The 55,948-nt window shown below is 60.9% G+C and carries 53 protein-coding genes, 1 pseudogene and 1 riboswitch (1 of these 55 cut by a window edge); of the genes and pseudogenes, 27 read left to right on the top strand and 27 right to left on the bottom strand.

The window, feature by feature from the left end:
* The 5 genes from V8P77_RS15410 to V8P77_RS15390 form a co-directional block, all read right to left on the bottom strand.
* Positions 1-2,063, bottom strand: the 5' portion of a protein-coding gene (locus tag V8P77_RS15410; RefSeq protein WP_335913224.1) for an aldehyde dehydrogenase family protein. It extends 325 nt beyond the left edge of the window; the window shows 2,063 of its 2,388 coding nt (coding positions 1-2,063); its start codon is at positions 2,061-2,063; its stop codon lies beyond the left edge, outside the window.
* Between the two features lie 5 nt (positions 2,064-2,068).
* Positions 2,069-3,097 carry a deoxyribose-phosphate aldolase gene (deoC, locus tag V8P77_RS15405; RefSeq protein WP_335913223.1) on the bottom strand — a complete coding sequence of 343 codons (1,029 nt, stop codon included), beginning with the start codon at positions 3,095-3,097 and terminating at the stop codon, positions 2,069-2,071.
* 175 nt (positions 3,098-3,272) lie between these two features.
* Positions 3,273-3,995 carry a DeoR family transcriptional regulator gene (locus tag V8P77_RS15400; protein WP_335913222.1) on the bottom strand — a complete coding sequence of 241 codons (723 nt, stop codon included), beginning with the start codon at positions 3,993-3,995 and terminating at the stop codon, positions 3,273-3,275.
* A gap of 377 nt (positions 3,996-4,372) precedes the next feature.
* Entirely contained in the window at positions 4,373-5,131 is a 759-nt protein-coding gene (locus V8P77_RS15395; protein WP_335913221.1) for an alpha/beta fold hydrolase, read from the bottom strand.
* Positions 5,132-5,185: 54 nt separating this feature from the next.
* Complete coding sequence (locus V8P77_RS15390) at positions 5,186-6,961, bottom strand: cytochrome c biogenesis protein DipZ (RefSeq protein WP_335913220.1); 1,776 nt, start codon at positions 6,959-6,961, stop codon at positions 5,186-5,188.
* Between the two features lie 358 nt (positions 6,962-7,319).
* On the opposite strand from V8P77_RS15390, the gene V8P77_RS15385 reads away from it, so the two are divergent.
* The 6 genes from V8P77_RS15385 (at position 7,320) to maiA (ending at position 12,047) form a co-directional block, all read left to right on the top strand.
* Entirely contained in the window at positions 7,320-8,369 is a 1,050-nt protein-coding gene (locus tag V8P77_RS15385; protein WP_335913219.1) for an alpha/beta fold hydrolase, read from the top strand.
* A gap of 126 nt (positions 8,370-8,495) precedes the next feature.
* The gene (locus V8P77_RS15380) at positions 8,496-9,236 is read left to right on the top strand and encodes a response regulator (RefSeq protein WP_018068635.1); all 741 of its coding nucleotides are present in this window, start codon (positions 8,496-8,498) and stop codon (positions 9,234-9,236) included.
* Positions 9,233-10,555 (top strand): ATP-binding protein, encoded by a 1,323-nt coding sequence (locus tag V8P77_RS15375; protein ID WP_335913218.1) that lies wholly within the window; start codon positions 9,233-9,235, stop codon positions 10,553-10,555. The genes V8P77_RS15380 and V8P77_RS15375 overlap by 4 nt, the downstream gene beginning before the upstream one ends.
* A 192-nt stretch (positions 10,556-10,747) precedes the next feature.
* Complete coding sequence (locus tag V8P77_RS15370; protein WP_335913217.1) at positions 10,748-11,164, top strand: organic hydroperoxide resistance protein; 417 nt, start codon at positions 10,748-10,750, stop codon at positions 11,162-11,164.
* A gap of 66 nt (positions 11,165-11,230) precedes the next feature.
* On the top strand, positions 11,231-11,392 hold the full coding sequence (locus V8P77_RS15365; RefSeq protein WP_335913216.1) for a hypothetical protein: 162 nt from the start codon (positions 11,231-11,233) through the stop codon (positions 11,390-11,392).
* A 19-nt stretch (positions 11,393-11,411) separates the two neighbouring features.
* Positions 11,412-12,047 carry a maleylacetoacetate isomerase gene (maiA, locus tag V8P77_RS15360; RefSeq protein WP_335913215.1) on the top strand — a complete coding sequence of 212 codons (636 nt, stop codon included), beginning with the start codon at positions 11,412-11,414 and terminating at the stop codon, positions 12,045-12,047.
* Between the two features lie 87 nt (positions 12,048-12,134).
* On the opposite strand, the gene V8P77_RS15355 is transcribed toward maiA, so the two are convergent.
* Both V8P77_RS15355 and V8P77_RS15350 read right to left on the bottom strand, forming a co-directional pair.
* Positions 12,135-13,124 (bottom strand): aldo/keto reductase, encoded by a 990-nt coding sequence (locus V8P77_RS15355; protein WP_335913214.1) that lies wholly within the window; start codon positions 13,122-13,124, stop codon positions 12,135-12,137.
* A gap of 14 nt (positions 13,125-13,138) precedes the next feature.
* On the bottom strand, positions 13,139-13,534 hold the full coding sequence (locus tag V8P77_RS15350; protein WP_335913213.1) for a (R)-mandelonitrile lyase: 396 nt from the start codon (positions 13,532-13,534) through the stop codon (positions 13,139-13,141).
* A 180-nt stretch (positions 13,535-13,714) separates the two neighbouring features.
* Between V8P77_RS15350 and V8P77_RS15345 the strand changes: the two genes are divergently transcribed.
* The 3 genes from V8P77_RS15345 (at position 13,715) to V8P77_RS15335 (ending at position 18,367) form a co-directional block, all read left to right on the top strand.
* On the top strand, positions 13,715-14,608 hold the full coding sequence (locus V8P77_RS15345; RefSeq protein ID WP_335913212.1) for a LysR family transcriptional regulator: 894 nt from the start codon (positions 13,715-13,717) through the stop codon (positions 14,606-14,608).
* Positions 14,609-14,715: 107 nt separating this feature from the next.
* A complete protein-coding gene (locus tag V8P77_RS15340; protein WP_335913211.1) occupies positions 14,716-16,227 on the top strand; it encodes an ATPase domain-containing protein in 1,512 nt (503 codons plus the stop codon).
* On the top strand, positions 16,202-18,367 hold the full coding sequence (locus tag V8P77_RS15335; protein ID WP_335913435.1) for an ATP-binding protein: 2,166 nt from the start codon (positions 16,202-16,204) through the stop codon (positions 18,365-18,367). Before V8P77_RS15340 ends, V8P77_RS15335 begins: the two co-directional genes overlap by 26 nt.
* Here V8P77_RS15335 and mobB read toward each other — a convergent pair.
* The 4 genes from mobB to V8P77_RS15315 form a co-directional block, all read right to left on the bottom strand.
* Positions 18,299-18,820, bottom strand: coding sequence for a molybdopterin-guanine dinucleotide biosynthesis protein B (gene mobB, locus V8P77_RS15330; RefSeq protein WP_335913210.1), 522 nt, complete (start codon positions 18,818-18,820; stop codon positions 18,299-18,301). The genes V8P77_RS15335 and mobB overlap by 69 nt on opposite strands.
* A complete protein-coding gene (gene mobA, locus V8P77_RS15325; RefSeq protein WP_335913209.1) occupies positions 18,817-19,446 on the bottom strand; it encodes a molybdenum cofactor guanylyltransferase MobA in 630 nt (209 codons plus the stop codon). The genes mobB and mobA overlap by 4 nt, the downstream gene beginning before the upstream one ends.
* A 9-nt stretch (positions 19,447-19,455) precedes the next feature.
* Positions 19,456-20,364 (bottom strand): DMT family transporter, encoded by a 909-nt coding sequence (locus V8P77_RS15320; RefSeq protein ID WP_335913208.1) that lies wholly within the window; start codon positions 20,362-20,364, stop codon positions 19,456-19,458.
* 67 nt (positions 20,365-20,431) lie between these two features.
* On the bottom strand, positions 20,432-20,599 hold the full coding sequence (locus tag V8P77_RS15315) for a hypothetical protein (protein ID WP_335913207.1): 168 nt from the start codon (positions 20,597-20,599) through the stop codon (positions 20,432-20,434).
* A 93-nt stretch (positions 20,600-20,692) separates the two neighbouring features.
* On the opposite strand from V8P77_RS15315, the gene V8P77_RS15310 reads away from it, so the two are divergent.
* The gene (locus tag V8P77_RS15310; protein WP_335913206.1) at positions 20,693-21,460 is read left to right on the top strand and encodes an SDR family oxidoreductase; all 768 of its coding nucleotides are present in this window, start codon (positions 20,693-20,695) and stop codon (positions 21,458-21,460) included.
* Between the two features lie 210 nt (positions 21,461-21,670).
* On the opposite strand, the gene ribB is transcribed toward V8P77_RS15310, so the two are convergent.
* From ribB to V8P77_RS15280, 6 genes are all read right to left on the bottom strand, one after another.
* On the bottom strand, positions 21,671-22,306 hold the full coding sequence (ribB, locus tag V8P77_RS15305) for a 3,4-dihydroxy-2-butanone-4-phosphate synthase (protein ID WP_335913205.1): 636 nt from the start codon (positions 22,304-22,306) through the stop codon (positions 21,671-21,673).
* 126 nt (positions 22,307-22,432) lie between these two features.
* Positions 22,433-22,631: riboswitch (FMN riboswitch) on the bottom strand.
* A gap of 192 nt (positions 22,632-22,823) precedes the next feature.
* Positions 22,824-23,606, bottom strand: a complete 783-nt coding sequence (locus V8P77_RS15300; RefSeq protein ID WP_335913204.1) for a glucose 1-dehydrogenase — start codon at positions 23,604-23,606, stop codon at positions 22,824-22,826.
* Positions 23,607-23,853: 247 nt separating this feature from the next.
* Positions 23,854-24,642 (bottom strand): SDR family oxidoreductase, encoded by a 789-nt coding sequence (locus V8P77_RS15295; protein ID WP_335913203.1) that lies wholly within the window; start codon positions 24,640-24,642, stop codon positions 23,854-23,856.
* Positions 24,643-24,664: 22 nt separating this feature from the next.
* Positions 24,665-26,143, bottom strand: a complete 1,479-nt coding sequence (locus tag V8P77_RS15290) for a sugar ABC transporter ATP-binding protein (protein WP_335913202.1) — start codon at positions 26,141-26,143, stop codon at positions 24,665-24,667.
* Between the two features lie 131 nt (positions 26,144-26,274).
* On the bottom strand, positions 26,275-27,204 hold the full coding sequence (locus V8P77_RS15285; RefSeq protein ID WP_335913201.1) for a sugar ABC transporter substrate-binding protein: 930 nt from the start codon (positions 27,202-27,204) through the stop codon (positions 26,275-26,277).
* 118 nt (positions 27,205-27,322) lie between these two features.
* On the bottom strand, positions 27,323-28,303 hold the full coding sequence (locus V8P77_RS15280; protein WP_168323753.1) for an ABC transporter permease: 981 nt from the start codon (positions 28,301-28,303) through the stop codon (positions 27,323-27,325).
* 209 nt (positions 28,304-28,512) lie between these two features.
* Between V8P77_RS15280 and V8P77_RS15275 the strand changes: the two genes are divergently transcribed.
* The 4 genes from V8P77_RS15275 to V8P77_RS15260 all read left to right on the top strand — a co-directional run bounded on the left by V8P77_RS15275 (position 28,513) and on the right by V8P77_RS15260 (position 32,842).
* Positions 28,513-29,322 (top strand): transketolase, encoded by an 810-nt coding sequence (locus tag V8P77_RS15275; protein ID WP_130700409.1) that lies wholly within the window; start codon positions 28,513-28,515, stop codon positions 29,320-29,322.
* Positions 29,322-30,278 (top strand): transketolase family protein, encoded by a 957-nt coding sequence (locus V8P77_RS15270; RefSeq protein WP_335913200.1) that lies wholly within the window; start codon positions 29,322-29,324, stop codon positions 30,276-30,278. Before V8P77_RS15275 ends, V8P77_RS15270 begins: the two co-directional genes overlap by 1 nt.
* Before the next feature lie 125 nt (positions 30,279-30,403).
* Positions 30,404-31,870, top strand: a complete 1,467-nt coding sequence (locus tag V8P77_RS15265; protein ID WP_335913199.1) for an FGGY family carbohydrate kinase — start codon at positions 30,404-30,406, stop codon at positions 31,868-31,870.
* Between the two features lie 21 nt (positions 31,871-31,891).
* Positions 31,892-32,842, top strand: coding sequence for a sugar-binding transcriptional regulator (locus V8P77_RS15260; protein WP_335913198.1), 951 nt, complete (start codon positions 31,892-31,894; stop codon positions 32,840-32,842).
* A 21-nt stretch (positions 32,843-32,863) separates the two neighbouring features.
* On the opposite strand, the pseudogene V8P77_RS15255 reads toward V8P77_RS15260, so the two are convergent.
* Positions 32,864-32,971, bottom strand: a pseudogene (locus V8P77_RS15255) (ABC transporter ATP-binding protein); the annotation flags it as partial.
* A gap of 145 nt (positions 32,972-33,116) precedes the next feature.
* A complete protein-coding gene (gene moaA, locus V8P77_RS15250) occupies positions 33,117-34,163 on the bottom strand; it encodes a GTP 3',8-cyclase MoaA (protein ID WP_335913197.1) in 1,047 nt (348 codons plus the stop codon).
* 136 nt (positions 34,164-34,299) lie between these two features.
* Here moaA and V8P77_RS15245 point away from each other — a divergent pair, with 136 nt between their 5' ends.
* Both V8P77_RS15245 and V8P77_RS15240 read left to right on the top strand, forming a co-directional pair.
* Positions 34,300-34,674: a gamma-butyrobetaine hydroxylase family protein gene (locus V8P77_RS15245; RefSeq protein WP_032992510.1), complete on the top strand. Its 375-nt coding sequence runs from the start codon at positions 34,300-34,302 to the stop codon at positions 34,672-34,674.
* Between the two features lie 62 nt (positions 34,675-34,736).
* On the top strand, positions 34,737-35,927 hold the full coding sequence (locus tag V8P77_RS15240) for a low temperature requirement protein A (protein WP_335913196.1): 1,191 nt from the start codon (positions 34,737-34,739) through the stop codon (positions 35,925-35,927).
* 3 nt (positions 35,928-35,930) lie between these two features.
* Here the strand turns inward: V8P77_RS15240 and V8P77_RS15235 are convergent, their stop codons facing one another.
* Positions 35,931-36,398 (bottom strand): MarR family winged helix-turn-helix transcriptional regulator, encoded by a 468-nt coding sequence (locus tag V8P77_RS15235; RefSeq protein WP_335913195.1) that lies wholly within the window; start codon positions 36,396-36,398, stop codon positions 35,931-35,933.
* A 47-nt stretch (positions 36,399-36,445) separates the two neighbouring features.
* Between V8P77_RS15235 and V8P77_RS15230 the strand changes: the two genes are divergently transcribed.
* Positions 36,446-37,426: an alpha/beta hydrolase gene (locus V8P77_RS15230; protein WP_335913194.1), complete on the top strand. Its 981-nt coding sequence runs from the start codon at positions 36,446-36,448 to the stop codon at positions 37,424-37,426.
* A 37-nt stretch (positions 37,427-37,463) separates the two neighbouring features.
* Positions 37,464-38,075, top strand: coding sequence for a pyridoxamine 5'-phosphate oxidase family protein (locus V8P77_RS15225; RefSeq protein WP_335913193.1), 612 nt, complete (start codon positions 37,464-37,466; stop codon positions 38,073-38,075).
* A gap of 246 nt (positions 38,076-38,321) precedes the next feature.
* Here V8P77_RS15225 and V8P77_RS15220 read toward each other — a convergent pair whose 3' ends face one another.
* Positions 38,322-39,389: a GGDEF domain-containing protein gene (locus tag V8P77_RS15220; protein WP_335913192.1), complete on the bottom strand. Its 1,068-nt coding sequence runs from the start codon at positions 39,387-39,389 to the stop codon at positions 38,322-38,324.
* A 338-nt stretch (positions 39,390-39,727) separates the two neighbouring features.
* On the opposite strand from V8P77_RS15220, the gene V8P77_RS15215 reads away from it, so the two are divergent.
* Positions 39,728-39,934, top strand: coding sequence for a hypothetical protein (locus V8P77_RS15215; RefSeq protein WP_335913434.1), 207 nt, complete (start codon positions 39,728-39,730; stop codon positions 39,932-39,934).
* A 20-nt stretch (positions 39,935-39,954) separates the two neighbouring features.
* Here V8P77_RS15215 and V8P77_RS15210 read toward each other — a convergent pair whose 3' ends face one another.
* Positions 39,955-41,562, bottom strand: a complete 1,608-nt coding sequence (locus tag V8P77_RS15210; protein ID WP_335913191.1) for a fumarate hydratase — start codon at positions 41,560-41,562, stop codon at positions 39,955-39,957.
* Between the two features lie 234 nt (positions 41,563-41,796).
* Here V8P77_RS15210 and V8P77_RS15205 point away from each other — a divergent pair, with 234 nt between their 5' ends.
* Positions 41,797-42,624, top strand: a complete 828-nt coding sequence (locus tag V8P77_RS15205) for an Ig-like domain-containing protein (RefSeq protein ID WP_335913190.1) — start codon at positions 41,797-41,799, stop codon at positions 42,622-42,624.
* A gap of 344 nt (positions 42,625-42,968) precedes the next feature.
* On the opposite strand, the gene fumC is transcribed toward V8P77_RS15205, so the two are convergent.
* Positions 42,969-44,360 carry a class II fumarate hydratase gene (gene fumC / locus V8P77_RS15200; RefSeq protein WP_335913189.1) on the bottom strand — a complete coding sequence of 464 codons (1,392 nt, stop codon included), beginning with the start codon at positions 44,358-44,360 and terminating at the stop codon, positions 42,969-42,971.
* Between the two features lie 61 nt (positions 44,361-44,421).
* Here fumC and V8P77_RS15195 point away from each other — a divergent pair, with 61 nt between their 5' ends.
* Both V8P77_RS15195 and V8P77_RS15190 read left to right on the top strand, forming a co-directional pair.
* Positions 44,422-44,688: a hypothetical protein gene (locus V8P77_RS15195; RefSeq protein ID WP_335913188.1), complete on the top strand. Its 267-nt coding sequence runs from the start codon at positions 44,422-44,424 to the stop codon at positions 44,686-44,688.
* A 92-nt stretch (positions 44,689-44,780) separates the two neighbouring features.
* Positions 44,781-46,685 carry a L,D-transpeptidase family protein gene (locus V8P77_RS15190; RefSeq protein WP_335913187.1) on the top strand — a complete coding sequence of 635 codons (1,905 nt, stop codon included), beginning with the start codon at positions 44,781-44,783 and terminating at the stop codon, positions 46,683-46,685.
* Positions 46,686-46,928: 243 nt separating this feature from the next.
* Here the strand turns inward: V8P77_RS15190 and V8P77_RS15185 are convergent, their stop codons facing one another.
* Positions 46,929-48,203 (bottom strand): IS4 family transposase, encoded by a 1,275-nt coding sequence (locus tag V8P77_RS15185; protein ID WP_335913186.1) that lies wholly within the window; start codon positions 48,201-48,203, stop codon positions 46,929-46,931.
* A gap of 215 nt (positions 48,204-48,418) precedes the next feature.
* Positions 48,419-49,135: an HAD family hydrolase gene (locus tag V8P77_RS15180; protein WP_335913185.1), complete on the bottom strand. Its 717-nt coding sequence runs from the start codon at positions 49,133-49,135 to the stop codon at positions 48,419-48,421.
* Positions 49,136-49,352: 217 nt separating this feature from the next.
* Here V8P77_RS15180 and rpiA point away from each other — a divergent pair, with 217 nt between their 5' ends.
* The 3 genes from rpiA (at position 49,353) to V8P77_RS15165 (ending at position 51,012) form a co-directional block, all read left to right on the top strand.
* A complete protein-coding gene (gene rpiA / locus V8P77_RS15175; protein WP_335913184.1) occupies positions 49,353-50,051 on the top strand; it encodes a ribose-5-phosphate isomerase RpiA in 699 nt (232 codons plus the stop codon).
* 15 nt (positions 50,052-50,066) lie between these two features.
* On the top strand, positions 50,067-50,630 hold the full coding sequence (locus V8P77_RS15170; RefSeq protein WP_335913183.1) for a DUF2059 domain-containing protein: 564 nt from the start codon (positions 50,067-50,069) through the stop codon (positions 50,628-50,630).
* 97 nt (positions 50,631-50,727) lie between these two features.
* On the top strand, positions 50,728-51,012 hold the full coding sequence (locus tag V8P77_RS15165; RefSeq protein WP_335913182.1) for an acylphosphatase: 285 nt from the start codon (positions 50,728-50,730) through the stop codon (positions 51,010-51,012).
* A gap of 57 nt (positions 51,013-51,069) precedes the next feature.
* Here V8P77_RS15165 and V8P77_RS15160 read toward each other — a convergent pair whose 3' ends face one another.
* Positions 51,070-51,282 (bottom strand): hypothetical protein, encoded by a 213-nt coding sequence (locus V8P77_RS15160; RefSeq protein WP_026159907.1) that lies wholly within the window; start codon positions 51,280-51,282, stop codon positions 51,070-51,072.
* 247 nt (positions 51,283-51,529) lie between these two features.
* On the opposite strand from V8P77_RS15160, the gene gor reads away from it, so the two are divergent.
* Positions 51,530-52,915, top strand: coding sequence for a glutathione-disulfide reductase (gor, locus tag V8P77_RS15155; RefSeq protein ID WP_335913181.1), 1,386 nt, complete (start codon positions 51,530-51,532; stop codon positions 52,913-52,915).
* Positions 52,916-52,933: 18 nt separating this feature from the next.
* Here gor and V8P77_RS15150 read toward each other — a convergent pair whose 3' ends face one another.
* Positions 52,934-54,223 (bottom strand): pilus assembly protein TadG-related protein, encoded by a 1,290-nt coding sequence (locus tag V8P77_RS15150; protein WP_335913180.1) that lies wholly within the window; start codon positions 54,221-54,223, stop codon positions 52,934-52,936.
* Between the two features lie 277 nt (positions 54,224-54,500).
* Between V8P77_RS15150 and V8P77_RS15145 the strand changes: the two genes are divergently transcribed.
* Positions 54,501-55,874, top strand: coding sequence for a class II 3-deoxy-7-phosphoheptulonate synthase (locus tag V8P77_RS15145; protein WP_335913179.1), 1,374 nt, complete (start codon positions 54,501-54,503; stop codon positions 55,872-55,874).
* Positions 55,875-55,948 lie beyond the last annotated feature (74 nt).

Genomic DNA, 55,948 nt, shown 5'->3' with positions numbered 1-55,948 from the left:
CTCGGCACCACGACGACACGATTGCCGGTGGCAATCAACGGCGCAATCAGACTGATAAAGCCGAGCAGCGGTGCTTCCGGAGGGCAAATGACGCCAACCACGCCGATGGCTTCTGGCATGGCCAAGGCAACGCCGCGAAGCGGCGGCTGGTGAATGCCGCCCTCATATTTGTCCGCCCAGGCTGCGTAGGTGAAGAGACGGGAAATCGCGGCGTCGACCTCGGCGTTTGCATTGGCTGCGGAAGCTCCGGTCATCGCTGTTATCCGCGAGGCGAACTCGTCGGCGCGGCCACTGAGGTTTTCGGCGATATAATAGAGAATCTGGGCGCGGTTATGAGTGGTCGCATTCGACCAGGCGGAGGCGGCCTGTGCGGCAACCACTGCATTGCGGATGTCCTTGCGATTGCCTTCGCCGACCTCCCCGATCGCCTTGCCCTTGGGCGAGGCGATGACACGGGAATAATTGCCGTCCGGGCGCGCCTGCTTGCCGCCGATGAAGAGCTTTGCCGTCCGGTCGATGCTTGGCAGGGCAAAATCACCGGCAACCGGCTTTACTTGCGGAAGTGCGGGCATCGCTGCGCGCGCCTTGCGACCGACCCAAGCCTTCGGCTTCAGATATTCGTAGCAACCTTCGCGTCCGCCTTCGCGGCCGAATCCGGATTCGCGCTTGCCGCCAAAACCGACGGCGGCATCGAAAAGATTGGTGGCATTCACCCAGACCACGCCGGCTGCGAGCTTTGCCGCCACGTTCAGCGCCAAGCCGATCGTCTCGCTCCAGACGCTGGCGGCGAGGCCGTAGCGGGTGTGATTGGCAAGCTGGATAGCCTCTTCCGGTGTGCGGAAAGTCATGGAGACCGCAACCGGCCCGAAGATTTCCTCGGTCGCGACGATGGATGTCGGCTGCACGCCGCTCAGAAGCGTCGGCGGGTAGAAGCTGCCGCCCTTCGGCAGGTCTATCTTGGCCTGATGCAGTGTCGCGCCTTCTGAAACTCCCTTTTTCACCAGCGCTTCGATACGCGTCAATTGCACGGGCGCTATGATCGCACCCATATCGATGCACTTGTCCAAAGGCTGTCCGACGCGCAATGTCTGCATGCGGCGCTTCAGTCGCTCGTGGAAAAGATCGGCAACGCCTTCCTGGACCAGAAGCCGCGAACCGGCGCAGCAGACCTGTCCCTGGTTGAACCAGATCGCGTCGACCACGCCTTCCACGGCGCCGTCGATATCGGCGTCGTCAAAAACGACGAAAGGGGACTTGCCGCCGAGTTCCAGCGTCAACGATTTACCGCTACCCGCGGTACGCTCGCGAATAACGCGGCCGACTTCGGTCGATCCGGTAAAGGCAATTTTACCGATATCCTCATGCCCGACAAGCAGCGCGCCTGTTTCGCCTTCTCCCGTCACGATATTGAGTACGCCCGGCGGGAGGCCCGCCGCGGATGCCAGTTCGGCAAAGAGAAGCGCCGTCAGCGACGTGAATTCGGCAGGCTTCAGGATGACGGTGTTGCCGAGCGCCAGAGCCGGCGCCACTTTCCAGGCCAGCATCAGGAACGGGAAATTCCACGGGATGATCTGGCCGACGACACCCACCGGCACATGATCGGCAAATTCCGTGTCCTGGATTTGCGCCCATCCGGCGTGATGATAGAAATGACGAGCCGCCAGGGGCACGTCGAGATCGCGGGTTTCGCGGATCGGCTTGCCGTTGTCGATCGCCTCGACCACAGCAATCAGACGCGCGTGGCGCTGGATCATCCGGGCAAGCGCATAGAGATGGCGCGCCCGCGCGTGGCCCGGCAATCGCGCCCATGAGGCCTGTGCCTTGCGGGCCGCAGCAACCGCGCTGTCCACATCCGCCGCGCCGCCGTTCGCGAGCTTCGCCAGGACCTTGCCGGTGGCAGGCTCGAATGTGTCGAAGTCCTTGCCCGACGCGGAGGGCACGAATGCGCCATTGATGAAGTGACCGAAACCGGAAGCGTGGCGCGCCAGCCAGTCGCGAGCTTCGATATCGGATTCAGGGGCGGGGCCGTAGGACATTTCGTCGAAATACTTTGCAACAGTCATCTGGATCATCCAATCGGGTGTCTGTTGAGGGCCGAATAGGCACCGGTGACGTGATGCTCCAACTGCCGCTCGATATCTGCAAGCAAGCTTGATGCACCGATGCGGAAGAGATCGGACTCCAGCCACTCGCGCCCCAGTTCGTCCTTCATCAGGAACTGGTAGTTCAACACGTCCTTCGCCGCGGAAATGCCACCGGCCGGCTTGTAGCCGATCTTGATACCGGTGCGCTCCTGGTAGGCGCGGATCGCCCGCAGCATGGTCAATGTTACGGCCAGCGTCGCATTGACGCCTTCCTTGCCGGTCGAGGTCTTGATGAAATCGGCCCCCGCCATCATGCAGACCAGCGAGGCCCTGGCGACATTGCGGAGCGTCTTCAGGTCGCCGGTCGCCAGAATGGCTTTGACATGCGCATCACCGCAGGCGGCGCGATATTCTTTCATTTCCTCGTAGAGTGCTGTCCAGTTGCCGGTCAGCACATGCTCGCGGGTGATGACGATGTCGATTTCCTTCGCGCCATCGGCAACTGACGCCTCGATTTCCTTGACCTTGAGATGGTGCGGGCTGAGGCCGGCAGGGAAACCGGTCGAAACCGCGGCGACCGGAATGCCGGAATCTCCGAGCGCCTCGACGGCCGTTGCAACAAAACGATGGTAGACGCAGATGGCGCCGGTGGTGATCGAACGGCCGCTCATGCCAAGGGAATCCAGAATGTCGGCGCGTATCGGATTCATCGCCTTCGCGCACAACCGCTTGACGCGTTCGGGGGTATCGTCGCCGTTCAACGTCGTCAGGTCGATGCAGGTCACCGCCTTCAGGAGCCAAGCCGCCTGCGCGTCCTTTTTGACGGTCCGGCGTCCGGGAAGCGAGGCTACGCGGCGCTCGGTGGCAGACAGGTTGACCCGGGTGTCAAGCACCCAAGACAAATCGAGTTCCATCCCGGCATTGCGCGGCCGGTTATGGGTGCCGCCCGGCAATCGCGAAGGGGCTGCGTGATGCGCCGCGTTTGCCGCATTGTGAACAGCAACGGTTTCCAAATCGAATCCTCCCGACCAGAGCGTGAAAGTCCTGTTGCCATCAGTGCAGACGCACGAAGCGGAAGCTTCACAACTGGGTCAAATGTGATTTTTTTTTCACTGTTTGTGACGTTTGCATCACCGCGCCGCTGCGTCAAGTTTAGATTTCAATAGGCGCAGAAAAAATGCGGATCTCTCAGTCGAAGTCGTTCATACCGTTTTCGGTGATGACCACATCGAACGACTTCATGTCGCTGAAAAAGGCCGGCTTGAGCTTGCCGATTTTGCTGCTGTCGGCGAGAAGAATATTCTTTTGCGCCCGGGACATCGCCTTTTTTTTGATCTCCGCTTCGTGAAAATGCGCGCAGGTGGCGCCACGCCGGGCATCGACACCGGCTGCAGAAAGAAATGCCACGTTGATCACAAGCTGATCGAGCATTTCCAGCCCCGAGGCACCGGAAAAGCTCGCCGATGCTGGGTGATAAAGACCACCGAGCATAACAAGGCGAACGTTCGGTTTTCGCGTCAGACGATCGGCGACATTCATGGCATAGCAGATCGCCGTTATGTGAATCTGGTCTGGGAGCAGATCGACAAGATAGGGTAACGTAGTGCCGCAATCGAAAAACACCGTATCATCGTGGTGAATGTAATCAATGGCTTGTGTGCAGACTTGCCGTTTTGCAGCGGCATGACTGTCGGCTGCTTTGGAAATTTCATAGGGATCGTTTTCCGCTTCGACGGCCGCAACGATATGGCCGCCGAGAAACGCGAACTGGCCTGCATTGGCGCTGACATCACGCCGAACCGTCATCTCTGAGACGCCCAGGATCTCGGCAGCATTCTTGATGTGCAAAATGCGATGTTGTGAAAGGGCCTCGGATAAGACTGCTATACGCCGGCCCCTGCGACTATCCATATTGGATGTCTCCCTTATCGTTTACACTGGATAGTGTTCTGATCAAAATTTAACAAGGGACTGCCATTCCCATCCCGTTTGCCACTCGATTCCCGATTCGGCATCTGCGCTATGATACAGCTTCAGCACCAGCCGGTTGCGCGAACAAGCCACATCATCTCAATTTTATAGCGAAGCCCCGGAATTTGAAATGAGAATCTGTGACTGATATTCCATTTTGTGTAGGAATAGTCACAAAATCGCATGGGCGGGGCAGGACGGTAACAAGGAGATCGACAATCTAGGTCGGCGGAGGCGACTTCGTCAGCCCCTGGTCGGGCGACCTTCCGACCAGAGGCTATCCTTGCGATGGCTTAGAATATTTCTGACTGCGTCTGCTAGTCGCCGGCTTTCCTTGCTGCCGTTTCGATCGCATCGGCAACCTTTTCCGGTTGGGATGCGAAGACGGCGTGGCTTGCCTTTATTTCAGTCACGTTGCTTCCGGCACGTTTTGCCATGTCGCGTTCAAGCTCGGGGTTGATGGAGCGATCCTCGGTGGCGACGATCGACCAGCTTTTCTTTGTCCGCCATGCCGGCTGAGTGATCTTGGCGGAGAATGCCTGCTTTGCGGCGAAGACCTGTGACTTTGCCATGAAATCGGCTTCGGCTTGCGGAAGGTCGGCTGCGAAATCCGCGGCGAAGGCGCCCGGATCGAGATAGAGATATTTGCCGTCTTTCGTTTCCTTTATATCCATGCTGCCGGCGGGCTTCGAGCTGGCGAGGCTGAGCAGGCTTTCGCCCTTGTCGGGCTGGAATGCCGCGACATAGACCAGGCCCGCGACCGCGGGATCGTTGCCGGCTTCGGTGATGACCATGCCGCCGTAGCTGTGGCCGACGAGCAGGACCGGTCCGTCCTGAAGGTCGAGGACCCGCTTGGTTGCCGCCACATCGTCGTCGAGCGAGGTAATGGGCTGCTGGACGATGGTGACGTTGAAGTCGCGCTTCTCGAGAATGTCCGTCGCCTTGCGCCATCCCGAGCCATCGGCCAGCGCGCCGTGGACGATCACGATGTTCTTGACCGCGGCAGCCTCTGCGGCGAACGCGATAGCGGTGGTGGCAAATGCAAGCGCTGCAGTGAAAAGAAGACGTTTGTTCATGACTATCACTCCTTTGGTCATTGTTGATGATCGGGATATGGATGCGTTTCAGGTTCAGCCGAATGTGAAGGCGTAAGCCTGCACGCCGGGATCGAGGAAGCGGATCTCGAAGTTGCGGGCGGCGACCGTGCCGGACTGGCGGACGAGTTGATAAAGCCTCGTCGCGGTCACGGTGCCATTGCCGTCGGCATCGATGTCGGAGCCGTGGTCGGGTCCTGGCGCCTTGCCGTCGATCTTCACCTGGAAGCGGATCGGCTTGTCGCCGGCGCCGGGACCAAGAACGAGATGCAGATCGCGGGCGCTGAAGCGATAAGTGATGCCGCCGCCCGGCTGATGAAGCGTCGCCTGATCCCGGCCAACGGTCCAGGTTCCAGACAGGCCCCAGCCATTGAGGCCGGGTTCGGCGATCGAATAGTTTTTCGCCGTGTCGGCCTGCAGCCCTTCCGGAGAGGCGAAGTTCGCCGCCTGTTGGTAGCCGAGATAGGTTTCGCCGGAGCGGATATTGCCGAGATCAGGACCTGCTTCCACGCCCTTGGCATCCGGCACGACCGGCGCACTTGCCGTCGTTTGGCTGCCGGCTTCGCGCAGCAGGTCCTGAATGGCCTTTTCGGTCCTGTTGTAATTGCCTTCGCCGAAATGGTGGTAGCGGATCTGGCCCTTGGCATCGATCAGATAGGCGGCAGGCCAGTAGCTGTTTTCGAAGGCGCGCCAGATGCTGTAATCATTGTCGATCGCGACGGGATAGCCGATCTGGAAGTCGCCGATCGCCTTCTTGACGTTGTCGATCTTCTTCTCGAAGGCAAATTCCGGGGCGTGGACGCCGATCACCACGAGACCCTGATCCGCATATTTTTCGGCCCAGGCCCTGACATAGGGGATGGTACGAATGCAGTTGATGCAGGAATAGGTCCAGAAGTCGACGAGCACGACCTTGCCTCGCAGCTGTTCCGTGGTGAGAGGCTCAGAGTTCAGCCATTCGACCGCGCCGTCGAGCGAAGGGGCGTGGCCTTCGACGGGCAAGTCGCTACGGAAGGGTTTGTTCGCATCAGCTGCGGCGATCATCACCTCGTTGCTCGCCAGCTCGGAAGATGCGCCACTGAGCGGCTTTGCATGCAGCCTGTCGAGCACGGCCTGTTCCAGCGATGCGGTGCTGGCATAGGAGAGCCGGGCGAGGAGGCTGGTGTCGAGGCCGAGCGCGATGACGGCGACGCCCGCCAGCACGGCAGCGCCGAGCCCCTGACGAATCCTGTCGCCAACGCCGAGCGAACGCTTCATGGCGGTGAATATCCGGCCGCCGACAAGCAGGGCGACGGCAAGCGAACTTGCAGCACCGGCGGCATAAGCGATCAGCAGGAAGGTCGTCTGCAGATTGGCGCCCTGTAGTGCGGCTCCGGTCAGCACAAGGCCGAGAATCGGACCGGCGCAGGGCGCCCAGAGCAGTCCGGTGGCAACGCCGAGAAGAAGCGCGCTCTTCACTGTCGTGGTGCCGCGTCCGCCGCCGGTGGCATTCACAAGATTGTTGCCAAGGTCGACGATCGGCCGGGCAAGCGTGCTTGCGAAACGCGGCGAAAGCAGGCTGGCGCCAAAGAGCGCAAGCAGGACAATGGCGGCAAGGCGGCCATATTCGTTGGCGCGAATGGCCCAGCTGCCGCCGACTGCGGCCAGTGTGGCGACCAGCGCGAAGGTGGCGGCCATGCCCGCCAGCATGGGCAGCGTGCTTCTGACGAAGGGCTGTCCGGCACGCGCAAAGACGAAGGGCAGGATGGGGAGGATACACGGGCTGAGGATGGTCAGCGCGCCTCCGAGATAGGCAATGATCAGAAGTGTCATCATCGTTTCCTTTGAACCGATTGATCGGGCTCTGGACGGCGATGGAGCCTGAACCAGCAACGGCGGGGATATGGCCGGGCGGACGTATCCCCGATATGTCGGGTTTGGCGGGGAAATGTACCGAACTATTGCAATGAGGCATGAACGATACAAAGCGATACAAACTGCCGTCCCGGCGGTGGGCCGCGGCGAAATGGCTGCTGGCGGTGCGATGCTTTACTCCGTCGGCGCGATTGTAACAGAATGTATCCCGATGGCCGGAAGCTACATCAGCATTCAAAACCGACGGTTTGCGACATATGGGGGACACAAGCGCAACGGCATATCAGCACCGTAATCCATTCGACAGGAGAGACCGATGTCAGAGCAAATCAACCATCACCGCCGCCGTTTCTTCGGCATGACGGCAATCGCCCTTTCGGCCGTCGAATTCGGTGTGACCGGCACGGCCGCAGCCCAGTCGCCTGCGACTGCCGCATCGGTGCCAGCTATAAAGCCTGGAACCAACACGTCCTTTGAAGCGCTGAAACAGGTCAAGGCAGGCGTGCTCGATATCGGTTATGCCGAGGCGGGAAAGGCGGATGCCCCGGTCGTATTGCTGCTGCATGGCTGGCCCTATGACATCTATAGTTTCGTCGATGTCGCGCCGCTGCTTGCTTCGGCCGGCTACAGGGTGATTGTGCCTTATCTGCGCGGTTACGGGACAACCCGCTTCCTGGACGACCAGACGCCGCGTAACGGCCAGCCGTCAGCGCTCGCCGCCGATATGATCGCGCTGCTCGATGCGCTGGATATCGAGAAGGCTGTCATTGCCGGTTACGACTGGGGCGGGCGGACCGCCAACATCATGGCGGCGCTCTGGCCCGAGCGCTGCAAGGCGATGGTATCGGTGAGCGGCTACCTGATCGGCAGCCAGGAGGCCAACAAGAAGCCGCTTCCGCCGAAAGCCGAACTTGCCTGGTGGTACCAGTTCTATTTCGCCACCGAACGCGGTCGTAAGGGATACGAGAGTAACACCCATGATTTCGCAAAGCTTATCTGGCAAACGGCATCGCCGAAGTGGAACTTCGACGATGCGACATTCGACAGATCGGCCGCCGCCTTCGACAATCCAGACCACGCCGCGATCGTCATTCACAATTACCGCTGGCGCCTCGGGCTTGCCGAAGGAGAGGCCAAGTATGATGCCTACGAGACGACGCTTGCCACAACGCCCATCATTTCGGTGCCGACGATCACTATGGAGGGCGATGCAAACGGTGCGCCGCATCCGGAGCCTTCCGCTTATGCCGGAAAATTCTCCGGCAAATACGAGCATCGCACGATCGGCGGCGGCATCGGCCACAATCTGCCTCAGGAAGCGCCGCAGGCTTTTGCGCAGGCGGTCATAGACGTCGATCGTTTCTAGGTCGACGATGCCGGTTGCAGAGCCTCGTTGCTCCGGCCGGCGGAATGTGCGTAGGTCGCGTCTGTCGCTTTGGTCGGGAACGAAGCGACCGGCGCGGCCGCTTCTATCGATAAGGAATAGGGAAATATGGATCATGTCGATCACATCCTGATCGTCGATGACGATCGCGAAATCCGCGAGCTGGTATCGGGATACCTGCAGAAGAACGGCCTGCGTACGAGCGTTGCTGCCGACGGGCGGCAGATGCGCAGTTTTGTCGACGCCAATGCCGTCGACCTGATCGTGCTCGACGTGATGATGCCCGGTGACGACGGGCTGGTGCTGTGCCGCGAACTGCGCGCCGGCCGGCACAAGGCGATCCCGATCCTGATGCTGACGGCCCGCACCGACGAGATGGACAGGATCCTCGGGCTGGAAATGGGCGCCGACGACTATCTTCCCAAACCCTTTGCTGCGCGTGAGCTTCTTGCCCGCATCAAGGCAGTGCTGCGGCGCACGCGGATGCTGCCGCCCAACCTGCAGATCAGCGAGGCCGGACAGTTGCTGACTTTCGGTGACTGGCGGCTCGATACGGTCGCGCGGCACCTTCTCGACAGGGAAGGGACCGCGATCGCGCTGAGCGGCGCCGAATACCGTCTGCTCCGCGTGTTCATCGACCATCCGCAGCGTGTGCTCAATCGCGACCAGCTTCTGAGCCTGACACAGGGCCGCGACGCCGATCTCTTCGATCGCTCGATCGATCTTCTGGTCAGCCGCCTGCGTCAGCGGCTGGGCGACGATGCGCGCGAACCGACCTATATCAAGACGGTGCGCAGCGAAGGCTATGTATTTTCGGTTCCGGTCGAAATATCGGAGCCGCGCCAATGAAGGCGGCAATCCCCTTGCGTTCGGGCCTGACGTGGCCGAGCACATTGCGGTCGCGGATCTTCCTGATCCTGCTGATCGGACTGGCCTTCGCCTACGGTCTGTCCTTCAGTGTGCTCTATATGGAGCGGTACATGTCGGCCAAGGCGGTGATGCTCGGCACGCTGGAAAATGACGTGGCAACATCGATTGCCGTTCTCGATCGGCTTCCGCCAAGTGAGCGCGGCGACCTGCTCGACCGGCTGAGCCGCGGCAATTACCGTTTCGTGCTCGGACCCGGCCTTCCCGGCGTGTCTGACACGTCAAGCAAGGGGGCGGAAATCTCAGGAAAGATCGAGGAGGCCATCGGGCACCGCTTTCCGATCCGGATCGAACGGATTCCTGGCGATGTGAACCGATTGCAGGCACATCTAACGCTGAGCGACGGAAGCCCCTTGACGATCGACGTCACGCCGAAGGGCGTCATGCCGATCGCCGCGTGGCTGCCCTATGTCTTCATTGTCCAGATGGCTCTGCTCATCCTCTGCACCTGGTTTGCGGTTCGTCAGGCGATCCGGCCGCTCGGCGAACTTGCGGCCGCCGCCGATGCGCTTGACCCGAACAAGGATGGCCCGGCTTTGAGTGAGGCGGGGCCGAGCGAGGTCGCGCATGCAGCAAGGGCGTTCAACGCGATGCGGGAGAGGATCGCGCATTACCTCGAAGAACGCGTCCAGATCCTGGCGGCAATCTCGCATGACCTGCAGACGCCGATCACCCGCATGCGGCTGCGCGCCGACATGGCAGAGAATTCGCCTGAGAAAGACAAGCTGGTACAGGATCTCGGTGAGATCCAGCGTCTCGTTCAGGACGGCATTGCCTATGCACGCAGCGCACATGGCAACGGCGAAAAGAGTGCCCGCATCGATCTCGCCTCGTTCATCGACAGCATAGCCTACGACTATCAGGACACTGGAAAGGCCGTCACGGTCGTCGGCCCGGTTCAGGGGGCGGCCTTTACCAAGCCGCATGCTCTTCGCCGCATCCTCTCCAACTTCATCGACAATGCGCTGAAGTTTGCCGGCGCCGCCGAGATCGGCGTCGAGCGCAGCCCAGAAAACGATATCATCATCACTGTCATGGACCGCGGGCCTGGAATCCCCGACGATATGCTCGAGGCTGCCATGCAGCCTTTCTTCCGGTTGGAGCAATCCCGCAACCGGGAAACCGGCGGCACGGGTCTCGGTCTTGCGATCGCTCAGCAGCTGACGGTCAAGATCGATGGGTCGCTCCGGCTCTATAATCGCGTCGGTGGCGGACTGGCGGCGGAAGTCACCATCCGCTGACATCGGCGCGCGCCGCGAAATTTCGAGATGTTTTGTATACGAAGATGTCCTCGATATCACATGCTACGCTTTGTGACATTTCGGGCGTTTTCGGAAACATGGCGGATATATCCGTCGGTCAAACCACACTCCGTCAACCCGGCCGCGCATCGCGGCCAGTCGCGTGCAGCGACGCAACACAAGGAGTGTTCCATGACAAAGATCGACAAGGTTCTCTATACCGGCAAGACCCACACGACAGGCGGGCGCGACGGCGCGTCGCATAGCGACGACGGCCAGCTTGATATCAAGCTTTCGCCTCCGGGCAGCAACCGTGCCGGCACCAATCCCGAACAGCTTTTCGCCGCGGGCTGGTCTGCCTGCTTCATCGGCGCGATCGGCATTGCTGCGGCTAAGCAGAAGATCAGGCTTCCCGCAAATCTTGCCGTCGACACCGAGGTCGATCTCGGGGCGACCGACGGCGACTATTTCCTGCAGGCCCGCCTCAAGGTCAGCCTGCCGGGTATCGAAGCGGATCTGGCAAGGGCGCTTGTGGATGAAGCGCACCGCACCTGCCCCTATTCGAAAGCAACCCGCGACAATATCAATGTCGAATTGAGCATTGCCTGACAGATGGGATCGATCGCCAAAAGGAAACATGACGAGGCCGGCCGGGCCTCGTCGATGGAGGAACCAATGAGACTGATGATCATCTGCATTCTCGGGGCGACGATTTTCGCAGCGCCCTGCATCTACGATGTAAGCTCACGGGAGCCGTCGCCGCTTGCCGGCCTCGTGACGGCGGCATCCACAGCTTCATCCTCAGGGGAGTGGCCGCCGCTCCAACTGCTCTTTTAGATCACCAGGGAGAAAGACAATGAAACTCTATCAGAACGAAATTTCCTCGGCGACATCTCGAGTCCGCATCGCACTCGCCCTGAAAGGACTGACGGCCGAAGCGCTGCCGGTTACCATCCTCGGCGAAAATTCCGAGAGCCGGCAGGCCGGATATCGCAGTGTCAATCCGCAGGGGCTCGTGCCCGCCTTGCTGACGGATAGCGGCGTTCTGCTCACCCAGTCGCTGGCTATCGTCGAGTATCTCGATGAGATAAAGCCTGAACCGCGGCTGCTGCCCGACACGGCGGAGGGCAGGGCCCTGGCGCGGTCGATCGCTCTTGCGATCGCAGCCGAGATCCACGCGCTGTTGCCGCCGCGGATCGGCCTGCATCTCAAAACAGCCTTCCAAGCAGACGCCGATGCCATCGCCGCCTGGAGCCGTCACTGGGTCGGTGAGGGCATGGGTGCGGTCGAGACGATGATCGCCGGCCGCAGGCAAGGAGCTTTCGTTGTCGGAGACCGCCCGAGTATTGCCGATATCTTCCTCTTCCCGCAGGCGATCAGCGCGAGGCGCTTGGGGCTCGATCTCACGCAATGGCCTAATATCGCGGAGATCGTCGCAAAGCTCGAGGCGATACCGGCTTTTCACGAGAACGCGCCCGCGCCAAGGAAATGACGCGATTGATGAAGAAGCGGCCGCAAACGACTGCGGCCGCATTTCTTCTGGTGTTCGGATGAGACGTCGCCGCCCGTTGGCCGCTTCTCAGCGATTGACCCTTGCCTGCAGGTGCGCGGGATAACGATCGCCCTCTACCTTGATCGTTGCGAGCGCGCTTTCGATGCTGGCAAGATCGTCGGCCGTCAGTTCGACTTCAGCGGCCTGGATGTTCTCCTCGAGGCGGTGCAGCTTGGTTGTGCCGGGGATCGGCACGATCCAGGGTTTTTGCGCCAGCAGCCATGCGAGAGCCACTTGGGCGGAGGTTGCCTTTTTGCGGGCGGCGATTTCTCCGAGACGATCGACGAGTGCCTGGTTGGCCTTTCGCGCCTCCTGAGAAAAGCGCGGCACGACGTTGCGGAAATCCTTGCTGTCGAAGGTGGTCGTTTCGCTGATCGCGCCAGTCAGAAAGCCCTTTCCGAGAGGGCTGAAGGGCACGAAACCGATGCCGAGTTCTTCAAGCGTCGGCAGGATTTCCTGCTCCGGTTCGCGCCACCACAGCGAATATTCGCTCTGCAACGCCGCCACCGGCTGGACCGCATGGGCGCGGCGGATCGTCTGGGCGCCCGCTTCCGAGAGGCCGAAATGCCTGACCTTGCCTTCCGCGATCAGCGCCTTGACCGTGCCGGCGACATCCTCGATCGGAACATCGGGATCGACGCGATGCTGGTATAAGAGATCGATGACATCGGTCTTCAAACGCTTCAGCGCCTGGTCGGCCACCGCGCGGATCTGCTCGGGCCGGCTGTTCATGCCGCTCTGGCCGCCATTGGTATCGAAGTTGAAACCGAATTTCGTAGCGATTACCACCTCCTCGCGGAAGGGCGCGAGCGCCTCTCCCAGAAGCTCCTCATTCTTATAGGGACCATAGGCCTCGGCCGTGTCGAAGAAGGTCACGCCGCGTTCGAACGCGCGGCGGATCAGCGCGATGGCCTCCGAAATGTCCGTCGCCGCTCCATAGCCATAACTCAGCCCCATGCAGCCGAGACCGATGGCTGAGACTTGAAGTCCACTCTTTCCAAGTTCACGCTTCTGCATAGATGTTTCCTTTTCTAACCTTGGTATTGCGTGTCGGTGACATGCTCCATCCAGTCGACGACCTTGCCATCGAGCTGTTCCTGGATGGCGATATGGGTCATTGCCGTCGTCGGCGATGCGCCGTGCCAATGGCGTTCAGCCGGTGCGAACGAGACGACGTCGCCGGCGCGGATTTCCTCGACGGGACCGCCTTCGCGCTGCACGCGACCGCAACCCGATGTGACGATCAGCGTCTGGCCGAGCGGATGCGTGTGCCAGGCGGTGCGGGCTCCGGGCTCGAAGGTAACGCTGGCGCCAGCCGCTCGTGCGGGGTTGGTAGCGGCAAACAGCGGGTCGACACGCACGCTGCCGGTAAACCAATCGGCCGGTCCTTTGGCCGAAGGCTGCGAACCACTTCGCTTGATCTCCATTTTTATCTTCCTTTCCAATGTCGGGGCGGCCCGGTCAGTCCAGCCGGACGCGTCCGCCTGGGCGGGACAGGTCCGCGCCTGGGCAGGACAGGTCCGCCTGAGATGACAGGATATTTAGCGCGTGCGCTTGGCCGCGATTAGTTGGTATAAACGGCAAGAACCCATGAGAAAGTTTCATAAATGCCGCGCCCCGTCGTCAATGACCTCATCGCCTTCCTCGCCGTCGCGCGCGCTCAAAGCTTCACCAAAGCGGCGGGCAAGCTCGGTGTTTCACAATCGGCGCTGAGCCACACCATTCGAGGGCTCGAGGAGCGGCTTGGACTGCGATTGCTGACACGCACGACGCGTAGCGTCTCGCCGACGGAGGCCGGCGAACGTCTGCTCGTCTCCATCGGGCCGCGGCTCGACGAGATCGAGAGCGAGCTGGCTGCCTTGAGCGCATTCCGGGAGAAGCCGGCAGGCACCGTCCGCATCAATGCCGGCGAGCATGCGGCCGATGCCGTCCTCTGGCCCGCCTTGGAACAGCTCTTGCCCCATTATCCTGATGTCAATGTCGAGATCATCGTCGACTACGGTCTGACTGACATCGTCGCCGAGCGTTACGATGCGGGGGTGCGGCTTGGAGAACAGGTGGCGAAAGACATGATCGCGGTGCGCATCGGCCCCGACATGCGCATGGCCGTGGTCGGCGCTCCCACCTATTTCGACACCAGGCCGAAGCCGCTGACGCCGCAGGACCTTACGGATCACAATTGCATCAATCTGCGCCTGCCGACCTATGGAAGCGTTTATGCATGGGAGTTCGAGAAGGCCGGGCGCGAACTCAGGGTTCGGGTCGAAGGACAGTTGGTTTTCAACAATATAGCCCTGCGGCTGAATGCAGTGCTGGCTAGTCTTGGGCTGGCCTATATGCCGGAGGACTTGGTCGAGGCACATCTCGCCGAAGGGCGGCTGGTGCGAGTCCTCGAAGATTGGTGCCCACCATTTTCCGGCTACCATCTCTACTATCCGAGCCGCCGGCATACGTCGCCGGCATTCGCCCTTGTCGTCGATGCGCTTCGCTATCGGGGTTAGATCGCCGACCCCAGCCCCGGATCAGCACGTCGGGATCATACGCGCTTGACCATTTGACATTCCTTCGGCCGCCACTAATTCACGGTATAAAATGAAGGAAACAATGAATGAATACTGCTGTGCCTGCCATGAAAGCACGGACCGGAGTGTCCGGTTTGGACACAATTCTGGCAGGGGGCCTTTCGCCAGGGCACGTGTTTCTCCTGGAGGGAAATCCGGGGGCGGGCAAGACAACGATTGCGCTGCAGTTCCTGATCGAGGGTGCGCGGCTCGGCGAGCAGGGGCTCTACATCACCCTTTCCGAAACCGAGAGTGAACTCCGTGCCGGTGCCGCATCGCACGGCATGGTGATCGACGGCAATATCGAGGTCTTCGAAGTCGTGCCTCCGGAAAGCCTGCTGGATGCCGACCAGCAGCAGAGCCTGCTTTATTCATCAGACCTAGAACTCGGAGAGACGACAAAGGAGATCTTTGCCGCTTTCGAGCGGATTAAACCAAGTCGCGTGGTTCTCGACAGCCTGTCGGAGATAAGGCTTCTAGCTCAAAGCTCGCTGCGCTACCGCCGCCAGATCCTTGCGCTCAAACACTATTTTGCCCGGCAGGGGGCGACAGTCCTTTTGCTCGATGATCTGACGTCCGACGTGCTTGATAAAACGGTGCATAGCGTCGTGCACGGGGTCATCCATCTCGAGGAGATGGCGCCGAGCTATGGTGCCGAGCGCCGGCGGCTCAGGATCACGAAATACCGTGGGCAAGCCTTCCGCGGCGGTTTCCACGATTTCACCATTCAAACCGGCGGCGTCGTTGTCTTTCCACGTCTCGTCGCCGCCGAACATCGGTCGAGCTATGTCCGCGACGAGTTATCCTCAAATATTCCGGAACTGGACCTTCTATTAGGCGGAGGGTTGGAGAGAGGTTCCAGTACGCTTATCCTCGGTCCATCCGGTACCGGCAAGAGTACTTTCTCGTTTCAATTCTTGGTCGCGGCGGTTGCGCGTGGCGAGAGAGCGGCGGCCTTCATCTTCGACGAAGAGCTTGGCCTGCTTTTTACGCGGCTCAAGGCGCTCGGAATAGATCTCGAGACGCTAAGGAGCAGCGGTCTAATTCACATCGAACAGCTCGACGCCGCTGAACTGTCACCAGGTGAATTCGCGCATCGCGTGCGCGAGTGCGTGGACAAGTCGAATGCCAAGACCGTCATCATCGATAGCATCAACGGCTATCAAGCATCGATGCCGGATGAAAATTCGCTGATCCTTCATATGCATGAGTTGCTTCAATATTTGAACAGGCAAGGCGCCAATACCTTCCTTACCGTTGCACAGCATGGACTTGTCGGCGATATGAAGGCGCCTGTCGACGTGACCTATCTTGCGGACACAGTCATACTGCTGCGCTACTTCGAGGCTGCGGGGAGGGTGCGGCGAGCGGTCTCCGTGATCAAGAAAAGAACTGGGCTGCATGAGGATACAATCCGAGAGTATCGTATCGACAGTTCCGGGCTGACGTTCGGGGATCCTCTGGTCGGGTTCCAAGGTGTGCTTCGCGGCGTTCCCGAATTTGTCACCGGCGCAGAGCCGCTCCTATCGACTGATGGCGGGGATCGCGGCAATTCCTAATTCCGTAAAGCCGAAAGCATTGATCTATGCTCCCACCGGACGCGATGCCCAGGTGGCGGTATCGCTAATCGACGAAGCCGGCCTATCATCGATTGCGGCTGCCGACCTGAATGTCTTTGCCTCTTCACTGCAAGATGACATCGCACTTGGCGTGCTGACCGAAGAGGCCGTTCGCTGGAGCGATTTGAAGCCGATTGCCGCCTGGGTCTCCGCCCAGCCCAGCTGGTCCGATCTACCGTTCATCGTGCTCACCACGCGCGGTGGCGGGCCTGAACGAAATCCGGCCGCTGCCAGGCTTTCCGAGGTTCTCGGCAACGTCACTTTCCTGGAAAGACCGTTCCATGCGACCTCCTTCATCAGTATTGCGCGGACCGCGTTAAAAGGGCGCCTGCGCCAATATGAGGCTCGAGCTCAGCTCGAGGCTTTGGCCGAGGGCGAGCGACGGCTGCAGACGGCGCTTGCAGCCGGTCGTCTTGGGGCGTGGGAGCTGGAGCTATCCTCGATGGCCTTATCAGCCTCGGCCACCTGCAAAGCAGTTTTCGGCCGCAGTCCGGATGAGGATGTCACACGCGACGACCTCATCGCAAGCATCCACCCCGACGACCGGGATCTTGTGCTGCAACGCCTGCGCCGGACGATTGATACCGGACGCGACTATTCGATCGAGCACAGGACGATCTGGCCGGATGGATCACTGCATTGGACCGAGGTCCATGCGCAGCTTTATGCCGACAGATATGGTTCCGCCAGGAAACTCGTCGGCGTCTGTTCCGATACCACCGCCCGCAAGACCATCGAGGAAAATCTGAGGCGGCTCAATGAAAACCTCGAAGAACGTGTGAGGGAACGGACCAAAGAGGTCAACGTCGCTCACCAGACCCTGCTCGAAGAAGCCGCCCAGCGAGAAAAAGCCGAGGAGCAGCTACGCCAATCGCAGAAAATGGAGGCAATCGGCCAGTTGACCGGCGGCGTCGCCCACGACTTCAACAATTTGCTGATGGTCGTTCTTGGAAATCTGGAATTGCTCGGCAAGCACGTTGCCGGAGATGCCAAGGCGACGCGTCTGGTTGACGGGGCAATTCAGGGCGCGCGGCGCGGAGCTGCTCTGACGCAACGGCTGCTGGCTTTTGCCAGGCAGCAGGATCTGCAGGTCAAGCCCGTCAATCTGTCCGAGCTGGTCTCCGGCATGAATGATCTGCTGCGGCGCTCAGTCGGATCCTCGATCAGCATCGAAACCAATCTGCCGACAAGTCTACCGCCGGCCCTGGTTGATGCGAACCAACTCGAATTGGCGCTGCTCAACCTTGCAGTCAATGCCCGCGATGCGATGCCGGACGGAGGGACGCTGTCCATCTCGCTGCGCGAGGAAAAGGTTGCCGGCGATAAGGGTGATCTCGGCGAAGGGCCCTATCTTGTCTTGGCAGTGGTCGACTGCGGCACCGGCATGGACGCGGAGACCCTGAAGAAGGCAGTCGATCCGTTTTTCTCGACCAAGGAACTCGGAAAGGGCACGGGTCTGGGCTTATCGATGATCCATGGACTTGCCGTTCAGCTCAATGGCGCACTTCGTCTGACAAGTGAGCTTGGGGTGGGGACGACCGCGGAATTGTGGCTTCCGGCGACGGCCTGGCGAACCGAGGCGCCGACCGAGTCGGAGGTGGTTGTTGAGCAAGCCGCATCCAGACTGAAGATCCTTCTGGTCGATGACGACGCCTTGATTGCCATGAGTTCGGTCGACATGCTTGAAGATCTCGGCCACGAGGTTGTCGAAGCAAATACCGGCTCGCAGGCGCTGGAACTGATCAGGAGCGGCGAGCATTTCGATCTTGTCATCACCGACTATTCGATGCCCGGCATGACCGGCGCACAGCTCGCCCAGGCCGCGCGGGACATTCGTCCGGCGTTGCCGATCGTGCTGGCGACCGGTTATGCCGATCTTCCCTCTGGCACCGATGTCGACCTTCCGAGATTGGGAAAGCCTTATGATCAGGCTCAGCTCGCTAAGGAAATCGCCAAGGCGATGGCAAGCGAAACGGTTCCGATTCGCAGATCCGGTGGCGACGCAGGTGGTTCAAAGCCTCGCCTGTCCAAGGCCGACGATGTCGGCGATGAAATCGGCGATGGCGCCTGTGTCGTCTAGATCGAAGACCGGCAGGGCCGTATCCGTGACGGTATGATCGGCGGCGACGGCGCAGATATGGGGATCGCTCGGCGCCAGCGGCTCGCGATTGGCAGCCTCCAGGCGGCGGGCCTCGATCTTCGGGATCGGCTCGCGTTTGTAGCCCTCGATCAACACGAGATCGCAAGGGGCGAGACGGGCGAGGATCTCCTCGAATTCAGGTTCGGGGGCACCGCGCAGCTCGTGCATGATGGCGTAGCGGGTGCCGGAGACGATGGTGACCTCATGGGCACCGGCTTGGCGGTGGCGGTAGCTGTCCGCCCCGACCTTGTCGATGTCGAAATCATGATGGGCGTGCTTGATCGTCGAGATCTTGTAGCCGCGGCGGGTGAATTCCGTGACCAGCCGGACGGCGAGGCCTGTCTTGCCCGAGTTCTTCCAGCCGGCGATGCCGAAGATTTTCGGTGCGGTCATGCGCGGAGGGCCTCCAGCCAGCGTTCCGCCTCGACGAGATCATCAGGCGTGTTGATGTTGAAAAAGGGATCGAGCAGGCTGGCGCGGGTCGGATGCAGCGGGAACGCCACTTCCGCAACGTCATGCCGTAACAGGAAGTCGCGCACGCGGCGCTTCTCGTCGGTGGCGATCCAGGCTTCGAGATCGGCGGCCAGCGTCACCGGCCAAAGCCCGAAGACGGGATGGCTGCGGCCCTCGGAGGTGGCAATGGCGATCTGCGACGGGTGCCCGACCGCCGCCGCCAGCCGGGCGACGAGATCGGTCGGGAAGAATGGGCAGTCGACCGAGACCGTGACGACGTGGGTGATTGAGGGAAGGCCGGCGGCATAAACCATCGCCGCATGGATGCCGGCCATTGGTCCGGCCTTGCCGCGAAAACAGTCGGGAACGACAGGCACGTCCTCGGCGACGGCATCGGCATTGACGGCAACGGGCAAAGCCTGCTGCGAGAGGCGGGTCAGCACATGGCGCAGCAGGCTCTCGGCCCCAAGCATCACGCCCGCCTTGTCGCGGCCCATGCGCTGCGAACGGCCGCCGGCCAGCACGACGCCTGCTATATGAGATTTATCCAACGAGAATTCAGCCATCATTCTTCCTCAAACCGGCGCGCGCGGCGCGGATTCCTGCGCAATCGGCGACACACGGCGCTTGGCCTCACGATAGAACGTATAGAGGCCGGAGGCGATGACGATCGCAGCCCCCACGAGCGTCCAGTTGTCAGGCACTTCGGCGAAGAAAAAGAAGCCGAGCACAGAAGAGAAGATCAGGCTGGTATAGCGGAACGGCGCGACGAAAGAGATTTCGCCGGTGCGCATGGCGAGGATGACCGATTGGTAGCCGACGAGCACCAGCACCGAGGCGAGCACGAGATGCCCAAGTGCTGCGGCGCTGACCGGCTGCCAGCCGCCGAGCACCGGAATGAGCAGCGCACCGAAGAATGAGGCTGATATGGCGGTGATGACGGTTATCATCAGCGAGGGGATTTCCGGACTGATGCTCCGAGTGGCGAGATCGCGGCCAGCCGTCGTCAGCACCGCGGCGACGCAGAGGAGGGCGGCGGCGGTGAATCCATCAGGGCCGGGGCGGATGATAATCAGCACGCCGACGAGCCCGACGAGGATCGCCGACCAGCGCCGCCAACCAACCGGCTCGCAGAAGAAGAGCGCCGCACCGAAGGTGACGACCAACGGCAGCGACTGCAGGATCGCCGAGGCATTGGCGATCGGCATCATGCCGAGCGCGGTGATATAGGTGACGGCAGAGAGCGTCTCGCAGATGATCCTGAAGATGATCATCGGCTGCAGCATGATGCGCCAGGAGCGAAGCGCGCCCATTTTCCAGGCGATCAGATAAACGAGCAGGCTGGTGAAGAGGCCGCGCAGGAACATGATTTCGCCGGCGTTCATGTGGGCGATGACCGATTTGGACAGAGCGTCGCTCGCGGAAAAGCCGGCCATTGCCAAGCTCATATAGATGGCGCCCTCAGTGTTGCGTGACCGCGGCATGAAGAGATTCCCGTTACCTGTGCGCTCCTTTTAGTCGCGAAGATGCATGAAGGGAATCGGATGAATGTCACACAAAGCATAAATCGATGATGCGGTGCACAATGGCGTCCACGTCAACGTAAGCGTGGATGCAGGTTTCCGCAAATCCCCGTTTTATAAAGATGAATTCCGATATTTCCGACGTCGCAATCAAGGCGTCGATGAGGACGCGCCGTCGAGCTTCCGGTTCGGCCATAGGCGTTTTTCTCTTCCTGCGCGGGAAACGGGTGGCTGCATCGCCTGATGTTTGAGCATCTCAGATCTCGCAACAACCCCAGGAGAGACCGATATGACACTTCTCAACGACAAGATCGCAATCATCACCGGCGCAAGCTCCGGCATCGGTCGCGCGGCGGCGAAACTCTTTGCGCGGCAAGGCGCCAAGCTCGTGGTCACCGGCCGGCGGCAGGATGCGCTCGATGCCGTCATCGCGGAAATCGAGGCGGAGGGCGGACAGGCCGTCGCCATATCAGGCGATGTCAGGGACGAGGCGCTGCAGGCAAGGCTTACCGAAACGGCGGTCTCGCGCTTCGGCGGGCTCGATATCGCCTTCAACAATGCCGGCATCCTCGGTGAGATGGGGCCGGTTGCCGGCCTGTCGCTGGAGGGTTGGCGCGAGACGATCGAGACCAATCTCACCGCCGCCTTTCTCGGCGCCAAGCACCAGTCGGCGGCGATCGGAAACCGCGGCGGATCGCTGATCTTCACCTCGACTTTCGTCGGCCACACCGCCGGCATGCCTGGTATGGCCGCCTATGCGGCGAGCAAGGCGGGGCTGATCGGCTTCGTGCAGGTGCTCGCCGCCGAACTCGGGAGGCAGAACATCCGCGTCAACGCGCTGCTTCCCGGCGGCACCGACACACCCGCCAGCATCACCAACGCGCCTGATGCCACGCCGGAAGTGCTCGCCTTCGTCGAGGGACTGCATGCGCTGAAACGCATGGCGCAACCCGAAGAGATCGCCAATGCGGCGCTCTTCCTTGCCTCCGACATGTCGAGCTTCGTGACCGGCACGGCGATGCTGGCGGATGGTGGGGTTTCGATCAGCCGGACATAGGGGCAGGAAATGGGGTGTGCTGTGGCAACCGGCCGTGCGCGTCTGCGACTCAGCCACCCGCCCTCGTCCTTCGAGGCTCCGGCCTTTGGCCTGCGCACCTCAGGATGAGGGCTGGTCGGTGTGCCGTGGGGCTTGGCACGCCCTCCCTCCAGCCTCATCCTGAGATGCCCCGCGGGAGCCTCGAAGGACGGGCTGGCCGCTTTGCGCGGATCATGCGACTTCGCGTATGTCTCTTTCCGCCTGGCGTTCGAGATAGGCGACCAGATCCTCGATGGTGACGAGGAGGAGGTTATGGCGTTTGGCGAAAAGGGTGAGTTCGGGGAGGCGGGACATGGTTCCGTCGTCATTGGCGACTTCGCAGATGACGCCGGCTGCGGTCTTGCCGGCGAGGCGGGCGAGATCGACGGCGGCTTCGGTGTGGCCAGGACGGCCGAGCACGCCGCGGGGGTTGGCGCGCAGCGGAAAGATGTGGCCGGGGCGGGCGAAATCGGCGGGTTTTGCGCGGTCGTCAACCAGGGCGCTGACGGTGGCGGCGCGGTCGGCTGCCGAGATGCCGGTCGTGGTGCCCTTGAGATAATCGACCGAGACCGTGAAGGCGGTTTTGTGCGATTCCGTATTGTTGGGCACCATCAGCGGGATATCGAGCGCATCGAGACGCTCGCCTTCGATGGCGACGCAGATGAGACCACGGGCGTGGGTCATCATGAAGGCGATTGTTTCAGCAGTGGCGGCGTCGGCGGCGACCACGATATCGCCCTCGTTTTCCCTGTCCTGATCATCGACGACGACGACCATCTCACCACGAGCAATGGCTGATATGGCATCTTCAATTCTTGCGATAGTCATGCTGTCTGGCCTTTCAAGGGTTATGTCAGCGGGCTGACATGGTCTGCTCGGCTCAATCCGTGAGCGAGCCTTCTTCCCTTGGGCGAACAAACGTCAGCCGACTCCGGGATGGAGTGCGACTGCCCGTGTTGTCCTCTTCCATCCGGACTATACCGTCGGCTCCGGCATCTCACCGGATCTGCTGACCTTCCAGCAATTCAAAGTGCTACAGCGTCCTTTGCGCGTCTGAAAGACACGCGGCGCTGTAGTGCCGGAAGCGCTCGCGGGCTCCAGGATTGCTCCTGATACCGCCGGTGGGGAATTTCACCCCGCCCTGAGAACATTGCAAAGATAGGATTAAAAACAGGCGGATGGCAAGGTCACTCGACCGGGCAAAAATGCAAAGCTGCCCTAACGCCGATGGACACACTGTTCACTCAGAGGCGACGACCATGTCGCCTTCCGCGCTTCGTTGGTGGTTTGATCCTTCCATGCATGTCGTTGTCCCAAAACCACTGCGCATTTTGGGCGACCTGCATCAGGACATGATCAGCCCGCCGTCGACATTGATGGTCTGGCCGGTGATATAGGCGGCGTCATCGCTGGCGAGGAAGGTCACCAGGCCGGCGACGTCTTCGCCGGAGCCTGCCCGTTTCATCGGGATGCCCTCGACCCATTCCTTCATCAGTTCGCCGGGGGCGTAGTTGCCAAGCAGCTTGCCCCAGGCCTGGTCGTTATAGGCCCACATGTCGGTTTCGATGATGCCGGGGCAGAAGGCGTTGACGGTGATCTTTTCGGTCGCGACTTCCTTGGCCAGGCTCTGGGTGATGCCGACGACGCCCATTTTGGAGGCGGCATAATGCGGCGTGTAGATGAAGCCGTCGCGGGCCTGGCCGGAGGCGGTGTTGATGATGCGACCGCCGCGCTTGTGCTTGCGCATTCTTGATATCGCCTCCTGGGCGCAGAGGAAGACGCCCTTGGTGTTGACGGCCATGACCTTGTCCCACTCATTTTCGGTCAGATCCTCGAGGCGGGCAATGGTGATGACGCCGGCATTCTGGATCGAGACGTCGACCGAGCCGAATTCCTTTTCGGCGGTATCGTAGAGGGCGGTGACGCTCGCCTTATCCGTGACGTCGCCGATGAAGGAGACCGCCTTGCCGCCTTCGGCCCGGATCTGTTCGGCAACGCTGTGAACCAGCTCCTCGTTGGCCGAGACGACGAGATTGGCGCCCTCGCGCGCAAAACGTCTGGCGATGGCGGCGCCGATGCCGCGGCTGCCCCCGGTAATGACGACGGTCTTCTGCTCAAAGCGTTTCATGCTCTTTCCTTGTCCATCGATAAACAGCAAATCTCGATGCGACCTACCATGCGATCTTTATTGGAGCTCAACTGGTTGTCGCGAATTCAGGCACTCTTGAGCGCCCTCCGTCCGTTCGATCAGCGCGAAGGGCGGACAGACGACGATATTGCACGCCGTCATGCCCGTTAGTCCCTTCAGCGCCTCGATCTCAGCTAGGGAGGAAGCGAGACCGGTCACTTTCCAGCGGCGGCAATGAGCTTTCTCATCACCAGCAGCAGAAACCGCCGTCGACGAGAAGATCGACGCCGGTCACGAAACTTGCTGCATTCGACAGCAGGAACACCGCCGGACCGACCATCTCGTCGACCGTTGCCATGCGCTGCATCGGCGTCTGCTCTTCGAAGAGCTTGGTCTGGTGGACCATCTCCGGTCGGGTGTTCATGGGCGTTGCCGTGTATCCGGGGGAGATGGTGTTGACGCGAATGCCGCGGTCGACCCATTCCATGGCCAAAGACTTCGACATATGGATGACGCCCGCCTTGGAGGCATTGTAGTGGGCTTGGACCAGCCCCCGGTTCACGATCACGCCGGACATGGAAGCGATGTTGACGATGGAGCCGCGTCCATTCTTCAGCATGGCGCGGGCCTCGGCCTGGCAGGAAAGGAATATGCCTTTGAGGTTGATATCCATCAACGTCTGATATTGGTCCTCCTCCATCTCTTCCGCCGGCTTCGCGTTAGCGATGCCTGCAGCGTTGACTGCAAGCGTCAGCGCGCCGAGATCCGTTTCGGTACGTGCTACGGCATCTGCAAGGGAAGATTTGCTCGTGACATCCGCCGCGATCTGGATCGAGCGGCGGCCGGCGGCGCGAATATGTTCAGCCGTCTTGGCCAGCCCGTCGTCAGTTCGGCGGTCGAGCAGCGCCACGTCGGCGCCGCATTGCGCAAGGCCGATGGCAATGCGCTGACCAATGCCGCTGCCAGCTCCGGTAACGATGGCAACATGGCCGCTGAGATCGAAAAGCTTCGGGGCGTTCAGAGTGATGTCGGACACCGCTCTTCCTTTCTCTGTCTGATTAAATGGTAGCTAGCTCCATGACCGAAACATCATTTGCCTGGTCACGATTGAGAATCCCCGCCTGCTTGCCTTGCGCAAGCACGAGAATGCGATTGGAGACTCCGAGAACCTCTTCGAGGTCCGAACTGACGACGATGACCGCGACGCCCTGTTTGGCAAGATTGACGATGATGTCGTAGATGCCCGCTCGGGCGCCGACGTCGATGCCTCTCGTAGGTTCGTCGAGCACGACGACCTTGGGATCGCGCATCAGCCACTTCGCGATCACGACCTTCTGCTGGTTGCCGCCGGATAGGTCCGAGGCATGTTGTTCAGCACGGCCCTTTACCCCGAACTTGGCAACTGCTTTTTCTGCAAAGGAGCGCTTGACGCGCGGCGTGATCCAACCGCCGCCGAGTTTGTCAAGATTGGCATAGATAATGTTCTCGCTGATCCGGTGCCCGACGATCAGGCCTTGCTCCTTGCGGTCTTCCGGAACCATCACGATACCCTTGGCGATCGCGTCCGCCGGATCGCGCAGCCTGAGTTCCTCGCCTTCCAGCTTGATCGAACCAGCACTGATTGGGTCTGCTCCCGAAATCGCACGCACCAGTTCGGTGCGGCCGGCGCCGACCAATCCGGCGATCCCGAGAATTTCCCCGGCCCGAACCTCGAAGGTAACCTCACGGAACGAGTTGTCCGGCGAGCTCAGCCCGGACACCTGGAGTACCGGACGATCTGTCGGAACCGGCAGGGTAGGGAACAAGCGGTCAAGCGGGCGCCCGACCATGCTCTCGACAATCGTTCGCACCGGGGTCGCGCTGTCTGAGAATTCTTGCACCCGCTCCCCGTCACGAAGAACGACGATCCGGTCGGTTATCTGCTTGATCTCTTCCATACGGTGGGAAATGTAGACGATGCCGACGCCTTCTGACCGAAGCTTCCGAACCTGTTCGAAGAGAGCTTCCGTCTCCGCTCCGCCAAGGGCGGCTGTCGGCTCATCGAGGATCAGGAGCTTTGCGTTGAGAGCCAGCGCCTTGGCGATCTCGATGAGTTGCTGATTTGCCGTGGAAAGGCCGGCGACTGTCCGCGTTGCGGGTATGTGAAGGTTCAAGCGAGCGAGCTGGTCCTGGGCCCGGCGAACCATCTGAGCGCGGTCGACGACGCCGTTCTTCATCGGCCAACGTCCGATGAACACGTTTTCCGCGATCGACAGCTGCGGCAGAAGCTGCAGCTCCTGATGGATCAGGACAACGCCCTTGTCGATCGCTTCCCTTGGTGTGGCCGGGGCATAAGGCTGCCCCAGCCACGTCATTGATCCTTCGGATGGTGTGCGGGACCCGGCGATGATGCCCGATAGCGTTGACTTGCCCGCTCCGTTTTCACCGAGAAGTGCAACCACTTCACCCGGATGGACGTCCAAGCTGACATTCTTCAGAACCTGGAGCGGTCCATACCATTTGGATATGCCCCTCAGGGAAAGAACTGGATCAGTCACGGCACACCTCCTCAAGACCTCGGTTTCATTAGAGCGCCGTGCGTCCTTTCGGACGCACAAAGGACGCTCTAACACTTTGAATCTACGCATCGTGCTTTCCGAAAATCGATTCCGATTTTCGGGCCGATGCGCTAGGGATGGTTGGCGATGAAGCCTGCTACGTTTTCCTTGGTTGTCAGCGTGGCATCCATAAGCTGTACCGGGGGTACCTTTTCACCGGCGACAAGCTTGGCGGCATTTTCGACCGCATCGCGGCCCATCTTCTGCGTCTGCTGTGTCGCCGTTACGTTGAAGACGCCCTTGCTGAGCGCTTCGAGAGCCGCGGTGTCGCCATCGAAGCCGCCAACCACGATCTTCTGCGACGGATTGGCGACCTTGATCGCCTGCGCGGCGCCAAGTGCGAGGCCGTCGGCCTGTGCGAACACGATGGAAACGTCAGGATTTGCCTGCAGCATATTCTGCATGATCTGGAAGCCTTCGTCCTGGCTCCAGATGTTCGAGAACTGCTCGGCGACAACCTTGACGTCCGGATATGCCTTGAGAGATTCAGCGCAGCCCTTCGAGCGGTCGACTTCCGGCGTCGTGCCCTTCTGGCCGTGGATGATGACCATCTTCCCCTTGCCGCCGGCTTCCTTCAGAATGTAGTCGCATACGGCCTTGGCAGACGCGACCGAATCCGTTGCAAGGAATGTATCGCCGGGTGCTCCTGCGGCGTTGCGGTCCACGTTCACAACCGGGATGCCGGCGCTCTTGGCGAGTTTGACCGGAACGGTCGCAGCCGCCGCACCTGCCGGAATGTAGATCAGCGCGTCGATTTTCTGGGTCAGGAGATCCTGGATCTGATTGACCTGTGTCGGCCCGTCGCCCTTTGCGTCGACGGTGATGACTTCGATGCCGCGCTTCTTGGCTTCGGCTTCGACCGATTGCTTGATCTGGTTGAAGAAGTTTGCCTGAAGGTTGGCAACGGCCAGGCCGAGCTTCTTCAGTTCCGCCGCTTGTACGGGGCCGAGCGTGAGGCCGAGCAGTGCAGCAGACGCGAGCATGGTGCGCGCTATTTTCATTGTATTTTCCTCCGTTGTTTGATGGAACCCTCGGGTATGTCCTCCCCCTCGGGGTATTGATCCGACCCAAATTCTTGGGGCGGAATTTCTGGTCCGCCGACGCGGCGGACCCCGCTGGTCAGGCGCGACGCCGACGAATGGTCTCCGCGCCGACCGCAAGAACGATGACGATGCCGATGATCACCTGCTGCAGGAACGGCGAGACGTTGAGAAGGTTGAGACCGTTGCGAAGCACACCGATGATAAGAACGCCGATCAGCGTTCCCCCGATGCCGCCCGCACCGCCCGAGAGCGACGTCCCGCCGATGACGACCGCAGCGATGGTGTCCAGTTCATAACCCAGACCACTGGACGGCTGGACGGAATCCAGCCGCGCGGCGAGCACGATGCCTGCGAGCCCCGCAAGGACGGCACTCACGACATAAACGGCTATCGTCACGAGCGGGACGTTGATACCGGCCAGGCGTGCGACTTCCGGATTTCCTCCCACCGCGTAGAGCATGCGACCTTCGGACCGGAAGTGCAGGAAAAGCCACGCGGCAAGAACAACCGCAAGCATGAGAAACACGGTGGCTGTCAACACGCCGAAATGGCGATCGATTGCCAGCATCATGAACCAGTCGGGGAATCCGACGATCTGCTGGCCGTCCGTGATCATATTTGCAACGCCGCGAGCCGCAGACATCATCGCAAGAGTGGCAATAAACGCTGGAACCCTGAACTGCGTCACCAGAAGTCCGACGATCAGGCCCGAAACGCCTGATGCGACCAGAGCAAAAGCGATCCCAACGGGCAGCGGTAGGCCGGCGACGTTGGCGGTCCAGCCCATGACCATCATGGCCAGAGCAAGTGCCGAGCCGACGGAAAGATCGATGCCGCCGATCAGGATGACGAACGTCATTCCGACGGCCATGATGCCGAGAACAGTGATCTGGTCGAGAATGTTGAGGCCGTTTCGAACCGAAAGAAACGTGTCTGTGCTGAGGCTCAGAAAGACGCACAGTGCGAGCAGTCCGACGAGTGGGCCGGTAGCTCCCTTGAGCTTGCTCAGCCAGGCTCCGGACGACAGCCTGTGTTCATTGATATCGAGCGCCACCATTGCTCCTCCCTATGCGTAGGCTTGTATCCGATATTTGTGCACGGCAGAATAATTATTCACACCTGCTGGAAAATTCATTAACAACTTGCTATCCGGCTGTCAATAAGCTTTCTTCTGGCGCGTGCTCTCGCGCGCCGCCTAAGGGGCTTGACTAATCGGCCTGTTATGCAAAAATATTGATGACTGAATATTTATGCACGGAGGAAGACATGGATCCGATAGAACTTGAGCGCATTGCCCGCCAGATCCGATTGCGCGATCTCCAGGCGGTCTTTGAAGCGGGCGCCGGCCACATTGGCGGCGAGATGTCGGTCATCGACATTTTGACGGCTCTCTATTTTCGTGTGCTGAATGTCTGGCCGGATCAGCCCAAACATCCCGACCGCGACAGGTTCGTTCTTTCAAAGGGGCATACGGCATGCGCGCTGTATGTGACGCTCGCAAAACGCGGCTTTATCCCGGAGGATGAGATTTCCACCTTTTTGCAGCCGCATTCGAGGCTGAACGGGCATCCAAATTGCAACAAGGTTCCTGGCGTCGAAACGAATACCGGGCCGCTCGGCCACGGTCTCCCGGTCGCAGTAGGAATGGCGATAGCTGCCAAGCTCTCGGGCGCGAAATTTCACACCTACGTCGTGACTGGCGACGGTGAGATGCAGGAGGGCTCAAACTGGGAAGCGATCATGGCGGCCGCTCAGTTCAAGCTCGATAACTTGACCTTGGTCATCGATCACAACAGGTTCCAGCAGGGCGCCGCCCTGGCCGAAACCAATGATCTCGCCCCGCTTCGTCCGAAGCTTGAAGCGTTCGATTGGGAAGTCAGCGAAATCAACGGCAACAACATGAGCGAAATCGTTCCGGCTCTCGAACATCGGGGGTCAAGACCTCATTGCATCGTTGCGCATACCAATAAGGGCCATGGAATATCGTTCATGCAGGACCGGGTCGACTGGCACCACAAGGTACCGAGTAAGGAACAATACGAAATCGCATTGGCAGAATTGTCGGAGGCATTGTAATGAACGCGCCAATAAACGCACCCAAGCTCTACGATTGCCGCGACGCATTCGCCACCACGCTTGAGCGGCTGGCCGCCGAAAACGAAACGATCGTTGCCGTCTGCAACGACTCTGTGGGTTCCTCCAAGCTCGGTGGCTTCAAGGCGAAGTTTGCAGAGCGCCTCGTCAATGTCGGTATCGCCGAGCAGAATATGGTGGGGGTTGGAGCAGGCCTCGCCAATGGCGGACGTATTCCGTTCGTGTGCGCCGCTGCTCCGTTTCTCACGGGACGGTCGCTGGAGCAGATCAAGGCCGATATTTCGTATTCGAATGCCAACGTCAAGCTGGTCGGCATTTCTTCCGGAATGGCGTATGGCGAACTTGGTCCGACCCATCACTCGATCGAGGATTTTGCCTGGACGCGCGTTCTGCCCAATCTTCCGGTCATTGCGCCTTGTGACCGCATCGAAACAGCTGCTGCGGTCAAGTGGGCCGCGGCCTACAACGGGCCCTGTTTCCTGCGTCTGTCTCGCGTTGGCGTACCGGATCTGCTTCCGGAGGGTCACAAGTTCGAGCTCGGCAAGGCAAATCTGCTTCGCCAGGGTTCCGACGTCACCCTTATCGCCAATGGCACTTTGACTCACCGTATTTTGAAGGCTGCCGAAATCCTCGCAGACCGCGGCATCAATGCCAGGGTGCTCAACCTTGCAACGGTTCGTCCGATCGACGAGGAGGCTATCATCGCCGCGGCGAAGGAGACCGGAGCAATCGTTACAGCCGAAGAGCATTCGATCTTTGGCGGGCTCGGTTCCGCGGTCGCCGAAGTGGTCGTCGACAATGCGCCGGTCCCGATGAAACGTCTTGGAGTTCCCGGCGTCTACGCCCCGACCGGTTCGGCAGAGTTCCTGCTCGACGAATTCGGAATGGCGCCGTCCGCAATCGCCGACGCCGCGCAGTCGCTGATTAGGCGCAAGTAACTGGGATCGCGTGACTTTTGTTCCTACGCAATTCCGGACGGAAAACCGCTTGGCACTTTTCCTGGAATTGCTCTAGCCGGGACGCTTTTGTCGTCTCGGCCGCCACCTGATCTGGGGAGGATAGAATGCGGGCAATTCTGGCAATCGACCAGGGCACGACCAATTCAAAGGCCGTTCTGGTTTCCGAGAAGGGAGAAATCGTCGGCAGGGGTTCGGCTCCTGTCGGCATTTCCTATCCGAAGGCGGGCTGGGTCGAACAAGACCCACGCAGGCTCTACGCATCGGTCTGCGAAGCGATCGATGCCTGCCTGAAGGCTGGCTCCGATGTGACTATCGAGGCGGTGGCCATTTCCAACCAGCGCGAGTCTGTCACTGCCTGGGACGCCGAAACGGGAGACGCGCTTGGACCGGTGGTAAGCTGGCAGTGCCGTCGTACGGCACAGGATTGCGAGCGTCTTATTGCCGAAGGCCATCTTGACCGTGTGCAGGCGCTCACAGGCCTGCCATTGGATCCGATGTTTCCGGGTTCGAAATTCCGATGGCTGCTCGACCGTATTCCGGTCGGGCGATCGGTGCGGCTGGGAACGGTCGACAGTTGGCTCGTCCACTGCCTGACCGGCGGGCGTCGGCATGTTTGCGACGCTTCGAATGCTGCCAGGAGCCAGTTGTTCGATCTCCGGGAGCAGAGATGGAGCGAGGAACTTGGCGAGATCTTCGGCGTAGATATCGCGCTCCTTCCCAAGGTGCTCGACAGTTCTGCCGATTTCGGCCGAACGCAAGGATTGCCTGGGGTGCCGGATGGCACTCCGATAATGGCTGCGATCGGAGACAGCCATGCAGCCCTGTTCGGTCATGGAGCATTCAAGCCGGGCGACGGGAAGGTGACCTTCGGAACCGGCTCTTCGGTAATGACGACGCTGCCGCGATTCATTCCCCCACGGAACGGCATCACAACCACCGTCGCATGGCGTATCGAGGGAAAGCCGACTTTCGCTTTCGAAGGCAATATTCTCGTTTGCGCCGCCAGTCTCCCCTGGATGGCAGGCATTCTCGGCCTTTCGGACGTGGCGGCCCTTGTCGAACTTGCGGCGAGCGCCGAACCGGGCGGACCGGGCTTCGTGCCAGCGTTCGTGGGACTGGGCGCACCCTATTGGAACTCCGACGCCCGTGCCCTGTTCTCCCAGATCAACTTCAATACGACACGTGCGCAAATGGCGCGGTCGGTCACCGACTCGATCGCCTTCCAGGTGCACGACGTGATCGCCGCCATGCGAGCACAAAGCGGCGGCGAGCTCGGGGCGCTCTATGTCGACGGCGGACCGAGCCAGAACCGCTTCCTGATGCAGTGTGTCTCGAATCTCATCGAACATCCGATGATCCAATGCGAAGCACCCGAGGCGTCGGCTTTGGGAGCCGCATATCTCGCGGGTCTTTCACTTGGCTTGTGGAGCGATCTTCAGGTTATCGCGGAGCTGCCCCGGAGCTCACATATCATTGACCCGGAACCCGTGGATCGCGCGGTGCTTCTTGATACCTGGAATGATGCGCTTGCCCGCTCGACGGCCCGCGAAACAAAGGCTAAAGGTGAATAAAAATTCACTCTGGGATTAGCGATGACTCGCCTTAACGAACTCCGCCTGATTTCAAGGGTCGCCCAGATGTACCATATGGAGGGGCGGCGACAGGCGGAGATCGCACACCACCTTCGCCTGTCGCAGGCGACGGTGTCGCGCATGCTTAAGCGTGCCGAGGCCGAGGATATCGTGCGAACCAGCGTGATCCCTCCCGCCGGCACCTACAGCGAGCTTGAGGGCGCGCTTCGCGAGAAATACGATCTGCCGGAGGCGATCGTCGTTGAGTGCACGGAAGATCGGGACGGAGCGATCATGGCCCGTATCGGTGAGGCAGCGGCTCATCTCTTGGAGGTGACGCTTGCGCCTGGGGAAATCATCGGCGTTTCGAGTTGGAGCCAGACCATTTTCAAGATGGTCGAGAACATTCATCCTCAGAAGAGCGCTCAGGCGAAATACGTCGTCCAGACCCTTGGAGGCATGGGCGATCCTTCAGTGCAGACGCATGCGACGCAGCTTACCACGCGGCTCGCGCGCCTGACTGGCGCCGAGCCGAAACTGCTCCCCGTGCAGGGTGTTACGTCGTCCAGAGAGGCAAAGCTTCTTATGCAGGCCGACCCGTTCGTCCGCGAGACGATGGACCTGTTCGGCAGCATAACGCTTGCGATTGTCGGAATCGGAGCAGTCGAACCGTCCGAACTTCTCGCACGGTCCGGCAACATCTTTTCGTCTCGCGAACTGTCTGATCTCGCGGAAGCGGGAGCCGTCGGCGATATCTCTCTTCGCTTCTTCGATAAGAATGGCAAGCCCGTCAAGACGCCCCTCGACGACCGGGTTATCGGCCTTCCACTTGAGGATCTCGAACGAGTGGACCGGGTCATTGCTCTTGCCGGCGGATCCAAAAAGACTGACGCGATTGCAGGGGCACTCCGCGTGGGGGTCATCGACATGCTTGTTACGGACAAGTTTACCGCGCAGCGATTGATCAACTGATGAGGCAGACGGTTGCTAGCCTCAACGCGCCGTCCCATCCACGATCACATGATCGGATTCCATCGAGCATTTCTCGACCCGGGCCTCGACCCTGTAGATCTCGCGCAGCATCTCGGCGGTGCGCGTATCCTCCCTCACCTGTGCTCGTCACAGGAATCCAGCCACGGCGCGTCGGCGCCAGGCAAGTGAGTTTTCCGCGCTCAAGGACTTGGGGCGCACTGGATTCCTGTGACGAGCACAGGAATGAGGGTGGGTGGGACGAGTCCCCTAATTTTCACCCACCAGTGACACTCATATGCCTGGCCACTGCCGGACGGTTATGCGTCCGGTCGATGATGAAGTCGTGGCCCTTGGGTTTGCGGGTGATGGCTTCGTCAATGGCGGCGTGGAGGAGGGCGTCGTCTTCGGTGGCGCGCAAGGCAGCGCGGAGATCGGCGGCATCGTTCTGGCCGAGGCACATGTAGAGCGTGCCGGTGCAGGTGAGGCGCACGCGGTTGCAGCTTTCGCAGAAATTATGGGTCATCGGGGTGATGAAGCCGAGGCGGCCGCCGGTTTCTTCGACCCTGACATAACGCGCCGGGCCACCGGTCTGGTAATCGATGTCAGCAAGGGTGAACTGGTCTTCGAGATCGGCGCGCAGCTTTGAAAGCGGCAGGTATTGGTCGGTGCGGTCTTCTTCGATCTCGCCCATCGGCATGGTTTCGATGACGGTGAGATCCATGCCGCGGCCATGGGCGAAGCGCAGCAGCTCCGGCATCTCGGCATCGTTGAAATCCTTCAGCGCCACGGCATTGAGCTTGATCTTCAGCCCGGCTTTCTGAGCCGCGTCGATGCCTTCCATGACCTTGGCGAAATCACCCCAGCGGGTGATCTTGCGAAACTTGTCGGGGTCGAGCGTATCCAGCGAGACGTTGATCCGGCGTACACCGCAATCATAGAGCTCCTCGGCATGGCGGGAAAGCTGTGAGCCGTTGGTGGTCAGCGTCAATTCGTCGAGGCCGGAGCCGATCTTCTGGCCGAGTTGGCGCACCAGATACATGATGTTCTTGCGCACCAAGGGTTCGCCGCCGGTCAGCCTGATCTTGCTGACGCCCTTGGCGATGAAGGCGGAACAGAGCCGGTCGAGCTCTTCCAGCGTCAAGAGATCCTTCTTCGGCAGGAAGGTCATATTCTCCGCCATGCAATAGGTGCAGCGGAAATCGCAGCGGTCGGTGACGGAGACGCGGAGATAGGTGACCGCCCGCCCGAAGGGGTCGATCATCGGGTGTACATCCGCCAACAGCGGCGATGCATTGCCTATCGTTCCAACTCTGGTGTTCACCTGTATCTCCGTACTCTCATCAATGTGGGCATATGCTATTGTCGCGTCAAGGGAAACAGCCCGCGCGAGCATGCCAATTTCAGCTTGCGCTGAAAAAGATCAGCGCCTACTCCTCGCATGAGAAGAGGACAAAATGATGAGCGATATCTGGCCGAGCGAACTTCGCGTCTCGAAAGACAGGCAGCGGCTGGTGGTGACCTTCAACGACGGCCAGAGCTTCGACCTGTCGGCCGAACTATTGCGCGTGCTGTCGCCCTCGGCCGAGGTGCAGGGCCATGGGCCGGGGCAGAAGGTGACTGTGCCGGGCAAACGCAATGTCGCGATCATCTCGATGATGCCGACCGGCAATTACGCGGTCCGGATCGGCTTCGACGACATGCATGATACCGGCATCTACACCTGGACCTATCTGCGCGAACTGGGTGAACGCGGCGCTGAGCTGTTTTCCGCCTATGAGGACGAGCTCCGCGAAAAGGGCATGAACCGCGACACGGCGGAGAAGCCGCGCTGACGCTCACGAGAGCGCCGCTATCACTTTCAATAGACCTATAATTCCAGCCATCGGGGGGCCATATGGCGAAGACGAACGGAAAGAATTGGCTGCGCGCCAAGGGTAGCGCCAGCGGCAGCAAGGTGACCTTCCTCGAACTGTTTTTCGATCTGGTCTTCGTCTTTTCGATCTCGCAGCTTTCGCATGCGCTTGCCGCCCACTACACGCCGCTCGGTGCCGCCGAAGCGGGCCTGATGACCTTCGCCGTCTGGTGGGTGTGGATATTCACGGCCTGGGTGACGAACTGGCTCGATCCGAACAAGATGCCGGTGCGCGGCATGCTGGTGGCGCTGATGATGCTCGGGCTGCTGCTGTCTGCCTCGATCCCCGAGGCTTTCGGCGACAAGGGACTGCTGTTTGCCGGCGCCTATGTGGCGATGCAGGTCGGGCGCTCGCTGTTTGCCACCTATGCGATGACGCGCGTCGACCGCGCCAATACGCTGAATTTCATCCGCATCACAACCTGGCTCGCGGTATCGGGCGTCTTCTGGATCGTCGGCGGGCTGCTTGAGCATGAAGCCCGGCTCATCGCCTGGGCGATTGCGCTGGCGATCGAATATGCCGGGCCGGCTGCGGGCTTTGCCGTACCGGGGCTCGGCCGCTCGACGGCGAGTGACTGGGACGTGTCCGGCGCGCATATGGCCGAGCGCTGCGCGCTCTTCGTCATCATCTGCCTCGGCGAGGCAATCCTCGTTTCCGGCCGCACCTTTTCCGAGCTGCCGTTCTCGGGGCTGACCGGCGTCGTCTTCGTCACCGCCTTCGTCGGAACGGTCGCCATGTGGTGGCTCTATTTCCGCTTCGGACACGGGCGTGCCGCCCACCGCATCGAGCATTCAGAGACGCCGGGCCGCTTGGCGCGGCAGGCCTTCACCTATGGGCATATCCCCATCCTCGCCGGCATCATCGTCCATGCGGTGGCGGTTGAATTCATGTTCTCGCATCCGCACGAAACCGGAGATCTCGGTATCGCCGCCGCGGTGCTCGGCGGTTCCGGCCTGTTCCTGATCGGCAATCTCTGGTTCAAGGGCGCGACCAGCGGGCGGATGCCGCTCTCGCATCTCGCAGGTCTCGTGCTGCTGATCCTGCTTGCCTTTGCCGCGCCCTTCATCGAGGTCTATCTGATGGGCATTCTGGCGACGCTGGTGCTGATCGTCGTCGCCGCCTGGGAATACCGCTCGCTGACCGGTACGGAGGCAGCGCCGACGCTGCATTGAACATCAGTCCTCGTCGCGCAGATCTTTCAGCAGCACCGTGATGATCCGCTCCATCGAATCGGCGGTCGCCATGCATTGCTCGATCGGCTCTTCCGAGAGCGTGCGTTCGATGAGATCCGTCTGGATCGCCATCGCCGCTTCGGTCAGCTTGCGGCCCTCCGGCGTCAGATAAAGGCGCAGCACGCGTTTGTCGCGCTGGTCACCGCGCCGTTCGATCAGCCGGCGGTTTTCCATTTGCGGCAAGAGCATGCTCATGTTGGAGCGTCCGACCAGCAGCTTGCGCGCCAGTTCCTGCTGCGAGATGCCTTCGAAACGGTAGAGATTGACCAGGATATCGAGATGCGGCGGCTTGATATCGAGATCGGCAAGCGAGCGGGCAAGCGACTGCTGCATCAGTTGGCAGGCGCGCGCCACCGCGATCCAGCTGCGAAAACGCGGATGATCCCATGGAAGGGATTGATTTTTGTTCATCGTTGTACTTTATTGTTCATTGTTGAACAGTATTTTGGAATCCCACTATGGCAAACTTTGCGCTTGACGTCACCCGCCTCGGGTTTTCGCTGCTGCAGGCGGTTTCGCCTGATCTGGCGGGGAGGGCAGCGTTCCGGCTGTTCTGCCGGACGCCATCGGCTAAGCCGAAGGGAGCAAAGGCGAGGGCGGCGCATGTAGCGGGTGCGGCCCGGCTTGCCGGCGCCGAACGTTTTACCCTCCGGCTCGCTGGCGGGCGCCAAGCGTATGCCTATCGGCTGAACGGCGGGGCGAGAGGCAAGCGCAAGCGCTATCTGGTGACGCATGGCTGGGGATCGAGCGCGGCATATATGGCCGAACTCGTCTCGATGCTTTCGGCAACGGGTGCAGAGGTCGTGGCGCTCGATTTTCCCGGCCATGGCCGCTCGGGCGGGCGCTTCCTGCATATGGGACTTGCGGTCGCGACGATCGCGGCGGTCGAGGCGCGCTTCGGCGCGTTCGATGCGGCGATCGGCCATTCCTTCGGCGGTGCGGCGCTGATGGTCTCAGCGGCAGGCCTGCTGCCTGGCGTGGCGCCTGTCACCACGGAGAGACTGGTGCTGATCGGCGCGCCGAGCGAGATGGGCTGGCTGTTTACCGCTTTCGGCCGGATGGTCGATCTTCGCCCTGCGGCGCAAGCGGCACTGGAGAACGAGGTCCATCGCGTCACCGGACGGAGACTTGAAGATTTCGACGTCGGCGCGGCGGCGGGCGCGATCGGCCGACCGGTGCTCGTCATCCATGCCGAAGATGACAAGGAGGTGTCGTCTCTCCATGCCAGGCGCTATGGCGCGGCGGGGAAGGGCGTTCGGCTTCTCTGGGCGAACGGCTTCGGCCACCGGCGCATCATCGGCGCCGCACCGGTTCTTGCTGCGATCGCGGCGTTTCTCGGCGGCGATCGGGACGCGGGTGAAGCGCCTGATAAAGACATCAAAAAAGATGCGGAGATCATTCCGTTTTTTGAGCTTCCGGCAAGACGCGCGGCATTGTAGCGTCCGTCGCGAAGATCAAGCCGCGGCGGGACGCCTCATGAAAATCATCAGCAGCATCGAAGAGCTTAACACGATCTACGGGGCCGGGCTTTCGCCGGCCTCCGTCACCAAGGTGACGAAGCAATTGACCCCGCTCTATCGGGAGATGATCGAGATCTCGCCGTTTGCAGCGCTTGCGACCGTCGGGCCGGAAGGGCTCGATTGTTCACCGCGCGGCGATCTTGGCGGCGTGGTGCGCGTCGTCGACGACGAGACGCTGCATCTGCCGGATTGGCGCGGCAACAACCGGGTCGATTCGCTGTCCAACATCGTGCGCGATCCGAGACTGGCACTGATGTTCCTGATCCCCGGCTCGAACACGACGATGCGCATCAACGGCCACGGCGTCGTCTCCGACGACGCCGCGCTGCTTTCGAGCTTCGAGATGGATGGCAAACATCCGCGCACCGTCGTCGTGATTTCGATCGACGAGGTCTATTTCCAATGCGCGCGCGCCGTGATGCGAGCCGAGCTCTGGAATGGAGGACACTTCGCCGATCCGGCAAAGCTGCCGACGCCCGGGCAGATGCTGAAGGCGGCGGTCGGCGATTTCGACCAGGAAACCTATGATCGAGAATGGCCCGGGCGGGCGGCGAAGACGATGTGGTAGGGTATCCAGCCTGATATAAGCTGCACCGACTGCAGATGTTTGGGACAAACCCACTGCTGCCCGGTTCGCGCTGGTGGCAGCCCCTCACCCTAACCCTCTCCCCGTAAACGGGGCGAGGGGACGTGCCATGCTTGAGGTCGGCGGGGGAACGGAGAGGTTGCGGCATACCCCTTCGCCCCGTTTACGGGGAGAAGGTGCAGGCAGGCGGATGAGGGGCTGGTCTCGGCATGCCGAGACCGATTACCCTCAAGTCTTGTAGATCAGCCAGCTCTTGGTGAAATCCTTCTGCATGCCGTCCTGATAGAGGATGGTGCAGTTGCGGCCGGCATTCTTGGCGCCGTAAAGGGCGATGTCGGTCTTGCTATAGAGTTCGCCGGCATCCTCGGCATTGGAGGCCATGCAGATGCCGATCGAGACGGTAACTGGACCGTAATTCACCCGCGTACGGGAGTTTTTGAACGGCGTCGTTTCCAGCGTGCGGCGGATGCGCTCGGCAATTGCGGTGACTTCTTCGGGCGTGTTGCCGTCGATGATGAGGGCGAACTCCTCGCCGCCGGTTCGGGCGACGAAAATGTCGCGACGGACATTGCTGCGGATGACGGAGGCGACGGTGGCAAGGACCTTGTCGCCGACCGGATGGCCGTAGGTGTCGTTGATCTTCTTGAAATTGTCGATGTCGCAGAGCAGCAGCGCCGTTACCGGCCGCATGCTCGAATTGTCGAAGATGGCGGCGAGGCGGTCGTCGAAGGCGCGGCGGTTGGACAGGCGCGTCAGCGAGTCGGTGTTGGCGATGCGCTTGTATTCGTCGAGTTCCTTGCGGACCTGATCCATCTCCTGCGAGCGCTGGACGACGTCCTCGACCGTGCGTTCGCCATGCGCCATGGTGTCGCCGGTCGCCTGGCTCAGCAGATCGATGGCGTTTTCGATCAGTTCGACGCTGGCATTGCTCTTGGAGGTGATGCGCTTGTGGGTTTCGCCGAGCAGCTTGGTATAACTTTCGAGCGAGCTCTGCTCCTGCCTGAGAATGCGCAGCAGGCCCTCGAGTTCGCCGGCAATACGCGTATGGGCATCGTCGAAGACACGGGCAGGGCTGTGGGTGAAGTGCTGCGCGCCGAGCGCATCGAGTTCGGCCTGGGTCACCTGGCCGCCGAGGGCCGCGAGCTCGCGGGTCAAGGCCGGATTGGAGCCGATATAGGCCTCGTAGAAGAGTTGGTAATTGCGCGGTATCGGCGCAACGCCCATGGAGCGCATGGCGTAGGTGATCTGACCCGCAACGTCGGGAACCTGCACCTTGGGCGCGACAGCCGTATTCATCCGGCGAACTCCTCATATATTCAAAGGCAATATTCCATTTGTTAGCTTAAATTTCTTGGGAAAAGATTAAAGCGATATATACCAAAGATTACATGCGACAAACGCCCCATGGGCCAATACTTCGAGCAGGCCTATGATTCTCCACGGAAAAACGTATCTTTAGCGGGACAGTGGATACTCGCTGAGCGGGAGCAGTGTCTAAAAAACTTACAGTTCTTCTCTGCTGGAGACCGTATTCATCTTGTCGACAGGCCGTTTCGTATTGCAGTCCCGGTATTTCGGCGTGATATTTCTTGGTGATAGACCCGATCGTATCCTGCAAGCCAGGGCTTGAGATCGTGGAAACCTCCCCTCATATTTCTTTCGCCATCCTCGCCTTCACCGTCCTCGCCGCCGGCACCTTGCTGCTGGAGCACACCGGCTTCTTCGCCGGGGTTTTCCGCACGGAGATCTTGGCGAGGATCAATGCCGGGGATGTGGTGAGCGTAGGCGAGGCGGCGACGGCGCGGAACATCAGCGCGTCGGATAAGGCGTCGGCACGGTAGAGCAGGCGCAGCCTGCCCCATCACCCCAAATTCAGCTCCTGGAAGAAATCATTGCCCTTGTCGTCGATGACGATGAAGGCCGGGAAGTTTTCGACTTCGATCTTCCAGACCGCTTCCATGCCGAGTTCGGGATATTCGAAGACCTCGACCTTGCGGATACAGTCCTGGGCAAGACGGGCGGCGGGGCCGCCGATCGAGCCGAGATAGAAGCCGCCGTGTTCTTTGCAGGCTTCGCGCACGGCGCGCGAACGATTGCCCTTGGCGAGCATCACCATCGAGCCGCCGAAAGACTGGAACTGATCGACATAGCTGTCCATGCGGCCGGCCGTGGTCGGGCCAAAGGAGCCGGAGGCGTAGCCGACCGGTGTCTTGGCGGGGCCGGCGTAATAGACCGGGTGGTTTTTCAGATAATCGGGCATGCCTTCGCCCTTTTCCAGCCGCTCGCGGATCTTGGCGTGCGCTAGGTCGCGGGCGACGATGATGGTGCCGGTCAAGGACAAGCGCGTCTTGACGGGATGCCTGGAGAGTTCGGCGAGAACCTCGGCCATCGGCCGGTTGAGGTCAATCCGCACTGTCGATTCCGACAGTTTCGCCTCGTCGATCTCGGGCATGTATTTCGACGGATCGGTTTCGAGCTGCTCGACGAAGATGCCATCGCGGGTGATCCGGCCCTTGGCCTGACGGTCGGCGGAACAGGAGACGCCGAGGCCGATCGGCAGCGAGGCGCCGTGGCGGGGCAGGCGGATGACACGCACGTCATGACAGAAATACTTGCCGCCGAACTGGGCGCCGACCCCCATCTGCTGGGTCAGCTTGTGGATTTCCTTCTCCATATCGACGTCGCGAAAAGCGTGGCCGCTCTCGGAACCTTCGGTCGGCAGCTCGTCGAGATAGCGGGTGGAGGCGAGCTTGACGGTTTTGAGGTTCATTTCGGCCGAGGTGCCGCCGATGACGATCGCCAGATGGTAGGGAGGACAGGCTGCCGTCCCTAACGTCAGGATCTTCTCCTTAAGGAAGTCGATCATCCGGTCTTGGGTCAAAAGCGAGGGCGTGCCCTGGTAGAGGAAGGTCTTGTTGGCCGAGCCGCCGCCCTTGGCGACGAAGAGGAATTCGTAGGCGTCGGTGCCTTCCTCGTATATGTCGATCTGGGCCGGCAGATTGTTTCTGGTGTTCTTTTCCTCGAACATTTTGACCGGCGCGAGCTGCGAGTAACGCAGGTTCTTCTTCTCATAGGCGTCCATGACGCCGCGGGCCAGCGCCGCCGTGTCCTCGCCCTCGGTCCAGACCCTGCGGCCTTTCTTACCCATAATAATCGCGGTGCCGGTATCCTGGCACATGGGCAGCACGCCACCGGCAGCGATATTGGCGTTCTTCAAGAGATCGTAGGCAACGAAACGGTCATTGTCGGTCGCTTCGGGATCGTCGAGGATCGAGGCGAGCTGTTTCAGATGGCCGGGGCGCAGCAGGTGGTTGATGTCGGCAAAGGCAGTTTCGGCCAGCAGCCGGATGCCTTCCGGCTCGACGGTCAGGATCTCCTGGCCCTTGAACGTATCGACCGAGACATGGTCTCCGCTGATCTTGCGGTAGGGGGTGGCATCCTTGCCGAGAGGGAAGAGATCGTCAGCCATCGAAGTGACCTTTCTGGTAGGCGTCGCTAGATTGGAACCGGTCTAAATCCGCCGCGGGGCAAATGCAATCAGCATGCGCCGGAGTCCGGCCGGTTAAGCCATGTCGCACGTGCTGCACCACGTGCAGCGGGTGAGGCGAGCCGGCGTAATCGCCTCGATAAAAGATGACTTTAAGTTGCCTCCGCTTCGAAGCCAGTCCATATTCCCGGCCGCGTTAACTTGCTGGAGCTTCCGATGACGAATGCAAGGCCAACTGCTAACGACGATCTCCGCATTTTCTTCGAGCATGACTGGATCCGAGGGGATCTGCTCGCCAATGACAGCGATCCCGAGGGGGCACCCCTTTATCTTCGCTTTTTCGACGGCGTGCGCGTCGACGCGAAACACGGGCTCGCACAGGAAACGATCATACGAGGGACCTATGGAACCTTCACCGTGCGGCCGGATGGCCACTTCGAGTATGAGCTGGATTTTACGCTCGACGTGGTGAAGAACCTGCGGGCGCATGAGCAGCTGATCGAAGAGATCCGCTACAAGATCTCCGATGGCGCAGGCGGGACGGATGTCGGGGTTCTGACGCTCGCGATCGACGGCGTCAATGAAGAGGACAAGTATCACGAAGTCCTGGATTTCGACGACATGGGCGTCACATCGAGGGCGGATAATTTCTTCCTCCCCGACTATCGGGGGTTTTCGCTCTCCGTGAACGGCAGTCACGAGCTCACGCTTCTGAACGGGTATGTCTATGATACCATCCCGGGTGTCGACGCCATCACCGAGGATGGTTTCAGCGATACCGTCCTATCTCCGGGTTCCGCGCCGGTAAGCTTGAAATTGATCGATGGCGGGGAATTCACCTTTCAGAGCGTCTCGATCGCCGAATTGTCGGCATCGCCGTTTCACTTGACGCTGACTGCCCTGAATGACGGCCAGATCGTCTATCAGCAGGAGCTCGAGGTCACAGATTCCAATCTGGTGGTTGATATCGAAGACATCGACGAAATCCAGTTCGACTTCATGGGTAATTCGGTCGTGATGGACAATTTTTCGCTGTGGGTCTGAGGCTTGGCGGGTATGCCGAGGGCGCCCTGGCCTGTGCCGGCAGGCGGATGCGGGGGTTTTATCGGCGTTGGTAAGACAGCAACTTGGTCCGATGTATCTTGCTCCGGCTAAGAAGAGAGGGCAAGGCGTTGCTAAACGTCTCTTCTCCCCAGCGGGGAGAAGTGCCGGAGCGAAAGCGAGGCGATGAGGGGTGAGCGGCAAAGCCGCGAATGCACGGAGCGCAAGCGAAGGGGAATATTGTGTGTGTGCCGTGTGGCCCCCTCATCCGACCCTTCGGGCCACCTTCTCCCCGCTGGGGAGAAGAGGGAGCAAAAGGAGAGGTGGGGCAGGCCACCTCAACCGTCCTATTTCGGCCCGATCATCGTTTCCGGGCGCACGATCGCATCATATTCTTCCGACGTCACCAGGCCGCTGGCGAGGGCTTCTTCCTTCAGTGTCGTGCCGTTCTTATGCGCCGTCTTGGCGATCTTGGCGGCCGCGTCGTAGCCGATCTTCGGGGCAAGTGCCGTCACCAGCATCAGCGAGCGTTCGAGGCCGGCCTTGATGTTGTCCTCGCGCGCCTCGATGCCGACGACGCAATTGTCGGTGAAGGAGACGGCGGCGTCGGCGAGCAGCTGCACCGACTGCAGGAAATTATAGGCCATCATCGGGTTATAGACGTTGAGCTCGAAATGGCCCTGACTGTCGGCGAAGGTGAGTGCTGCATTGTTGCCGAAGATGTGGATGCAGACCTGCGTCATCGCCTCGCACTGGGTCGGGTTGACCTTGCCGGGCATGATCGATGAGCCGGGTTCGTTTTCCGGCAGCGCCAGCTCGCCGAGGCCGGCGCGCGGGCCGGAGCCGAGCAGGCGGATGTCGTTGGCGATCTTGAAGAGGGCAGCGGCTGCCGCATTGATGGCGCCATGGGAAAAGACCATGCTGTCATGCGAGGCGAGTGCCTCGAACTTGTTCGGCGCGGTGACGAAGGGCATGCCTGTTATATTGGCGATCTCCCGGGCGACCTTTTCGGCAAAACCAACAGGCGCATTGAGGCCGGTGCCGACGGCGGTGCCGCCCTGGGCAAGCTCGCAGAGGCCGGGCAGGGTCATCTCGATGCGCTTGATGGCGGAGCCGACCTGGGCGGCATAACCGGAGAATTCCTGGCCGAGCGTTAGCGGCGTCGCATCCTGGGTGTGGGTGCGGCCGATCTTGATGATGTGGCTGAATTCGGTGACCTTCATGTCGAGGGCGGCATGCAGGTGCTTCAGGGCCGGCAGCAGGTGATGGGCGATCTGCTCGGCGCAGGCGATGTGCATGGCCGTCGGATAGGTGTCGTTCGACGACTGGCTCATGTTGACATGATCGTTCGGATGCACCGGCTTCTTGGAACCCATGACGCCGCCGAGCATTTCTATCGCACGATTGGAGATCACCTCGTTGGCATTCATATTGGACTGCGTGCCTGAACCGGTCTGCCAGACGACCAGCGGAAAGTGGTCGTTCAGCTTGCCGTCGATCACCTCCTGGGCGGCGTCGACGATCGCTTTGCCGAGGGCAGGATCGAGCTGGTCGAGCGACATGTTGGCGCGGGCGGCGGCCTGCTTGACGATGCCGAGCGCGCGCACGATCGACAGCGGCTGCTTTTCCCAGCCGATCTTGAAATTGCCGAGCGAACGCTCGGCCTGGGCGCCCCAATATCGGTCGGCGGCGACCTCGATCGGGCCAAAAGTATCGGTTTCGGTGCGGGTTACGGTCATCGGCCTTGCCTTCCCTTTACATGCTGTTTTCGGGCATTTTCGAAAGATGAGGTCTTATAGGTTGGAAAGTCCGACAAGAAAACTGGAGGCCGCGCGAAATATTGAAATCGGCAGTCATGTTTGCGCTGGCTTTTCGGCGTGCCTTTTAGGCCACTTTGGAAATTTTATGCGTCCGGGCGTTTTCGCCGCACTGGTCTGGCGGCGAAAATTCGGTAAAAAATTAACTAATAATTTCATAATTTTGTGTGAACTGCTGGGCGGCGCCGTGCAGGATCTCCGTCACACAAAATTGAGTCCGCCGGCGCTGGCGGCGCAGGCCGGTTTCTGATCAATGAGGCCCCTACGCTGCTTGAGTTTCGCGGGATTTGAGCTTGAGCCTTGCGCTCGTGACAAGAACAGCATGACCGGACTGGAAGATATATGACGTTCGTTTTGAAAAGCGCGGCATCCGCATTGGCACTTTCCTGCGGCGTGGCAATGATGAGTGCCGCACCCGCGCATGCTTATACACTGATGGACATGCTGCGCGGCGACAGGCAGCGGACACAGAGCACCATCTTCATGGACCAGATGCCGCCCGGCCGTGTGGGCCAGCGCGGCGGCTCGCTCGGCGGGCTCGATCCGGAAGCGCCGCTGCCGAAGGTGAGCGGTCCGCGTTATTATACCTATAAAACCGAGACGCTGCAGTTCGTCGATACCGGCAGGTTTGCCGATCCCGTCGTCACCGGCGCGGTTGCCGATGTTTCAGGCAGCGGTGACGCCAGCGTCGAGCCGGCCGTGCAGCGTCGTTTCCTGGCACAGGCCAAGGTGCGCGCCAATGCCGACGTCGCAAAGGCACTCGAAGCCTATTACGGCGACAGCCGCAATCCGCTCGTCTGGGTCGAGGGCAACCAGATCAACGACCGCGCCAAGTCGGCGATGCTGGTACTTGCCGATGCGTCCTTCGTTGGCCTCGACCCGGCGGATTACGCCGTCCAGACGCCTGATATCGACCCGGCCAATCCCGATCCCGCCTTCCGCGACCGGGCGCTGACACAGTTCGAGCTCGATCTCTCCGCCAAGGTGCTCGCCTTCGTGCAGGACACGGTGCGCGGCCGCATCGATCCGAACAAGATCTCCGGCTATCATGACTTCCAGCGCAAGGTGGTCAATCTGGCCCCGGTGCTGAAGCTTGCCCGCTTGAGCCCAGATGTCGGTGCCTACATCGCCAGCCGCTCGCCCGATAGCCCGCAATTCCAGGCGCTGAAGGCGGAGCTTGCCAAGCTTCGCGCCGCCGACGGCGGCAATGAGGAGCGAATCGTCGTTTCGCTCGACAGGCTGCTGCGGCCTGGCGACAGCTCGCCGGAGATCGCCAATATCGTCAAGGCGATCGGCAAGCACGGCTCTGAAACGCTGAGGACCGATCATGCGGCAACGCTTGCTGCTTACACAGGCAGCATCGACTATTCGCCCGACATCGTTTCGCTGGTCGAGGATTTCCAGAAAGAGCGTGGGCTGAAGCCCGATGGCGTCATCGGCCAGGCGACAGTGCGTGCCATGACCGGCGGCGATACCAATGCCTCGAAGATCGACAAGCTCGTCGTTGCCATGGAGCAGGCGCGCTGGCTGCCAGAGGATCTCGGTTCCCGCTACGTCATGATCAACCAGCCGGCCTACATGGTCTACTACCACAATGACGGCAAGGAACAGCTGTCGATGCGCGTGGTGGTCGGCGGCAAGAACAACCAGACCTATTTCTTCGACGACGAAATCGAGACGGTCGAGTTCAACCCTTTCTGGGGCGTACCGCAGTCGATCATCATCAACGAGATGCTGCCGAAGCTGCGCTCGGATCCGAACTATCTCGACCAGCTCGGTTATGAGGTCGAAGTTAACGGCCACGCCGTCGCTTCGTCGAGCGTCGACTGGTACGGCTCGACCAACAATGTTTCGGTGCGCCAGCCGCCAAGCAGCGACAATGCGCTCGGCGAACTGAAGATCCTGTTCCCGAACAGCCACGCGATCTACATGCACGACACGCCGTCGAAGAGCTTCTTCAAGCGCGACATGCGGGCGCTGAGCCACGGTTGCGTACGCCTTGCCGATCCGCGGGCGATGGCGGCCGCCGTGCTCGGCACGACGGTCGACGACGTCGCCAAGCAGATCGCCAGCGGGCAGAACCATGCGGTCCGCGTGCCGCAGAAGATCCCGGTCTATGTGTCCTACTTCACCGCCTGGCCGAACAAGGACGGCGTGGTGGAATATTTCGACGACGTCTACGGCCGCGACGCTTATGTCGACAAGGCTTTCGACGCGACGACTAAGGCGCGTGGCGCGCAGATCTGATAATTGGATTTGATGACGCTGGCGGGCGGTCTTTGGGCCGCCCGTTTTTGTTTTGGGGTGTCTGCGTGCAAGAAATAAGAGGAGAGGACGTGCCGTGTGGTCCCCTCATCTGCCTGCCGGCATCTTCTCCCCGCCGGGGAGAAGCGGAATCGTGGCGGCGTCTCGCCCTTCCTGAAAGCGCCGTTTGTGGAAACGAGCGAAAGCAACTTGCTCTCCCTCTTCTCCCCAGCGGGGCTATTAGATTCACACATCCTCGAAAGCGTCGAGGAGGAGGGATACGCCGCGCTTGGCGGCCTGGAACTGTTGCCAGCCGTCGAGCAGGACGATCGGGCCTGGCTTGCCGTAGTAGCCGGTCCATCCGCCGAGGCGGGCGCAGACCCAGGCGGCATAGGCCAGTGAGCCTTTGGGATGCGGGTTCTTCTGCCGGGCGGTGTTGCCCTCCAGCTTGGCGCAGAAGGCTTCCAGCAGCGGCCGGTCGCACGGCTCGAAGGCGTCTTCGATCGGCCGCAAGGCGCCACCGGGCGGAGCACCGTCCCGGGCATGCACCAGTTGCTGCACGATCACGGCCGCGACGAAGGCGGCCATGACCAGATTGCTCAGCGGCGCTTCGTCCTCGATGCGCAGACCTTCGATATCAAAGCCCTGGGTCTTCAGGGTGCGGAACAATTGCTCGATCGCCCAGCGGCGGCGATAAAGAGCGATGACCGCCGCCGCCTGATCGGCATCCGACACCGCGTAGGTCGTCAGCAGCTGCCAATGGATCGGCGTCTCGCCCGGCGGTGGCGCGCTCTCGCGCACATCCACCAGACAAAGGCGCACACCATCCGGGACCTTCTTGTAGATGCCGTTCCTCGGGGCCGGCAAGGTCACCGCGCTGAAGCGGATCGCCAGCTGCGTGTCGCGTTGCTTGCGGCCGGGCTTGGCCGGCAGGGTGAAGGCCAAGCTTGCCGCAACCGGCAGGGCGTCCGCCAGGGAAAGCAGCGACGGCTGGTCCCTGCCGAGGCTGCGGTCTCGGGCCAGCCGGATGATGAGGTCGACATTGGCGGGTCGACGCGTGAAGGCCTCGTAGATATCGCTTTCACGGTCGGCAATGACGGTGATGTGGCGTGCCGCAGCGCAAACCTGCGCGGCGCGATCGGCGCCCTCCAGCCAGCGATAGCTTTCCTTCTCCTCGATCGGACGAGCGCGCTGCGTGCCGCGCTTGCCCTGGTCGCGGCTGAGAAACTGTCCGTGGATCGCCCCGACGATCGCGCCATCATCGGCGTCGACCCCGATCATCGCGTGCAGATAAAGACCACCGCCGCCGCCGGAGCGCACGACCGTCGTATCCTGAATGGCCAGGATGTGACGGTCCGCACAACGGCTGGCCGTGCGTAGCGCCGCCTCATCGATCATCGCCTGCGGATCGATCGCAGCATTGCGCAAAAAACGGCTCAAGCGGATTTCTCCGGCGCGGTTGCCGCCGAGCTTGCGCACCCGCATTGCCTGGCCGGCAGTGGCAACAAGGCGCTCCAGCAAGAACGCCCCCCTTTTTCCAGGCGACGGTCGCCCAAACCGTCCCAGCCTCAAATCATCCATCACTCAATTCTCCTGCTTTGCAGCAAAAGAATCAGAACTGAATTCCATAGGCAATTCTAAATGTGTGAATGCCATAGCCCCAGCGGGGAGAAGGCGGCCCGAAGGGTCGGATGAGGGGGCCGCGATCGCAAAGACATACGGCTGATCGCCAAGCCTCAGACGTCAACCTTCTCCGCATATTCCCGCAACAGCGTTTCCACCAGCTCCGGCGTCAACTCATCGAAGTGGGTGATGATAACATCCGGATCGAGGCTTGAAACCGGCACGTCGGAATAACCGAAAGGCACGGCGATCGACGGTAGGCCGGCGTTTCTCGCCACGGCGATATCGTTGACGCTGTCGCCGATCATCACGGTGCGGGTGATGTCGCCGCCGGCGCGTTCGATGGTGCTGGTGAGGTGGCGGGCGTCGGGCTTGCGGTATTCGAAGCTGTCGCCGCCGGTGATGGCGTCGAAATATCGGGTAAGCTCGAGCTTGCCGAGCAGGCCGAGCGCCAGGCTTTCCATCTTGTTGGTGCAGACGGCGAGGCGGTAATCTTGGGATTTCAGCCGGTCCATGGCGGCGACCAGGCCGGGATAGGGTTCGGTCCGGCCGGGCATGTTGCCGGCATAGTGGGCAACGAAACGCTCGACCAGCGGCGGCAGGGCGTCGCTTTCGAGCGGATGGCCGCGCAACCGGCAGGCGCGCTCGATCATGACGCGTGCGCCCTGGCCGACGAGATGGGTGAGGTCGTCGTAGCTGACCGGTTCGAGGTCAAGGGCCGCGATTGTGTGGTTCAGGCTCTCGACCAGGTCCACGTGGGTATCGAGAAGGGTGCCGTCGAGATCGAAGACGACGAGCGCCGGGCGAGCGGGAACAGGGGTCAAGGGCATGTCTCTTTGAGCGATGGTCGTCTTGAGGAGCGTCCTAGGGAACGATGGATCGTCCCTGAGGTAGGCGATCGTGTGGCGGAAAGCAACGTCCGGCGATGGTCGGGAAGGCTGCAGGCCTCTGTTTCGGCTTTTCATTTTCCGTGATGATTTTGACTTTCGTTTGCCAGGCGAGCCGTGTAAACAGCACATCCAACGCAATATCAGGAGCTGGCGGCGCATGGATGCCCGCGAAATGAAGATCAAGGCCGCCGAGGCCGCACTCGCCCATGTCGAAAGCGGGATGCGTCTCGGGATCGGCACCGGCAGCACGGCGGAAGAATTCGTTCGCCTGCTGGCGGAGAAGGTCGCGGGCGGCTTCAGGGTCGAAGGCGTTCCGACCTCCGAACGAACCGCGCGGCTCTGCGTCGAACTCGGCGTGCCGTTGAAGTCGCTCGACGAACTGCCGGCACTCGACCTGACGATCGATGGCGCCGACGAGGTCGATCAGGCGCTCAGGCTGATCAAGGGCGGCGGCGGTGCGTTGCTGCGCGAAAAGATCGTCGCGGCCGCCTCCGAGCGGATGATCGTCATTGCCGACGAGAGCAAGCTGGTCGAAACGCTCGGGGCCTTTGCGCTGCCGATCGAGGTCAATCCGTTCGGGTTGGTCTCGACGCGGATCGCGATCGAAAAGGTCGCGACCCGGCTCGGCCTCTCGGGTGAACTTGCTCTGCGCCAATCGGGTGACGGAGAGTTTACCACGGATGGCGGCCATCACATCATCGATGCATCTTTTGGCCGCATTCCTGATGCAGAGGCGCTTTCGAGCGAGCTGAATTCCATACCCGGCGTCGTTGAACACGGGCTCTTTATCAATATGGCGGCACTTGCGATCATTGCCGGTCCTGCGGGTGCGCGCACGCTGCAGGCAAACAGATAACAGGAGCATATACTCATGATGAACATTGCAGGTCTTGGCCGTCTCGCCGCTGCGACCGTCGTTCTTTCCGGGCTTGCCTTCGGCTCCGCCGTCAATGCGCAGGAGGTCTCCGAAGAGCAACTGAAGGCGTCCCGCGCGGCGATCGACGCCATCGGCGCCACTGCCCAGTTCGACAACATCCTGCCCGGTCTTGCCGAGCGCCTGAAGGCCGGCCTGATCCAGGATTCGCCGAACTACCAGGACGTTATTTCGTCGACAGTCGATGCGCAGGCGCTGGCGCTGGCGCCGCGCCGCGGCGATCTGGAGAAGGAGGCGGCACTCACCTATGCCAAGACCTTCACCGTCGAAGAGCTGAAGGCGATCGCCGACTTCTATAATTCCGACGTCGGCAAGAAGCTGCTGCGCGACGGCCCGGTCGCCTCGCGCGAGACGGCGAAGGCTGCCGACATCTGGGCGCAGGGCATTTCCCGCGACCTGGAAAAGCAGAGCAACGCCGAGCTTTCCAAGGTCATCAAGGCGCCGCCTCCGGCAACCGACAGCCCGACCGCTCCGGCACCGGCGCCGGCTGCCCAGCAGTAAGGCCTGCCCCCTCAAATTTGCGAAAGCCCGGCATCGTCCGGGCTTTTTTGATATGATGCGGCAAATGCCGTTGGCGAGGCTTCAGGTGACTGCAGACATGTCCGATCATGATAAGGCCGTCCGAGTGCGGATATCCGGCACGGTCCAGGGTGTCGGTTTTCGCATGTGGACGCGCGACGAGGCGGTGCGGCTCGGTTTGACGGGCTGGGTTCGCAATGAAGAGGACGGGGCGGTCGTCGCAGTGATCGTAGGACCCGACACCGCCATCACGACAATGATCGAGCGTTTCAGGCGCGGGCCTTTGGGGGCGTCGGTTTCGGGCGTCGAGACGGAAGCAGCCCAGCTTGAGAAGAAGCCGTCGGATTTCCGCATTAGCCGCTGATAGCAGCAATCGCTAGGCAGATTCAATTGCCAACGCATATGCGCCGCAACTCAGCCCCTATGGGTTCGGGTTCTTCGCAAGTTGCCACACACCCTCCTCATCCGGCTCCACGCGCTTGTTGCCGCGATAGAAGATCGGCAGCCTCGTCTTCTTGTCGATTGAAAAGCGGCTCGGCGTGTATTTTTCATGCTCGTGGCCCTGAATGGCGAGGCCGAGCGCTTCCTTGAATTTACCAGCCTTGCACAGGTTGCTGAAGAGAGTTTGATCCATCTTTTGCTCCGCCATTCTTTTCCATCCCACGGATTGCCTGCCAGCCTCGGCCGACCGGGTCAACCGTAAACGGTGACTGGTCAACCGAAGACGGTGACTGGGTCAACCGCACTGGTGACCGGGGCCAGCCGTTTACAATGAAGAATCGGCGATGGGAACGGGATGACGCAGGAGCGGGCTTTTGTTTTCATGACGATCGCCCCTATATCAGCAACATCCTTCCTGCGATTCCCTTCCGGAGCTCCTCATGTCTTCCTACGACTACGACCTCTTCGTCATCGGCGGCGGTTCCGGAGGTGTGCGCGGTGCGCGTGTCGCCGCCTCGCTCGGCAAGAAAGTGGCGATCGCCGAAGAATACCGCTACGGCGGCACCTGCGTCATCCGCGGCTGCGTGCCGAAGAAGCTCTTCGTTTATGCTTCGCAGTTCCATGAGCATTTCGAGGATGCGGCGGGCTTTGGCTGGACGGTCGGCGAAAGCAGCTTCGACTGGAAGAAGCTGGTGGCAGCCAAGGATGTCGAAATCGCCCGGCTTGAAGGTCTCTACAAGAAGGGGCTCGCCGGCGCCAATGCCGAGATCCTGGAAACGCGCGCAGAGCTCGTCGATGCCCATACCGTCCGGCTGCTGAAGACTGGACAGACGGTGACGGCAAAGACGATCCTGATCGCCACCGGCGGGCGGCCGAACCCGCATGCGGCCCTTCCCGGTCATGAGCTCTGCATCTCCTCCAACGAGGCCTTTCATCTCGAAGAGCTGCCGAAATCGATCGTGATATCAGGCGGCGGCTATATCGCCGTCGAGTTCGCCAATATCTTCCATGGGCTCGGAGTCGAGACGACGCTGATCTATCGCGGTGCCGAGATCCTGTCGCGCTTCGACGAGGATCTGAGGCGCGGGCTGCACGAGGCGATGGCCGCAAAGGGTATCCGCATCCTCTGCCACGACACGCTGCAGAAGGTTTCGAAGGGTGAGGACGGGCTCATTCTGGAGACACTGAACAACGGCACGCTGCAAGCCGGCGTCGTCATGCTGGCGCTCGGGCGCGATCCGAACACCGAAGGCCTCGGCCTCGAGGCGGCCGGTGTCGCCGTCGACGAGCGCGGCGCCGTTGTCGTCGACGAATATTCACGGACCAATGTCGAAAACATCTATGCGCTCGGCGATGTCACCAACAGGGTACAGCTGACGCCGGTGGCGATCCACGAGGCGATGTGCTTCATCGAGACCGAGTACAAGAACAATCCGACCCGACCGGACTACGAGCTGATCCCGACCGCTGTCTTCTCGCAGCCTGAGATCGGCACCGTCGGTCTCTCGGAAGAGGAGGCGGGCAGGCGTTATCCCGCACTCGAGGTTTATCGCGCCCAGTTCCGGCCGTTGAAGGCCACGCTTTCCGGGCGGGCCGAGCGGATGATCATGAAGCTGATCGTCGATGCGGCGAGCCGCAAGGTGGTCGGCGCCCATATCCTCGGCCACGATGCCGGCGAGATGGCGCAGTTGCTCGGCATCACGCTGAAGGCCGGCTGCACCAAGGACGATTTCGACCGGACGATGGCGCTGCACCCGACGGCGGCCGAGGAGCTCGTCACCATGTATGCGCCGAGCTATCGGATCCGCGATGGCAAGCGGATTTGATTCCGCCTCTGAGCCCACTTAGCTGGTGATACGGGGTGCGCGGATGACCTTGAGGAAGAGTTCCTTCATCGCTTCGGTGATGCCTTGGGTCATCGATACCTCGAAATAAAGACCGGGCGAGGCGCATTCCTGCATCTTCGTGGGGATCTCGTTCTGGAAGGGCCTGATCCAGTCCTTGTACCAGTTGTTCTTCGGCAGCGGCAGATAGGTGGTGTAGAGCACTGCAACTCTGATTCCCTTATCCTTCAGCGGCTGGCAGAAAGACGTGTCGATCGGCTCCTGGCAGCGTTTGCCGGTGAGTTTCTTCGTGCAGCCCTTCGGCTTTTCGCTGTCGCCGACGCCGTCCGAGACGAAGAACAAGACCTTCTGCGGCGTTGTCGACGTGCTGCCGTCGCCGGGTACGGGGATGATGGTTTTCATCTGGTCCAGCGCGCTGTCGAAGCTCGTCTGCTGGTCGTTGTTGAAGCCCTGTCTCGGAATTGTCATCAGATCGACGGCGTCGGTATAGGTGCGCACCTGATCAAGTTTATCCGTCGGCTCGGATATGGTGGTCAACTTGGCATCCTCGGCCTTGGTGCCGAACGTATAGACGCCCATGCGGAATTGGTTGTCGGAAACACGCGTCGTCTTGGCGGTTTGCGTTAGCTCCTTGGTCGCCTGGCGAACGACGTCGATTCGCATGCTGACGCCGAGCTTCTTGGCGAGTTTGTAGTAATTGTTCTTGTTCTCGGTTTCGTGGCAGGCAAAGGCGCAGGTGTCGCTGGTGTTCTTTTCCATGGTCGCGACGTCGGCTGCGGTGGCGCCGACACCCATCGAAGGGGTGTTGTCGAGCAGAATGTAGAAATCCATGAAGGTGGCGGTCTGGTATTCGGCCGTGGCAGTGCCGGAGATCGTGACGGTGTCCCGGCCGAGGATGCGCATGAAGGTGGTGGGCATGGTGGCGCTGAAGGAGACCAGCGAATTCACCTTGTTGGCGGTCTTGGTGACGTCGATGCCAAGATCGACATGAACCTCGGTCAGCTCGCCGGACATTTGCGATGTAAAAATGCTGCGGGCGTCGTCCTTGCCGAGGGAGATCGTGCCGTCGCCACTCATTTTCATCGCGGCGGCGACGGCGCCGGATTTTTCAGAGATCGCGCCGACGGCGGCGGCATCGGCGGCGGCGAAAAGCGCCGTCCTCAAGCTCAGCGCGTGGGCGAGATCCACCGCCATGCCGGCCGCGCCGGCAAGCGGCACCATCAGCAGCGCCGTCATGATGCCGAAATTGCCCGAGCGGTCCGATATGAAACCGGGCGGAAGGATCGCCATGCCATGTCCTCAACGTTAAAACTGTTTTTGCTTTTATATTCAAAGTATAAAATATGGGAAAATCGACATGGTATATGAGGGTTTAACGGCGGATCGGGCGTAGAACGACCGCTTGCAACCACCGATATGCGAGCTTTTGGGGAGCTGCGAGACGATGCCTTTTGGGGCGATCAGGCCGGGGCGAATGGCCTTTGCAAGCGTGAGCTAAAGGTCTATAAGCCGCCGCATATCGAGGATAAGGCATCCCATGGAAGGGATGTAAGAACGGGTGAGTGAAATGGCAGAGAATTGGACCCCGAGCAGCTGGCGGCAAAAACCCATCCTGCAGGTTCCGGATTATCCCGACGCGGCCGCTTTGGCGGCAACGGAGGCCACGCTCGCCAGCTATCCGCCGCTTGTCTTTGCAGGTGAAGCGCGCCGCCTGAAGAAGCATCTCGCCAATGTCGCCGAAGGCGACGGTTTCCTGCTGCAGGGCGGCGACTGCGCCGAGAGCTTCGCCGAACACGGCGCCGACAATATCCGCGACTTCTTCCGCGCCTTCCTGCAGATGGCCGTGGTACTGACCTTCGGTGCGCAGCTGCCGGTCGTCAAGGTCGGCCGCATCGCCGGCCAGTTCGCCAAGCCGCGTTCGTCGAATGTCGAGAAGCAGGGCGACGTGACGCTGCCGGCCTATCGCGGCGACATCATCAACGGCATCGAATTCACCGAGGAGTCGCGCATTCCGAACCCGGAACGCCAGGCCATGGCCTACCGCCAGTCGGCTGCGACGCTGAACTTGCTGCGCGCCTTTGCGATGGGCGGTTACGCCAATCTCGAAAACGTGCATCAGTGGATGCTCGGCTTCGTCAAGGACAGCCCGCAGGGCGAGCGCTACCGCAAGCTTGCCGACCGCATCAGCGAAACCATGGATTTCATGACGGCGATCGGCATTACCTCGGAAAACCAGCCGGCGCTCCGCGAGACCGATTTCTTCACCAGCCATGAGGCGCTGCTGCTCGGTTACGAGGAGGCGCTGACCCGCGTCGATTCCACGTCGGGCGACTGGTATGCAACGTCGGGCCACATGATCTGGATCGGTGACCGTACACGTCAGGCCGACCATGCGCATGTCGAATATTGCCGCGGCATCAAGAACCCGATCGGCCTGAAATGCGGCCCGTCGCTGCAGGCCGACGACCTGCTGCAGCTGATCGACATCCTGAATCCTGCCAACGAGGCCGGGCGCCTGACGCTGATCTGCCGCTTCGGCCATGAGAAGGTCGCCGACAGCCTGCCGAAGCTCATTCGCGCCGTCGAGCGCGAGGGCCGCAAGGTCGTCTGGTCCTGCGATCCGATGCACGGCAACACGATCACGCTCAACAACTACAAGACCCGTCCCTTCGAGCGGATCCTGTCGGAAGTCGAAAGCTTCTTCCAGATCCACCGCGCCGAAGGCTCGCATCCGGGTGGCATCCATATCGAGATGACCGGCAAGGACGTGACCGAGTGCACCGGCGGCGCCCGCGCGGTCTCCGCAGAAGACCTGCAGGACCGCTACCACACCCATTGCGATCCGCGCCTCAACGCCGACCAGGCGCTCGAACTCGCCTTCCTGCTTGCCGAACGCATGAAGGGCGGCCGCGACGAAAAGCGGATGGTCGCCAACGGCTGACAGCGGCCCCAAAACAGATGACGAAAAGCCCGGTTCGCCGGGCTTTTTATTGACAGGCCTCGCCCTTTACTCGA

Origin of the sequence: Rhizobium aouanii, from assembly GCF_037002925.1 — a bacterium.
Lineage (GTDB): Bacteria > Pseudomonadota > Alphaproteobacteria > Rhizobiales > Rhizobiaceae > Rhizobium > Rhizobium aouanii.
This window is presented reverse-complemented; position numbering and strand designations above follow the sequence as displayed.

Excerpts from the sequence above, each read along its gene's own strand:
- V8P77_RS15350 (WP_335913213.1), bottom strand. The coding sequence starts at position 13,534 with ATGGAGATCAAGCGAAGTGGTTCGCAGCCTTCGGCCAAAGGACCGGCC.
- V8P77_RS15280 (WP_168323753.1), bottom strand. The coding sequence starts at position 28,303 with ATGGTGGCGCTCGATATCAATGAACACAGGCTGTCGTCCGGAGCCTGG.
- V8P77_RS15275 (WP_130700409.1), top strand. The coding sequence starts at position 28,513 with ATGGATCCGATAGAACTTGAGCGCATTGCCCGCCAGATCCGATTGCGC.
- V8P77_RS15320 (WP_335913208.1), bottom strand. The coding sequence starts at position 20,364 with ATGCCGCGGTCACGCAACACTGAGGGCGCCATCTATATGAGCTTGGCA.
- V8P77_RS15395 (WP_335913221.1), bottom strand. The coding sequence starts at position 5,131 with ATGAACAAACGTCTTCTTTTCACTGCAGCGCTTGCATTTGCCACCACC.
- V8P77_RS15145 (WP_335913179.1), top strand. The coding sequence starts at position 54,501 with ATGGCAGAGAATTGGACCCCGAGCAGCTGGCGGCAAAAACCCATCCTG.
- V8P77_RS15230 (WP_335913194.1), top strand. The coding sequence starts at position 36,446 with ATGGCAAACTTTGCGCTTGACGTCACCCGCCTCGGGTTTTCGCTGCTG.
- V8P77_RS15180 (WP_335913185.1), bottom strand. The coding sequence starts at position 49,135 with ATGCCCTTGACCCCTGTTCCCGCTCGCCCGGCGCTCGTCGTCTTCGAT.
- V8P77_RS15385 (WP_335913219.1), top strand. The coding sequence starts at position 7,320 with ATGTCAGAGCAAATCAACCATCACCGCCGCCGTTTCTTCGGCATGACG.
- ribB (WP_335913205.1), bottom strand. The coding sequence starts at position 22,306 with ATGACTATCGCAAGAATTGAAGATGCCATATCAGCCATTGCTCGTGGT.
- V8P77_RS15375 (WP_335913218.1), top strand. The coding sequence starts at position 9,233 with ATGAAGGCGGCAATCCCCTTGCGTTCGGGCCTGACGTGGCCGAGCACA.
- V8P77_RS15270 (WP_335913200.1), top strand. The coding sequence starts at position 29,322 with ATGAACGCGCCAATAAACGCACCCAAGCTCTACGATTGCCGCGACGCA.
- V8P77_RS15285 (WP_335913201.1), bottom strand. The coding sequence starts at position 27,204 with ATGAAAATAGCGCGCACCATGCTCGCGTCTGCTGCACTGCTCGGCCTC.
- V8P77_RS15400 (WP_335913222.1), bottom strand. The coding sequence starts at position 3,995 with ATGGATAGTCGCAGGGGCCGGCGTATAGCAGTCTTATCCGAGGCCCTT.
- V8P77_RS15150 (WP_335913180.1), bottom strand. The coding sequence starts at position 54,223 with ATGGCGATCCTTCCGCCCGGTTTCATATCGGACCGCTCGGGCAATTTC.
- mobB (WP_335913210.1), bottom strand. The coding sequence starts at position 18,820 with ATGACCGCACCGAAAATCTTCGGCATCGCCGGCTGGAAGAACTCGGGC.
- V8P77_RS15370 (WP_335913217.1), top strand. The coding sequence starts at position 10,748 with ATGACAAAGATCGACAAGGTTCTCTATACCGGCAAGACCCACACGACA.
- V8P77_RS15240 (WP_335913196.1), top strand. The coding sequence starts at position 34,737 with ATGGCGAAGACGAACGGAAAGAATTGGCTGCGCGCCAAGGGTAGCGCC.
- gor (WP_335913181.1), top strand. The coding sequence starts at position 51,530 with ATGTCTTCCTACGACTACGACCTCTTCGTCATCGGCGGCGGTTCCGGA.
- V8P77_RS15235 (WP_335913195.1), bottom strand. The coding sequence starts at position 36,398 with ATGAACAAAAATCAATCCCTTCCATGGGATCATCCGCGTTTTCGCAGC.
- V8P77_RS15340 (WP_335913211.1), top strand. The coding sequence starts at position 14,716 with ATGAATACTGCTGTGCCTGCCATGAAAGCACGGACCGGAGTGTCCGGT.
- V8P77_RS15205 (WP_335913190.1), top strand. The coding sequence starts at position 41,797 with ATGACGAATGCAAGGCCAACTGCTAACGACGATCTCCGCATTTTCTTC.
- V8P77_RS15160 (WP_026159907.1), bottom strand. The coding sequence starts at position 51,282 with ATGGATCAAACTCTCTTCAGCAACCTGTGCAAGGCTGGTAAATTCAAG.
- V8P77_RS15335 (WP_335913435.1), top strand. The coding sequence starts at position 16,202 with ATGGCGGGGATCGCGGCAATTCCTAATTCCGTAAAGCCGAAAGCATTG.
- mobA (WP_335913209.1), bottom strand. The coding sequence starts at position 19,446 with ATGGCTGAATTCTCGTTGGATAAATCTCATATAGCAGGCGTCGTGCTG.
- maiA (WP_335913215.1), top strand. The coding sequence starts at position 11,412 with ATGAAACTCTATCAGAACGAAATTTCCTCGGCGACATCTCGAGTCCGC.
- V8P77_RS15170 (WP_335913183.1), top strand. The coding sequence starts at position 50,067 with ATGATGAACATTGCAGGTCTTGGCCGTCTCGCCGCTGCGACCGTCGTT.
- V8P77_RS15310 (WP_335913206.1), top strand. The coding sequence starts at position 20,693 with ATGACACTTCTCAACGACAAGATCGCAATCATCACCGGCGCAAGCTCC.
- V8P77_RS15345 (WP_335913212.1), top strand. The coding sequence starts at position 13,715 with ATGCCGCGCCCCGTCGTCAATGACCTCATCGCCTTCCTCGCCGTCGCG.
- fumC (WP_335913189.1), bottom strand. The coding sequence starts at position 44,360 with ATGACCGTAACCCGCACCGAAACCGATACTTTTGGCCCGATCGAGGTC.
- V8P77_RS15165 (WP_335913182.1), top strand. The coding sequence starts at position 50,728 with ATGTCCGATCATGATAAGGCCGTCCGAGTGCGGATATCCGGCACGGTC.
- rpiA (WP_335913184.1), top strand. The coding sequence starts at position 49,353 with ATGGATGCCCGCGAAATGAAGATCAAGGCCGCCGAGGCCGCACTCGCC.
- V8P77_RS15190 (WP_335913187.1), top strand. The coding sequence starts at position 44,781 with ATGACGTTCGTTTTGAAAAGCGCGGCATCCGCATTGGCACTTTCCTGC.
- V8P77_RS15265 (WP_335913199.1), top strand. The coding sequence starts at position 30,404 with ATGCGGGCAATTCTGGCAATCGACCAGGGCACGACCAATTCAAAGGCC.
- V8P77_RS15210 (WP_335913191.1), bottom strand. The coding sequence starts at position 41,562 with ATGGCTGACGATCTCTTCCCTCTCGGCAAGGATGCCACCCCCTACCGC.
- V8P77_RS15365 (WP_335913216.1), top strand. The coding sequence starts at position 11,231 with ATGAGACTGATGATCATCTGCATTCTCGGGGCGACGATTTTCGCAGCG.
- V8P77_RS15300 (WP_335913204.1), bottom strand. The coding sequence starts at position 23,606 with ATGAAACGCTTTGAGCAGAAGACCGTCGTCATTACCGGGGGCAGCCGC.
- V8P77_RS15315 (WP_335913207.1), bottom strand. The coding sequence starts at position 20,599 with ATGGCCGAACCGGAAGCTCGACGGCGCGTCCTCATCGACGCCTTGATT.
- V8P77_RS15390 (WP_335913220.1), bottom strand. The coding sequence starts at position 6,961 with ATGACACTTCTGATCATTGCCTATCTCGGAGGCGCGCTGACCATCCTC.
- V8P77_RS15355 (WP_335913214.1), bottom strand. The coding sequence starts at position 13,124 with ATGCAGAAGCGTGAACTTGGAAAGAGTGGACTTCAAGTCTCAGCCATC.
- V8P77_RS15380 (WP_018068635.1), top strand. The coding sequence starts at position 8,496 with ATGGATCATGTCGATCACATCCTGATCGTCGATGACGATCGCGAAATC.
- V8P77_RS15260 (WP_335913198.1), top strand. The coding sequence starts at position 31,892 with ATGACTCGCCTTAACGAACTCCGCCTGATTTCAAGGGTCGCCCAGATG.
- V8P77_RS15225 (WP_335913193.1), top strand. The coding sequence starts at position 37,464 with ATGAAAATCATCAGCAGCATCGAAGAGCTTAACACGATCTACGGGGCC.
- V8P77_RS15245 (WP_032992510.1), top strand. The coding sequence starts at position 34,300 with ATGAGCGATATCTGGCCGAGCGAACTTCGCGTCTCGAAAGACAGGCAG.
- V8P77_RS15220 (WP_335913192.1), bottom strand. The coding sequence starts at position 39,389 with ATGAATACGGCTGTCGCGCCCAAGGTGCAGGTTCCCGACGTTGCGGGT.